At 72.2% G+C, this 56,154-nt stretch carries 50 protein-coding genes, 1 tRNA gene and 1 pseudogene (1 of these 52 only partly in view); 26 read left to right on the forward strand and 26 right to left on the reverse strand.

Annotated features, from left to right (window positions below):
* Window positions 1-42 precede the first annotated feature (42 nt).
* Window positions 43-828: a DeoR/GlpR family DNA-binding transcription regulator gene (locus ABZ452_RS11845; RefSeq protein WP_357941569.1), complete on the reverse strand. Its 786-nt coding sequence runs from the start codon at window positions 826-828 to the stop codon at window positions 43-45.
* A gap of 199 nt (window positions 829-1,027) precedes the next feature.
* Here ABZ452_RS11845 and ABZ452_RS11850 point away from each other — a divergent pair, with 199 nt between their 5' ends.
* The 3 genes from ABZ452_RS11850 to nagA are packed head-to-tail and all read left to right on the forward strand — an operon-like array spanning window position 1,028 to window position 3,992.
* Entirely contained in the window at window positions 1,028-1,957 is a 930-nt protein-coding gene (locus ABZ452_RS11850) for a sugar isomerase (protein WP_357941571.1), read from the forward strand.
* Window positions 1,954-2,886 carry an ROK family protein gene (locus ABZ452_RS11855; RefSeq protein WP_357941573.1) on the forward strand — a complete coding sequence of 311 codons (933 nt, stop codon included), beginning with the start codon at window positions 1,954-1,956 and terminating at the stop codon, window positions 2,884-2,886. Before ABZ452_RS11850 ends, ABZ452_RS11855 begins: the two co-directional genes overlap by 4 nt.
* The gene (gene nagA / locus ABZ452_RS11860; protein ID WP_357941575.1) at window positions 2,883-3,992 is read left to right on the forward strand and encodes an N-acetylglucosamine-6-phosphate deacetylase; all 1,110 of its coding nucleotides are present in this window, start codon (window positions 2,883-2,885) and stop codon (window positions 3,990-3,992) included. Before ABZ452_RS11855 ends, nagA begins: the two co-directional genes overlap by 4 nt.
* A 38-nt stretch (window positions 3,993-4,030) precedes the next feature.
* Here the strand turns inward: nagA and ABZ452_RS11865 are convergent, their stop codons facing one another.
* Window positions 4,031-5,017 (reverse strand): winged helix-turn-helix domain-containing protein, encoded by a 987-nt coding sequence (locus ABZ452_RS11865; protein WP_357941577.1) that lies wholly within the window; start codon window positions 5,015-5,017, stop codon window positions 4,031-4,033.
* A gap of 172 nt (window positions 5,018-5,189) precedes the next feature.
* Here ABZ452_RS11865 and ABZ452_RS11870 point away from each other — a divergent pair, with 172 nt between their 5' ends.
* Entirely contained in the window at window positions 5,190-5,705 is a 516-nt protein-coding gene (locus ABZ452_RS11870; protein WP_357941579.1) for a hypothetical protein, read from the forward strand.
* Window positions 5,706-5,830: 125 nt separating this feature from the next.
* Here ABZ452_RS11870 and ABZ452_RS11875 read toward each other — a convergent pair whose 3' ends face one another.
* Window positions 5,831-7,042: a DUF4032 domain-containing protein gene (locus tag ABZ452_RS11875; protein WP_254334193.1), complete on the reverse strand. Its 1,212-nt coding sequence runs from the start codon at window positions 7,040-7,042 to the stop codon at window positions 5,831-5,833.
* 109 nt (window positions 7,043-7,151) lie between these two features.
* On the opposite strand from ABZ452_RS11875, the gene ABZ452_RS11880 reads away from it, so the two are divergent.
* Both ABZ452_RS11880 and ABZ452_RS11885 read left to right on the forward strand, forming a co-directional pair.
* Window positions 7,152-7,919, forward strand: a complete 768-nt coding sequence (locus tag ABZ452_RS11880) for a phosphatase PAP2 family protein (RefSeq protein ID WP_357941581.1) — start codon at window positions 7,152-7,154, stop codon at window positions 7,917-7,919.
* Window positions 7,920-7,928: 9 nt separating this feature from the next.
* Window positions 7,929-9,170, forward strand: a complete 1,242-nt coding sequence (locus ABZ452_RS11885) for an APC family permease (protein ID WP_357941583.1) — start codon at window positions 7,929-7,931, stop codon at window positions 9,168-9,170.
* A 6-nt stretch (window positions 9,171-9,176) separates the two neighbouring features.
* On the opposite strand, the gene ABZ452_RS11890 is transcribed toward ABZ452_RS11885, so the two are convergent.
* A complete protein-coding gene (locus tag ABZ452_RS11890; RefSeq protein ID WP_357941991.1) occupies window positions 9,177-10,907 on the reverse strand; it encodes an NAD-binding protein in 1,731 nt (576 codons plus the stop codon).
* Window positions 10,908-11,048: 141 nt separating this feature from the next.
* Between ABZ452_RS11890 and ABZ452_RS11895 the strand changes: the two genes are divergently transcribed.
* The 3 genes from ABZ452_RS11895 (at window position 11,049) to ABZ452_RS11905 (ending at window position 13,859) form a co-directional block, all read left to right on the forward strand.
* Entirely contained in the window at window positions 11,049-11,540 is a 492-nt protein-coding gene (locus tag ABZ452_RS11895; protein WP_357941585.1) for an MSMEG_6728 family protein, read from the forward strand.
* Between the two features lie 39 nt (window positions 11,541-11,579).
* Window positions 11,580-13,106: an FAD-dependent oxidoreductase gene (locus ABZ452_RS11900; protein WP_357941587.1), complete on the forward strand. Its 1,527-nt coding sequence runs from the start codon at window positions 11,580-11,582 to the stop codon at window positions 13,104-13,106.
* Window positions 13,107-13,418: 312 nt separating this feature from the next.
* The gene (locus ABZ452_RS11905) at window positions 13,419-13,859 is read left to right on the forward strand and encodes an HNH endonuclease (RefSeq protein WP_357941589.1); all 441 of its coding nucleotides are present in this window, start codon (window positions 13,419-13,421) and stop codon (window positions 13,857-13,859) included.
* A 69-nt stretch (window positions 13,860-13,928) separates the two neighbouring features.
* On the opposite strand, the gene ABZ452_RS11910 is transcribed toward ABZ452_RS11905, so the two are convergent.
* Together ABZ452_RS11910 and ABZ452_RS11915 are read right to left on the reverse strand one after the other, a co-directional pair.
* The gene (locus ABZ452_RS11910; protein WP_357941591.1) at window positions 13,929-14,696 is read right to left on the reverse strand and encodes an enoyl-CoA hydratase/isomerase family protein; all 768 of its coding nucleotides are present in this window, start codon (window positions 14,694-14,696) and stop codon (window positions 13,929-13,931) included.
* A 101-nt stretch (window positions 14,697-14,797) separates the two neighbouring features.
* Window positions 14,798-17,200, reverse strand: a complete 2,403-nt coding sequence (locus tag ABZ452_RS11915; RefSeq protein WP_357941593.1) for a M4 family metallopeptidase — start codon at window positions 17,198-17,200, stop codon at window positions 14,798-14,800.
* Window positions 17,201-17,369: 169 nt separating this feature from the next.
* On the opposite strand from ABZ452_RS11915, the gene ABZ452_RS11920 reads away from it, so the two are divergent.
* Window positions 17,370-17,822 carry a protealysin inhibitor emfourin gene (locus tag ABZ452_RS11920; protein WP_357941595.1) on the forward strand — a complete coding sequence of 151 codons (453 nt, stop codon included), beginning with the start codon at window positions 17,370-17,372 and terminating at the stop codon, window positions 17,820-17,822.
* Window positions 17,823-17,909: 87 nt separating this feature from the next.
* Here ABZ452_RS11920 and ABZ452_RS11925 read toward each other — a convergent pair whose 3' ends face one another.
* The 4 genes from ABZ452_RS11925 to ABZ452_RS11940 form a co-directional block, all read right to left on the reverse strand.
* Window positions 17,910-18,521, reverse strand: coding sequence for a histidine phosphatase family protein (locus tag ABZ452_RS11925; RefSeq protein ID WP_357941597.1), 612 nt, complete (start codon window positions 18,519-18,521; stop codon window positions 17,910-17,912).
* A 71-nt stretch (window positions 18,522-18,592) separates the two neighbouring features.
* A complete protein-coding gene (locus ABZ452_RS11930) occupies window positions 18,593-19,012 on the reverse strand; it encodes a VOC family protein (protein WP_357941599.1) in 420 nt (139 codons plus the stop codon).
* 35 nt (window positions 19,013-19,047) lie between these two features.
* Window positions 19,048-19,470, reverse strand: coding sequence for an AraC family transcriptional regulator (locus ABZ452_RS11935; protein WP_357941601.1), 423 nt, complete (start codon window positions 19,468-19,470; stop codon window positions 19,048-19,050).
* On the reverse strand, window positions 19,467-20,318 hold the full coding sequence (locus tag ABZ452_RS11940; protein WP_357941603.1) for a sigma-70 family RNA polymerase sigma factor: 852 nt from the start codon (window positions 20,316-20,318) through the stop codon (window positions 19,467-19,469). The genes ABZ452_RS11935 and ABZ452_RS11940 overlap by 4 nt, the downstream gene beginning before the upstream one ends.
* Before the next feature lie 142 nt (window positions 20,319-20,460).
* Here ABZ452_RS11940 and ABZ452_RS11945 point away from each other — a divergent pair, with 142 nt between their 5' ends.
* On the forward strand, window positions 20,461-20,925 hold the full coding sequence (locus ABZ452_RS11945; RefSeq protein WP_357941605.1) for a carboxymuconolactone decarboxylase family protein: 465 nt from the start codon (window positions 20,461-20,463) through the stop codon (window positions 20,923-20,925).
* Between the two features lie 89 nt (window positions 20,926-21,014).
* On the opposite strand, the gene ABZ452_RS11950 is transcribed toward ABZ452_RS11945, so the two are convergent.
* Both ABZ452_RS11950 and ABZ452_RS11955 read right to left on the reverse strand, forming a co-directional pair.
* Window positions 21,015-21,701, reverse strand: a complete 687-nt coding sequence (locus tag ABZ452_RS11950; protein WP_357941607.1) for a TMEM175 family protein — start codon at window positions 21,699-21,701, stop codon at window positions 21,015-21,017.
* Window positions 21,702-21,770: 69 nt separating this feature from the next.
* Entirely contained in the window at window positions 21,771-22,508 is a 738-nt protein-coding gene (locus tag ABZ452_RS11955; RefSeq protein WP_357941609.1) for an SDR family NAD(P)-dependent oxidoreductase, read from the reverse strand.
* Window positions 22,509-22,649: 141 nt separating this feature from the next.
* Between ABZ452_RS11955 and ABZ452_RS11960 the strand changes: the two genes are divergently transcribed.
* The 5 genes and pseudogenes from ABZ452_RS11960 to ABZ452_RS11980 all read left to right on the forward strand — a co-directional run bounded on the left by ABZ452_RS11960 (window position 22,650) and on the right by ABZ452_RS11980 (window position 28,636).
* On the forward strand, window positions 22,650-23,288 hold the full coding sequence (locus tag ABZ452_RS11960; protein ID WP_357941611.1) for a helix-turn-helix domain-containing protein: 639 nt from the start codon (window positions 22,650-22,652) through the stop codon (window positions 23,286-23,288).
* A 9-nt stretch (window positions 23,289-23,297) separates the two neighbouring features.
* The gene (locus ABZ452_RS11965) at window positions 23,298-23,798 is read left to right on the forward strand and encodes an HIT family protein (RefSeq protein ID WP_357941613.1); all 501 of its coding nucleotides are present in this window, start codon (window positions 23,298-23,300) and stop codon (window positions 23,796-23,798) included.
* A gap of 2,231 nt (window positions 23,799-26,029) precedes the next feature.
* On the forward strand, window positions 26,030-26,605 hold the full coding sequence (locus ABZ452_RS11970; RefSeq protein ID WP_357941615.1) for a hypothetical protein: 576 nt from the start codon (window positions 26,030-26,032) through the stop codon (window positions 26,603-26,605).
* A gap of 620 nt (window positions 26,606-27,225) precedes the next feature.
* A pseudogene (locus ABZ452_RS11975) lies at window positions 27,226-28,298 on the forward strand (IS110 family transposase).
* Window positions 28,295-28,636: a hypothetical protein gene (locus ABZ452_RS11980; RefSeq protein ID WP_357941617.1), complete on the forward strand. Its 342-nt coding sequence runs from the start codon at window positions 28,295-28,297 to the stop codon at window positions 28,634-28,636. The pseudogene ABZ452_RS11975 and the gene ABZ452_RS11980 overlap by 4 nt, the downstream one beginning before the upstream one ends.
* A gap of 583 nt (window positions 28,637-29,219) precedes the next feature.
* On the opposite strand, the gene ABZ452_RS11985 is transcribed toward ABZ452_RS11980, so the two are convergent.
* Window positions 29,220-29,582: a hypothetical protein gene (locus tag ABZ452_RS11985; RefSeq protein ID WP_357941619.1), complete on the reverse strand. Its 363-nt coding sequence runs from the start codon at window positions 29,580-29,582 to the stop codon at window positions 29,220-29,222.
* A gap of 247 nt (window positions 29,583-29,829) precedes the next feature.
* Between ABZ452_RS11985 and ABZ452_RS11990 the strand changes: the two genes are divergently transcribed.
* Window positions 29,830-30,444, forward strand: a complete 615-nt coding sequence (locus tag ABZ452_RS11990; protein WP_357941622.1) for a site-specific integrase — start codon at window positions 29,830-29,832, stop codon at window positions 30,442-30,444.
* Window positions 30,445-30,641: 197 nt separating this feature from the next.
* Here the strand turns inward: ABZ452_RS11990 and ABZ452_RS11995 are convergent, their stop codons facing one another.
* Entirely contained in the window at window positions 30,642-31,052 is a 411-nt protein-coding gene (locus ABZ452_RS11995; protein WP_357941624.1) for a helix-turn-helix domain-containing protein, read from the reverse strand.
* Window positions 31,053-31,142: 90 nt separating this feature from the next.
* On the opposite strand from ABZ452_RS11995, the gene ABZ452_RS12000 reads away from it, so the two are divergent.
* Together ABZ452_RS12000 and ABZ452_RS12005 are read left to right on the forward strand one after the other, a co-directional pair.
* Window positions 31,143-31,850, forward strand: a complete 708-nt coding sequence (locus tag ABZ452_RS12000; RefSeq protein ID WP_357941626.1) for a DsbA family protein — start codon at window positions 31,143-31,145, stop codon at window positions 31,848-31,850.
* 40 nt (window positions 31,851-31,890) lie between these two features.
* Window positions 31,891-32,148: a tyrosine-type recombinase/integrase gene (locus tag ABZ452_RS12005; RefSeq protein ID WP_357941629.1), complete on the forward strand. Its 258-nt coding sequence runs from the start codon at window positions 31,891-31,893 to the stop codon at window positions 32,146-32,148.
* 85 nt (window positions 32,149-32,233) lie between these two features.
* Here the strand turns inward: ABZ452_RS12005 and ABZ452_RS12010 are convergent.
* A tRNA-Thr gene (locus tag ABZ452_RS12010) sits at window positions 32,234-32,310 on the reverse strand.
* Between the two features lie 365 nt (window positions 32,311-32,675).
* Between ABZ452_RS12010 and ugpC the strand changes: the two genes are divergently transcribed.
* The gene (gene ugpC / locus ABZ452_RS12015; protein ID WP_357941631.1) at window positions 32,676-33,767 is read left to right on the forward strand and encodes a sn-glycerol-3-phosphate ABC transporter ATP-binding protein UgpC; all 1,092 of its coding nucleotides are present in this window, start codon (window positions 32,676-32,678) and stop codon (window positions 33,765-33,767) included.
* A 58-nt stretch (window positions 33,768-33,825) separates the two neighbouring features.
* Here the strand turns inward: ugpC and rlmB are convergent, their stop codons facing one another.
* Both rlmB and cysS read right to left on the reverse strand, forming a co-directional pair.
* On the reverse strand, window positions 33,826-34,947 hold the full coding sequence (gene rlmB, locus ABZ452_RS12020; RefSeq protein ID WP_357941633.1) for a 23S rRNA (guanosine(2251)-2'-O)-methyltransferase RlmB: 1,122 nt from the start codon (window positions 34,945-34,947) through the stop codon (window positions 33,826-33,828).
* The gene (gene cysS, locus ABZ452_RS12025; protein ID WP_357941635.1) at window positions 34,947-36,362 is read right to left on the reverse strand and encodes a cysteine--tRNA ligase; all 1,416 of its coding nucleotides are present in this window, start codon (window positions 36,360-36,362) and stop codon (window positions 34,947-34,949) included. The genes rlmB and cysS overlap by 1 nt, the downstream gene beginning before the upstream one ends.
* A 62-nt stretch (window positions 36,363-36,424) precedes the next feature.
* Here cysS and ABZ452_RS12030 point away from each other — a divergent pair, with 62 nt between their 5' ends.
* A complete protein-coding gene (locus ABZ452_RS12030; protein WP_357941637.1) occupies window positions 36,425-37,072 on the forward strand; it encodes a helix-turn-helix domain-containing protein in 648 nt (215 codons plus the stop codon).
* A 337-nt stretch (window positions 37,073-37,409) separates the two neighbouring features.
* On the forward strand, window positions 37,410-38,609 hold the full coding sequence (locus tag ABZ452_RS12035; protein ID WP_357941639.1) for a hypothetical protein: 1,200 nt from the start codon (window positions 37,410-37,412) through the stop codon (window positions 38,607-38,609).
* A 119-nt stretch (window positions 38,610-38,728) separates the two neighbouring features.
* Here ABZ452_RS12035 and ABZ452_RS12040 read toward each other — a convergent pair whose 3' ends face one another.
* The 3 genes from ABZ452_RS12040 to ABZ452_RS12050 form a co-directional block, all read right to left on the reverse strand.
* Entirely contained in the window at window positions 38,729-40,408 is a 1,680-nt protein-coding gene (locus ABZ452_RS12040; protein ID WP_357941641.1) for a S8 family serine peptidase, read from the reverse strand.
* Window positions 40,409-40,497: 89 nt separating this feature from the next.
* Complete coding sequence (locus ABZ452_RS12045) at window positions 40,498-41,196, reverse strand: HAD family hydrolase (protein WP_357941643.1); 699 nt, start codon at window positions 41,194-41,196, stop codon at window positions 40,498-40,500.
* Window positions 41,193-42,155, reverse strand: coding sequence for an EamA family transporter (locus ABZ452_RS12050; protein WP_357941645.1), 963 nt, complete (start codon window positions 42,153-42,155; stop codon window positions 41,193-41,195). Before ABZ452_RS12050 ends, ABZ452_RS12045 begins: the two co-directional genes overlap by 4 nt.
* Window positions 42,156-42,237: 82 nt before the next feature.
* Between ABZ452_RS12050 and ABZ452_RS12055 the strand changes: the two genes are divergently transcribed.
* Window positions 42,238-42,783 (forward strand): CGNR zinc finger domain-containing protein, encoded by a 546-nt coding sequence (locus tag ABZ452_RS12055; RefSeq protein WP_357941647.1) that lies wholly within the window; start codon window positions 42,238-42,240, stop codon window positions 42,781-42,783.
* Here the strand turns inward: ABZ452_RS12055 and ABZ452_RS12060 are convergent.
* The 3 genes from ABZ452_RS12060 to ABZ452_RS12070 all read right to left on the reverse strand — a co-directional run bounded on the left by ABZ452_RS12060 (window position 42,750) and on the right by ABZ452_RS12070 (window position 47,845).
* Entirely contained in the window at window positions 42,750-43,346 is a 597-nt protein-coding gene (locus ABZ452_RS12060; protein ID WP_357941649.1) for a GNAT family N-acetyltransferase, read from the reverse strand. The genes ABZ452_RS12055 and ABZ452_RS12060 overlap by 34 nt on opposite strands.
* 61 nt (window positions 43,347-43,407) lie before the next feature.
* Window positions 43,408-44,817, reverse strand: a complete 1,410-nt coding sequence (locus ABZ452_RS12065; RefSeq protein ID WP_357941651.1) for a class II fumarate hydratase — start codon at window positions 44,815-44,817, stop codon at window positions 43,408-43,410.
* A gap of 52 nt (window positions 44,818-44,869) precedes the next feature.
* Window positions 44,870-47,845 carry a BTAD domain-containing putative transcriptional regulator gene (locus ABZ452_RS12070; protein WP_357941653.1) on the reverse strand — a complete coding sequence of 992 codons (2,976 nt, stop codon included), beginning with the start codon at window positions 47,843-47,845 and terminating at the stop codon, window positions 44,870-44,872.
* A 290-nt stretch (window positions 47,846-48,135) separates the two neighbouring features.
* On the opposite strand from ABZ452_RS12070, the gene ABZ452_RS12075 reads away from it, so the two are divergent.
* Entirely contained in the window at window positions 48,136-50,559 is a 2,424-nt protein-coding gene (locus ABZ452_RS12075) for a hypothetical protein (RefSeq protein WP_357941655.1), read from the forward strand.
* A gap of 66 nt (window positions 50,560-50,625) precedes the next feature.
* On the opposite strand, the gene ABZ452_RS12080 is transcribed toward ABZ452_RS12075, so the two are convergent.
* The 3 genes from ABZ452_RS12080 to ABZ452_RS12090 form a co-directional block, all read right to left on the reverse strand.
* On the reverse strand, window positions 50,626-52,293 hold the full coding sequence (locus ABZ452_RS12080; RefSeq protein ID WP_357941658.1) for a fumarate hydratase: 1,668 nt from the start codon (window positions 52,291-52,293) through the stop codon (window positions 50,626-50,628).
* A 77-nt stretch (window positions 52,294-52,370) separates the two neighbouring features.
* On the reverse strand, window positions 52,371-53,804 hold the full coding sequence (locus ABZ452_RS12085; RefSeq protein ID WP_357941660.1) for a PQQ-binding-like beta-propeller repeat protein: 1,434 nt from the start codon (window positions 53,802-53,804) through the stop codon (window positions 52,371-52,373).
* A gap of 72 nt (window positions 53,805-53,876) precedes the next feature.
* On the reverse strand, window positions 53,877-54,368 hold the full coding sequence (locus ABZ452_RS12090; protein WP_262282752.1) for an Lrp/AsnC family transcriptional regulator: 492 nt from the start codon (window positions 54,366-54,368) through the stop codon (window positions 53,877-53,879).
* Between the two features lie 140 nt (window positions 54,369-54,508).
* On the opposite strand from ABZ452_RS12090, the gene hppD reads away from it, so the two are divergent.
* Entirely contained in the window at window positions 54,509-55,714 is a 1,206-nt protein-coding gene (gene hppD, locus ABZ452_RS12095; protein WP_357941662.1) for a 4-hydroxyphenylpyruvate dioxygenase, read from the forward strand.
* Between the two features lie 10 nt (window positions 55,715-55,724).
* Window positions 55,725-56,154, forward strand: the 5' portion of a protein-coding gene (locus ABZ452_RS12100; protein WP_357941664.1) for an RDD family protein. Its footprint extends 284 nt past the window's final position; only the first 430 of its 714 coding nucleotides appear in the window; the start codon lies at window positions 55,725-55,727; the stop codon falls past the right edge of the window.

Below are 56,154 nucleotides of genomic sequence, written 5' to 3' on the forward strand. Positions count from 1 at the left end.
AGGCGCGCCGGCGAGCGGCGTCAGGCGCGCCGAGGAGGCCGGTCAGGCGCAGACGACGTGCACGCCCGCGTCCCGGAACGCCTGCACCACGGCGGGGGACGCGCCCGAGTCGGTCACCAGCGTCTCCACCCGGTCCACCGGGCAGATCCGGGCGAACGCGTGTCCGCCCAGCTTGGACGAGTCGGCGATGACCACGACCCGCTTGGCCCGGGCCACCATGAGGCTGTTCATGGCCGCCTCGCCCTCGTGGTGGGCGGCGGCGCCGAGCTGCGGGTCGATGGCGTCCACGCCGAGCAGCGCCACGTCCAGGGTGACCTCGCGCAGCAGCGCCCCGCCCAGCGGGCCGACCAGCTCGAACGACTTGGGCCGGACCACGCCGCCGGCCACCACCACCTTCATCCGCGAGCGCACCAGCAGCTCGTTGGCGATGTTCAGGGCGTTGGTGACCACGGTGAGCTGGGCGCCCTCGGCGCTGGTGTTCAGGTCGGGACGGACGGCCAGCGCCCGGGCCACCTCGGTGCTGGTCGTTCCGCCGTTCAGACCCACCACCGTGCCCGGGGAGACCAGCGCGGCGGCGGCCGCGCCGATCCGCTGCTTCTCCGCCGAGTGCTTGGCCGTCTTGTAGCGCAGCGGCAGGTCGTAGGAGACGCCGTTGGCGACCGCGCCGCCCCGGGTCCGCGTGATCATCTGCTGCTGGGCGAGCTGGTCGAAGTCACGCCGGATGGTGGCCTGGGAGACGTCCAGGCGCTCGGCCGCCTCCTCGACGCTGACCCGGCCGCTGTTGGTCAGCATCTCGAGCAGCGCGTTCCATCGGGCGTAGCGGTCCACCGCGGGGCCTCCACTGACTCTGCACGAACGGTGATTGATTGCGTGCACAGTAGTGCGCGAAACTGGCAAGGCGCAAAACCCTGTCCTGCGCGATCTGGGAGCCGGTTGCCACGGCCACCCCGAATCGCGCAGAATGACGCGCGAAAGGCGGCCGTATCGCGCCGTATTGCGCAAGGTCTCCCCCTGCCGAGGAGTTGTCATGGCGTACGTGCACGCGGAGATCGCGAGCCAGCCCGACTGCTGGCGGGAGGCGGCGCGGCTCGCCCCGGCCGTAGCCGACCGCCTGCCGCGCCCCGGCGAGCGGGTCGCCGTCGTCGGGTGCGGCACGTCCTGGTTCATGGCGGCCGCGTACGCCGGCCTGCGCGAGCGCGCCGGGCAGGGCGAGACCGACGCCTTCCAGGCCAGCGAGTTCCCCACCGGCCGCCGCTACGACCGGGTCATCGCCATCACCCGCTCCGGCACCACCACCGAGGTGCTCGACCTGCTCGCCGCGCTGCGCGGGCAGCTGCCCACGACGGTCCTCGTCGGCGACCCGGCCTCACCGGCCGTCGAGCTTGCCGACGCGGCGGTGCCGCTGCCCTTCGCCGACGAGCGCTCGGTGGTGCAGACCCGCTTCGCCACCACGGCGCTCGCGCTGCTCCGCGCCCACCTGGGCGAGGACCTGGGCCGGCTCGCCGCCGACGCGGAGGTGGCCGTCCGGGCCCCGCTGCCCATCGACCCGGCCACCATCGAGCAGGTCACGTTCCTCGGCCGCGGCTGGACGGTCGGGCTGGCCCAGGAGGCCGCGCTGAAGTGCCGGGAGGCGGCCACCTTCTGGGCCGAGGCGTACCCGGCCATGGACTACCGGCACGGCCCCATCTCGATCGCCGCCCCCGGGCGGCTGGTCTGGGCGTTCGGCGGCATCCCGGAGGGGCTGCCGGAGGACGTGGCCGCGACCGGCGCCGCCTTCGTGCACAGCCGCACGCACGGCTGCCACACCGTGCTGACGAGCTGGGCGGCCGGGCGCAACCCGGTCGACCCGATGGCCGACCTCATCCTCGCCCAGCGCTTCGCCGTCGCGCTGGCCACCAGCCGCGGCCTCGACCCCGACGCGCCCCGGCACCTGACCCGCTCCGTGGTGCTCGCATGACCCCAGGCGGCGAGGTCGTCGTCGCGCTGGACGTGGGCGGCACCGGGATGAAGTGCGCCCTGGTCCGCCCGGACGGCACGACCGTGCACGCCGAGCGGCACGCCACCGACGCGGCGCGCGGCCCGGAGGCGGTGGTCGGCACGATCCTCGACGTGGCCGAGGGGCTCGCCGGCAAGGCCCGCGCCGACGGCCTCACCCCGGTGGCGTGCGGCATCGCCGTGCCCGGGGTGGTCGACGAGGCCCGCGGGGTCGCGGTCTGGTCGGCGAACGTGGGCTTCCGGGACGTACCCCTGCGGGAGCTGGCGCGGACGCGGCTCGGCCTGCCCACGGCGCTCGGCCACGACGTGCGGGTGGGTGGCCTGGCCGAGGCGCGGCTCGGTGCCGGGCGGGACGCCGGCCACGTGCTCTTCGTGGCGATCGGCACCGGCATCGCCGCCGCCCACGTGGTCGACGGGTCGGCCGCCGTCGGCGCGCACGGCGCCGCCGGGGAGATCGGCCACATCCTGGTACGCCCCGACGGCCCGCGCTGCGGCTGCGGCCGCCCCGGCTGCCTGGAGGCGGTGGCGTCGGCCTCGGCGGTCGGCCGCCGGTACGCCGAGCTGTCCGGTGCCCCGGCCACCGCCGCCCAGGTGGCCGACCGGGCGGCGGCCGGTGAGCCGCTGGCCGGCCAGGTCTGGCGGGAGGCGGTCGAGGCGCTCGCCGACGGCCTGGCCACCGGTCAGGCGTTGTTCGACGTGGCGACCATCGTGATCGGCGGCGGGCTGGCCCAGGCCGGCCCCCGGCTGTTCGACCCGCTGCGCGTGGCGCTGCGCGAGCGCCTGACGTTCCACCGGGAGCCGCGCCTGGTCGCGGCGGCCCTCGGCGACGAGGCCGGCTGCCTCGGCGCCGCCCTGCTGGCCCTGGACACTTTGGCGAAGGAGAGCCGATGACCCTGCGCGTGACCGGCAAGGTGGTGACCCCGGCCGGCGTGATCCGGCAGGGTTGCGTGGAGATCGCCGGCGACCGGATCCGGGCGGTCGCCGAGTACCCGACGGTGCGCGACGGGCACTGGATCGTGCCGGGCTTCGTGGACATGCACACCCACGGCGGGGGCGGGCACACGTTCACCACCGGCGACGCGGAGTCGGCGCGGCAGGCCGCCGACTTCCACCTCGGGCACGGCACCACCACGTTGCTGGCCAGCCTGGTCAGCTCCCCGTTCCCGCTGATGCGCGAGGCCACCGCCGCCTACCGGCCGCTCGTCGAGTCCGGGGTGCTGGCCGGCGTCCACTTCGAGGGGCCCTACCTGTCCGCGGCGCGGTGCGGCGCGCAGAACCCGGAGTTCCTCCGCGACCCGTCCACCGAGGAGCTGGCCGAGCTGATCGAGCTGGGCGGCGGCGCGGTCCGGATGGTCACCCTGGCCCCGGAGCGCGACGGCGCGCTGGAGGCGATCAAGCTGCTGGTCGGCCAGGGCGTGGTGGCGGCCGTCGGGCACACCGATGCCACCTGGGAGCAGACCCGGGCGGCCGTGGCGGCCGGCGCGAGCGTCGGCACCCACCTGTTCAACGGGATGCGCCCGGTGCACCACCGCGAGCCGGGGCCGGTGGTGGCCCTGCTGGACGCCCCGAACGTGGTCTGCGAGCTGGTCGCCGACGGCGTGCACCTGCACGACGGCATGCTCGGCTTCGCCACCTCGGTGGCCGGCCCGGAACGGGCCGCCCTGATCACCGACGCGATGGCCGCCGCCGGCATGCCCGACGGCGAGTACGAGCTGGGCGGCCAGGCCGTCACGGTGGCCGACGGGGTGGCCCGGCTCAGCCGGGACGGCGCGATCGCCGGCAGCACGCTGACCATGGACGCCGCGCTGCGGCACGCCGTCGCCGCGGGGATCGCCCTGCCGGACGCCTGCCGGATGGTCGCCACCACCCCGGCCCGGGCCATCGGGCTGGGCGACCGGGTGGGCGCGCTCCAGACCGGCCTCCGGGCCGACCTGGTCGTCCTCGACGACGACCTCAACGTGCTCCGGGTGATGCGCGCCGGCGCCTGGGTGGAGTGACGCCGCCCCGGGCTTAGCTGGCCCGGTAGGGGCCCGGGTCAACCGCGGTTGAGCAGCGCCAGGCCCAGCGGGGTGAGCGTGTGGTGCACCGCGTTGCGGTCGCGGGCACTCGTGACCAGTCCCGAGGAGCGCAGCACGGCCAGGTGCCTGCTCGCCGACGGGACGCTGATGTCGAGCCGGTGGGCGACCTCGGAGGTCGTCCCACCTTCGGCGGCCAGCACGAGGATGGCGGCCCGGGTGCCGCCCAGCAGGGCCGACAGGGATCCCGCCGCGGCCGCCGTGGACACCACGCGGGCGTGCGGGTGGATGGGGTAGACCAGCACCGGCGGCAGCAGCGGATCGGCGAGCACCATCGGCTTCGCGTGCTGTTTGAAATAGCACGGCACGAGCAGCAGCCCCCGCCCGTCCAGGTGGAGGTCACGCTCGGCGATGTAGCCGGTGATCGTCAGGACGCCGCCGTCGAACCTGGCACTCGGGTGCAGATCGTTCAGCAGCACCGACAGGCCCTGGTTCAGCAGCCGCCGGGACCGCAACGCGCGATCGGCGTCGAACGCGGAGCGGATAGCGTGCCACAGGGGCCGGATCGCGAGCCGGTGGTAGAGCTGGAGGCCCGCCCCGAGCTGGCGCAGGGCGGTCACGTCACCGGCCGCCAGGTCGGCGACGGCCGACGGTGGGCGGATCCCCGTCGAGCGGAGCGTCGCCAGGTCGGCCGCGAGTCTGGCCCTGGGCGTGCGCAGCAGGGCGTCCAGCCCGGGCTCGAACCCGCCGCCGGCCTCGATGGGGGTCAGGAAGTCCGGAAAGTAGCCCAGCGGCGGGTTGATCGACAGCGGCAACCCCAACTCGGCCCGGTGGCCGTGGCGCGCGTGCAGCAACCCCACCATCCGTCGCCGCCACCCGGCCAGCAGCGGATCCGGGCACCGGCCCCGCAGCCAGTGCATGCTGAGCATGCTCTCCCACAGCGGATCAGGTGCCGGCGCGATCCGGGTGCGGGCGAGGTCGGCAGCGGTGAAGTGGATCCGAAGCATGACGGTCCCCGGGTCGGCTGGACGTGCGTCCAGTCTGGCGATCGTCCAACCGTCCCGGTTCCGCCGACCGGATCATGACGGCTGGCTCCGGGGCCACCATCGGACCAGGGTGTTTTCTGCAGAGGGCAAAGACGTTGCCGCCCGTGATCGACCGCCGTCAACATCGACGGCTATGAAGACCCTGCTGCGCACCACAGTGGCCGGAGGCGTGTTCCTCGCCGTCCTGGCCCTGCTGGCGCCGACCGCCTACGCCGCGCTGCCCACCCTGAAGTCGGGCGACTATCTCCAGCGCCGATATCTGGAGAACCAACCGCCGGGAACCGGCAACCGCTCGGTGAAGAACTCCAGCGGCCAGGTCATCGGCTCGTACGAGCTGTGGGCCGAGGTTTCCACCCCGCGCATCATGCACGTGACCAACCTCTGCGTCCACGACGAACTCGCCAACGGCCGGGGCGTCGTCCTCCGGCTGATGGTCAAGTACGGCAGCAACTCCAGCAAGGATCTCGGCTACTTCAAGGACCGCGCCGACTGCTATTACGGCGTCCAGGTCAGCGCGCCCTCCGACATCTGGGCCCTGGACGTCGACCAGGGCGAGGCCTGGTCCGGCACCCCCTACCAGTACACGGGGTACTACCACCGTTACGGGCTCTGGACGCCCGACACCGATCTCTGGCCATCGTTCGACTGAGCTGGACCGGAACGGGGGGGGTGCAACACGGCTCGGCCCTGTGGAAGCAGCGGTCGACCACGTTGCGCCTGCGGTAGGTCACCTCGCCGAACGGCGGGTGACCTACCGCCGGTCGCTCGGGCGGCCTAGCCGGCGGCCGGCACCTCGACGCCGAGCACCGCCTGCTCGTCGGGGCGGTGCACCAGCACGTCGGCCAGGTAGGACTGCACCGCCTGGCGCATCCCGACGTCCCGGCCGGCCCGCTCGGAGAGCAGCCACTTGTGCTCGATGATCTGGGCGAACAGCTCCTGCGGCTCCAACTTGCGGCGCAGGTGCGCCGGCACCGCCCGGACCACCGGCTCGAACACCTCGGTCAGCCAGCGGTGCGCGGCCTGCTGCTCGTCGGTCAGGTCGCTCTCCACCCGGTACGCGTCCAGGTCGTTGAGGAGCTTGCGGGCCTGGTTCTCCTCGGCGTCCAGGCCGGTGAGCCGGAGCAGCCGCCGCGTGTGGTAGCCGGCGTCGACCACCTTGGGCCGGACCAGGTAGCGCCCGTTGTCGACGGTCGACATGGCCACCTCGGCGACGTCGAAGCCCAGCTCGTTGAGGCGGCGGATGCGGCCCTCGATGTCGTGCCGGGCCTCCCGCTCGATCTGCTGCTCGTAGGTGATCTCGTGCCAGAGCCGCTCGTAGCGCCGCACGACCTCCTCGCACACCACCTCGGGGTCGATCGACTCGTGCAGCAGGCCGGCGGCCTGGAGGTCCAGCGCCTCGCCGAAGATGTTGACCCGGGCGATCTCCAGGTCCTCGCCGCGCTGCCCGTTGGAGAGCGACGGGTGCAGCGCCCCGGTCTCCGCGTCGACCAGGTAGGCGGCGAAGGCGCCCGCGTCCCGCCGGAACAGCGTGTTCGACAACGAGCAGTCGCCCCAGAAGAAACCGGTCAGGTGCATCCGCACGATCAACGCGGCCAGCGCGTCCAGCAGCCGGTTCATCGTCTCCGGGCGCAACGTGTTGGAGAACAGCGCCCGGTAGGGCAGCGAGAACTGCAGGTGCCGGGTGATCAGCACCGGGTCGAGGGGCTCGCCGTCGTCGGTCTGCCGGTCGGCCACGATCGCGATCGCCTCCACCGAGGGGAAGTCGATCCGCTCCAACGCCCGGAGCAGGTCGTACTCCCGTTCGGCGACCCGCTCGCCGGTCTCCTTGACCGCGTAGACGTAGCCACCGAGCCGGACGAAACGCACGATGTGCCGCGAAATGCCCTGGGGCAGCGCCACCAGGTGCTCGGCAGGCCACTCCTCCAGCGGGGTCGACCAGGGAAGGTCGAGCAGCGCCGGGTCGACGAGGGCCGAGGTGATCCGCACGGCCACAAGTGTGACCGCTCACCCGGCGGAGCGCTTCCCTTCGTGGGCCGGCACACAGCCGCCGACGCCCGCACCGGCCGGCGCCGCGGGCGGCCGGTAGCGTGGTCGCGTGCGGGAGACCACGGGGGTACGCCGGAAGCCGCGGCTCCGGCCCGTCCGGCCGGCCGGCTGGTGGTGGGACGGGCTGCTGCTCGCCGCCCTGGTGGCGCTCACCGTGGCGCTGGCCGAGGGACACCTCTTCGGGCTCGACCGGGCCGTCGCCGACTGGTCCGCCGCGCACCGGCCGACCGCCGCCCGGTGGGCTGCCATGGGGCTCAACCTGCTCGGCCAGGGCACCCCGCTGACCCTGCTCGCGGCCGGGCTCGGCGTGCTGCTGGCGGTCCGGCTCCGCTCGGTCCGCCCGGTGCTGCCGCCGGTGACCGCGTTCGTGCTCACCTACCTGACCATCGGGCCGTTGAAGGTGTGGACCGCGCGGCCGGCGCCGAGCGCCAGCGTGAAGGAGCCGTTCCTGACGCCCGACCAGACCCTGCCGCTGTTCCAGCAGGACCTGCCGGTGCGCTTCGCCCAGTCCTACCCGTCGGGGCACGTGGCCAACGCGATCGTCTGGTACGGCGTGCTCGCCCTGCTGCTGGCCCCGCTGCTGCGCACCTTCGGCCGGACCATGCCGCCCCGGCTGGTCACCGTGGTCCGGGTGGTGCCGCCGCTCGTGGTCTTCTGCACCACCATCTACCTGGGCTGGCACTGGCTGACCGACTCGGTCGCCGGGCTGATGCTCGGCCTGCTGCTGGACCGGCTGCTGCGCCGGGTGCCCTGGGACGATCTGCCGTTGCCCGGCCCGCTGCGCCATCGGGACCGCCCGTTCACCTCCATCCCCTAACCTGCGCTGGTGGCTGAACTGGCGCGCCGGCTGGGCGTACGCGACGCGGTCGTCATCGGGCTGGGGTCGATGCTCGGCGCGGGCGTCTTCGTGGTCTTCGCCCCCGCCGCGGCGGCGGCCGGGGGCGCCGGCCTGCTGGCCGCGCTGGCCGTCGCCGGCTTCATCGCCTTCTGCAACGCGACCAGCTCGGCCCGCCTCGCCGCCCGCTACCCGGAGTCCGGCGGCACCTACGTCTACGGCCGGGAGCGGCTGCACCCGTTCGCCGGGTTCCTCGCCGGCTGGGGCTTCGTGATCGGCAAGACCGCGAGCTGCGCGGCCATGGCGCTGACCATCGGGGCGTACCTCTGGCCGGGGCGGGCGCGGCTCGTCGCCGTCCTCGCGGTGGTGGCGGTGACCGCCGTGAACCTGCGCGGGGTGGGCAAGACCGCGACGGCCACGCGGGTGCTGGTCGGCGTGGTGCTCACCGTGCTGGCCGTGGTGGCGGTGACCGGCACGCCGCACGTGGAGGCGGCCCGGCTGGCGGGCTTCGCCGACACCGGCGTCCGGGGCGTGCTCACGGCCGCCGGCCTGCTCTTCTTCGCCTTCGCCGGTTACGCCCGGATCGCCACCCTCGGCGAGGAGGTCCGCGACCCGGAACGCACCGTCCCGCGAGCGGTGCCGCTGGCGCTCGGCGTGGTGCTGGCGATCTACCTGGTGCTGGCCGTGGTGGCCCTCGGGGTGCTGGGCCAGCAGCGGCTGGCCACCTCCACCGCGCCGCTGGCCGAGGTGGTGACCGCCGCCGGGCTGCCCGGCCTGGCCTGGCTGGTCCGGGCCGGGGCGACCGTGGCGGTGACCGGGGTGCTGCTCTCCCTGCTCGCCGGGATCGGCCGGACCACGCTGGCGATGGCCCGCCGCCGGGACCTGCCGGGCGCCCTGGCCGCGGTGCACCCGCGCCACCGCGTGCCACACCGGGCCGAGCTGGCCGTGGCCGCCGTGGTGATCGTCGTGGTGGCCCTGGCCGACGTACGGGGCGCCATCGGCTTCTCCAGCTGCACGGTGCTGGTCTACTACGCGATCGCCAACGCCTCGGCGCTCACCCTGGGCCGGGATCCGGCCCGGAAGCTGCCGGTGCAGCTCCTGGCCGTGCTGGGGCTGGTCGGCTGCCTGCTGCTCGCGGTCAACCTGCCGGTCGCCAGCGTGCTCAGCGGCTTCGGCGTGCTCGCCCTCGGCGCGCTCTGGTACGCCCTCCGCCACGCCACCCGCACGACCTGAATCCGGTCACTCGTCCGGTTGGCGGGGGGCGGGCGCGCCGGCCGGGGCGGGCGGTGGCACCGGCGTGGTCTCCCGGAGCAGGGCGGTCAGCCCGGCCCGCCGGGCCACCACGGTCAGCCGGTCCCCCGCGTGGATCACCATGCGCGGATCGGTCGACCACTCCGTCTTCTGCCCGGCCCGGGTGTGGGCCAGCAGGCGGACCTCGCCGGGGCGTGCCACCGCGGCGAGCGGCCGGCCGTCGAGCGGGGAGCCGGCCACCACCGGCACCTCGGTGACCAGCAGCGCGTGCCGGTCGACCGGGATGGTGGCGATCACCGCGCGGTCCAGCATGGCCGCCGCGAACGCCGGCGCGGCCAGGTACGACACGCTGCGCGAGATGCCGATGCCGAACGCCTGCTGGATGCGCTCGGCGAAGTCGCCGTCGAAGAGGCGCAGCACCACCCGCAGGTCGGGGTCGAGGGAGCGGGCGTTGAGCGCGGCGCGGAGGTTGATCCCGTCGTCGGTGGAGACGACCACGAGCGCCTGGCTGGTGTCGACGGAGGCGGCCCGCAGGGTCTCCTCCTGACCGGCGTCCCCGACGATCAGCGGCACGCCGAGCCGGTGCGCCAGCGGCGCGCCGCGCGCGTCCGGGTTCTTGTCGATGGCCACCACCTCGACCCCGAAGTCGTGCAGCTGGGCCATCACCCGGGTGCCGATGTTGCCCAGCCCCACCACCACCACGTGCCCGGACCGGTCGGGCTGGATCCGGCCGGCGTGCAGGGCGAGCCGGGCGTTGACGATGCCGTCGACCACGGCGGCCGTGATCAGCGGGATCAGCGCCAGCCCGGCCAGGTTGAGCACCACCTGCATGATCTGGGCGGCGAGCGGCTTGTTGACGTCCGGGTCCTGCCCGCTGAGGGTGGTGACGAGCGTCAGGTACAGCGCCTCGGACCAGGTCACGTCGGCCGCCCGGGCGTTGAGCCAGCCGAGCACGGCGATCACCGCCAGCAGTACGAGGACGGCCACGCCGATCTTGCGGGTGGCGAAGCTGCGGAGCGCCCGGAGCAGCACCGCGACCGGCTGCCGGCGACGGCGGGCCCGGACCAGCCGGCGGGCGGCCAGCTCGGTGCCGGGCGGCCGGCCGGTCGCCTCGGCCAGCACCACGTCGGCGGAGGCCTCGTCGGCGGGCAGCACCCGGACGAGGTCCGGGTCGCCTGTGACGGCCAGCCCGCTGACCACGTCCTGCGGGCGTACGTCGGTTCGGCGGGCCACGTAGAGGGTGCGGCCGGCGTGCCGGAAGTGCGTCGGGGCCAGCTCACCCAGGGCGGCGGCCACGAAGGCCGGGGCGGAGATCGAGGCGTCGGACAGCACCGCCGAGTCGGGGAAGAGCTGCCGCACGCCGTTGGCCAGGCTGGTGTTGAACATCCGGACCACCAGGCGCAGCCGGGGCTCGACCTCCTGGGCGCAGAGCGCGGCGTGCATGTTGCCCACGTCGTCCTGGTGCAGCAGGGCCAGCCCGTCCGCCCCGGCCAGCCCGGCCCGGCGGAAGGTGGCCTCGTCGAGCCGGTCGGCCCGGACGACCTGGACGCCCGGGAGGTCCCGCCCGTCGGGCCCCTCGGAGCGGCGGCGCTCGGGCACGACCAGGGTCACCCGGACCCGGCCCGCCGGAGGGTCGGTGGCGAGCAGGGAACGGACCACCCAGTAGGCCAACGGGTCCGAACCGCAGACCACGTAGTGCGGACGGACGTCACCGTTCATCTTGAGCCGCCATCCGGTCGCCCGGCGCGCGCGGTCGCGGAGGGGCTCGGCCATGCCCGGATCGTAGTCAGTCGCTCGCAGCGCGCGCAGCCCCCTCGATCATGAACGCATGGCGCCCGCCAGTACGGGTAGAGCACCGGCATGCAGACGTTCCTGCCGTATCCGGACTTCATGGCCAGCGCCCGGACGCTGGACCAGAAGCGGCTGGGCAAGCAGCGGGTGGAGACCATCCAGGTGCTGCGCGGGCTGACCCGGCCGGACTACGGCTGGCGCAACCACCCGGCGGTGAAGATGTGGGCCGGGTACGAGGAGGCGCTAACCCGGTACGGCCTGGACATGTGCGCCGTGTGGTGCGAGCCGGGACGGGCGGACACCTGCGCGGCCACCATGGCCACCGACCTGGCCTCCGCCTGCGGCATCACCCTCATCCGCACCCAGGCGGAGCTGGCGGAGGCCGGCGAGCTGCCGCCCTGGCTGGGCCGGGACGACCTGCACCTCAGCCACCGGTCGTCGCTGCTGCGCAAGGACCCGGCGCACTACGGCCCCCAGTTCGGCGACGTCCCGCCCGACCTGGAGTACGTCTGGCCGGCGTCGGACCGGCCGCGCCGCTGTCTGCTGCCGCCCGCCGGGTGACCGGGCAGACTGGAGGCTCCCGTCGGGTCGGAGGTGCGCGTGGCACTGTCGCGAGTGGTCGGCCGGCTCATCGGCGTACGCCGGCACCTGGTGGACCCGGGCGGCGGTGGCGCCCCGCGCGTGCCGCGGCCGGTGCGGGCGGTGGTGGTCGGCGGCGGCATCGCCGGCATGTCCGCGGCCGTGGTGCTGGCCGAACGCGGCGTCGGGGTGACCGTGCTGGAGGCCGCGCCGCACCTGGGCGGCCGGCTCGGCGCCTGGCCGGAGGAGCTGCCGGACGGCGCCCAGCGCAACGAGCACGGCTTCCACGCCTTCTTCCGCCAGTACTGGAACTGGCGGAACATCCTGCGCCGGGCCGACCCCACCCTGGGCTTCCTCAAGCCGGTGCCCGGCTACCCGATCCTCTCCGCGCAGTGGCCGGCCGAGGAGTTCGGGCGGCTGCCGCCCGCGCCGCCGGCCAACCTGCTCGCCCTGCTGCTGCGCAGCCCGAGCGTGCGCCTGACCGACCTGCGGGCGATGGACCGGGACGCGGCGCTGCCGCTGCTGGCCTACGACCCGGTGCGCACCTACGCCGAGTTCGACACCCGGACCGCCGACGAGCTGCTCACCTCGCTGCGGCTGCCGGACCGGGCCCGGGCCATGCTCTTCGAGGTCTTCTCGCACTCGTTCTTCAACCACGAGGCGGAGATGTCGGCCGCCGAGATGATCGCCCAGTTCCACTTCTACCTGCTCGGCAACCCGGAGGGGCTGGCCTTCGACTGCCCGGACCGGGACTACGCGACCGCGATCTGGGAGCCGCTCACCCGGCACGTCGAGCGGCACGGCGCCCGCGTCCGCACCGGCACGGCCGCCGCCCGGCTGGACCGGACGCCGGACGGCTGGCGGGTGACCACCGCCGGCGGTGACGCCCACGAGGCCGGTCACGTGGTGCTGGCCGTCGACCCGCCCGCGCTCGCCGCGCTGGTCGCCGCCTCTCCCAGCCTGCTCGCGGCGGCGCCCGGGCTGGTGGCGCGGATGCCCGCGTTCGGCCGGCCCGGCCCCCCGTACGCCGTGGCGCGCTACTGGATGGACGGCGACGTGCGGCCGGACCGGGCCGTGTTCAGCGGGGTGTCCCGGCAGCCCACCCTGGACTCGGTGACCCTCTACCACCGGCTGGAGGACGAGCCGCGACGCTGGGCGCGGCGGATTGGCGGCTCGGTGGTCGAGCTGCACGCGTACGCCTGCGAGCCGGACGTGCCGGCCGGCGAGCTGGCCGAGCGGATGCGGACCGAGTTGATCGGGCTCTGGCCGGAAGCGGCCGGCCTGCGGGTACGCGACCTGCGTGCCCGGGTGGAGGCGCAGGCCCCCGCGTTCACCCCGGGCAGCCACGCGGACCGGCCGGGGGTGCGCACCGACGCGGACGGCCTCTACCTGGCCGGCGACGGGATCCGCACGGCGTTCCCGAGCGCGCTCATGGAACGGTCGGCGGCCACCGGGATCGTGGCGGCCAACCACATCCTGCGGGCGGAGGGGGCGGCGGCCGAGCCGGTCCACTCGGTCCGCCCACGGGGCCTGCTGGCCGGGCGGTAAGGAAGGGCACTCTCGCAGTTTGGGGCAGCGCCGGAGGGATCGAAATGCGTTGCCCGACTTTCCGGCGTGGATCTACCGTGAGCGCGCAAGGTCAACCACCGCTCCGGGAGCCGTCGATGTCGCTGCGACACGCCACCACGATGCCGTCGTGGCTGCTCAGCGACGGTTGCCGAGCCGAAGGTCCCCGTGCCGGGTGGCCCGACTGAACGCGCCTGCGCGTCCGCGTCGCCGCCGCCCGTCCACACCGGACCGGGCGGCTTTTTGCTGCCGTACCACCGATGCCGTAACCACCGATCGGGAAGGGAGAGCCCGGTGGACGCCGTCCTCGTCATCAACGCCGACCTCGGCCCGCTGCACCGGGTCACCGTCCAGCACGCGATCCGGATGCTCTGCCGGCGGGTCGCCGAGATCCACGAGGCCGAGCCGGACCAGGTCATCGGGGTCTTCCCGATGCCGCGGGTGGTCCGCCTCGTCAGGTACGTGGTGACCCGCTGGCGGTTCAACGCCGGCCCGGCCTGGTCCCGCGGCGGGGTGCTGCGCCGCGACGGCCGGCGGTGCGCCTACTGCGACGGCCCGGCCAGCACGATCGACCACATCCTGCCCCGCTCGCGCGGTGGCCGGAACACCTGGGGGAACACCACCGCCGCCTGCTACGGGTGCAACCAGCGCAAGGGCGACCGGACCCCGGCCGAGGCGGGCATGCCGCTGCGGCGGGAGCCGGTGACGCCGAGCTGGGCCTCGCTGGCGCGGTGACGGACGACCGGCGGGCACAGGGGGTCGCGTCGGAGGTACGCCTCCGGCGCGGCGCCCGCCGGTCCCCCGTCAGCCAACCCCCGGTGGGGTCCAGTCGAAGCGCGGCGGCCGGCGTTCGGTGACCGCCGCGATCCCCTCGCGGGCCTCGCCGCTCTCCCGGACCTGCCCGTGCCACCAGGCGATGCGATCGTCGTCGGCGCGCCCGTCGACGATCTCCTTGGCCGCCGCCACGGTGAGCCGGGAACGCTCGGCGATGGTGGCGGTCAGCGCCGCCACCCGCGCCGGGAGCCCGTCGGCCGGCAGCACCTCGTCGACGAGCCCGATCCGCAGCGCCCGCTCGGCGTCGACCAGCTCGCCGGTGAACAGCAGATGCTTGGCCGCGGACGGCCCGACCAGCCGGGCCAGCCGCCGGGTGGTCGGCGCCGGATAGACCAGACCCAACCGCGCCGGGGGTACGCCGAACCGGGCGTCCGCCGCGGCGAGGCGCAGGTCGCAGGCGACGGCGAGCTGGCAGCCACCGCCCACGCAGGCGCCCTCGATCGCGGCCACGGTGGGCCGGCCGAACGCGGCCAGCCGCTCCTCGGCGGCCACCGCGATGCTGCCGTCACCGGCCTCCAACAGCTCGTCCAGGTCACCCAGGTCGGCCCCGGCGCAGAAGGTGCCGCCCGCGCCGGTGAGCACCAGCACGCGCACCGCCGGGTCCGCCTCCAGGCCGTCGAGCAGCACCGGAAGCTGCCGCCACATCGCCGGCGTCATGGCGTTGCGGCGCGCCGGGTTCCGGATCACCACGGTCGCCACCGGTCCGCTCACCGTCACGGTCAGCTCCGCGTCCGACATGTCTCCCCCTCGCGCCGCCGGTCCTGTCGCGACCGTAACGGGCGGGGCCCGGCGACCACCCGCGTGGGGTGGCCGCCGGGCCCCGGGGTCGGGCGGTCAGGTCAGGAGACGTTGACCGCGGTGTCGTCGACCACGAAGGAGGTCTGCAGTGAGGCGTCCTCGGTGCCGGTGAACTTCAGGGTGACGGTCTGGCCGGCGTACGAGGCCAGCGAGAAGGACTTCTGGCTGTACCCGGTGGCCTTGTTCAGGTTCGAGTAGGTCGCCAGGGTCGCCAGCACGCTGCCGGACGAGTTGAGCACCTGCACGGTCAGCTTGTCGTACTGCACGCTGGTGGTGGTCTCGGCCGAGTCGATGTGCAGCCAGAAGGTGAAGTTGTAGGAGGTGCAGCCGCTCGGCAGGCTCACCGACTGGGAGAGCGTGTCGGTGTGGGTGCTGCCGTAGCCGTCCAGCCAGGCGTTCCAGGTGCCGGTACGCGGCGGCTGGCCGCTGGAGCCGTACTGGCCGATGACGCCCGAGCTGGACGTCCAGACCGTCCGGCCCGACTCGAAGCCCGGGTTGCCGAGCTTCTGGCCGGCCCCGGTGCAGCCACCGCCGGTGCCGTTCACGGTCAGCGTGTACGTCGCGGTCTTCGTGCCCGACGTCGCGCTGCCGCTCACCGACACCGAGTAGGTGCCGGCCGGGGTGCTCGCCGAGGTGGCGATGGTGAGCGTGGACGAGCCGCCCGAGGTCACCGAGGACGGGCTGAACGACGCGGTCGCGCCGCTCGGCAGGCCCGAGGCGGAGAACGTCACGGTCTGCGCGGTCCCGCTGGTGGTGGCGGTGGCGACGGTGGTGGAGGTGGAACCGCCCGCGGTCACCGAGCCGGAGGTCGGGGAGAGCGAGACGGAGAAGTCGTTGCCGGTGGAGCTGCAGGGGGCGTCGTTGCCGGCCACGTTCACCGCGGTCCACGCCGCCTGGACGGTCTTGTACTCGGTGGAGCAGTTGCCGTACAGGTCGGTCGCCGCCCGGAGGGTGTAGGCGCGGGCGGTGTTCGACGGGGTGGTGGTGTTGACGTACGAGGTGTTCGAGGTGAAGTACACGTCGAGCGCCCGGTACCAGATCTTCTCCGCCTTGGCGCGACCGATGCCGGTCACCGCCGGCGCCGAGCCGCAGACCGGCGACGTGCCGTAGGCGGTGGAGCCGGTGCCCTCGGCGAGGTTGAAGTAGAAGTGGTTGGCCACGCCGGAGGAGTAGTGCACGTCCTTGTTCTTCGTGCTGGTGCTCCAGCAGGAGTCGGACGAGCCGTCCAGCGACGGGTTGTACATGTAGCGCAGCGGCGTACCGTTGCCGTTGATGTTGATCTTCTCGCCGACCTGGTAGTCACCCGGGTCGCTCGGCGCGGCGGCGTAGAACTCCACCATGTTGCCGAAGATGTCGCTGGTGGCCTCGTTGAGACCACCGGGCTCACCGGAGTAGACGAGGCCGGAGAGGGCCTCCGTGACACCGTGGCTCATCTCGTGCCCGGCGACGTCGAGCGAGACCAGCGGGCGGGAGTTGCCCGAGCCGTCGCCGTAGGTCATCTGGGCGCCGTCCCAGAAGGCGTTGACGTAGTTGCTGCCGTAGTGCACCCGGCTCGGCACGCCCGCGCCGTTGCCGAAGATGCCGTTGCGGCCGTGGATGTTCTTGAAGTAGTCGAAGGTCTTCGCGGCGCCGAAGTGGGCGTCGACCCCGGCGGACTGCCGGTTCGAGTTGGTGCCGTTGCCCCAGTTGTTGTCGGGGTCGGTGAAGGTGGTGCAGGTGCCGCCCGTGCTGTTGTTCATGTCGCAGGTGCGGCCGTTGCCGTGCGACGGGTCCACCATCTGGTAGGTGCTGCCGGAGAGCGTCGTGTCGATGCTGACCGTGCCGGTGTAGATGCCCTGGCCGCTGCCGACCACCGTCACGATCTCGTCGTAGGAGCCGATCACCTTGCCGGTGGTCGCGTCCGTGACGACGTGCAGCTTGGACGGCGTCTGCTTGTCCGCCTGCCAGCCGGTGGCGACGGTCTCCCAGGCCAGCCGGCCCTTGCCGGAGCTGGCGTCGACGAAGAGCTCCGGGGCGCCCACCGAGGTGAGCGTGCCGGCGAACGCCTTGCGCGCGCTGGCCTTGGCCGCGGCCGCGCCCACCTTGGCGGTGGTGCCCAGCGTGAGCGGCGCGGCCAGGCCGACCGACGTCCCGGCCATCGTCCCGTTCGGGGCGGTGTGGATGACGAAGTCCCCGCCGTAGACGCGCAGGCCGTGGTAGGTCCGGGCGTAGCGGGTGTGGGTGGCCCCGGAGGCGTCGACCTTCGTGCGGACGACCTGGTACGCCTCACCGGCGGCACCCTGGACGGCACCGGGGTTGGCGCGGAGCAGGCTCTCCGCCCGGGCTGCGGCGGCGGACTCGGGGGACGGGGCGCTCGGGGTTGCCGCGTGCGCCGTGGTGGTGACGCAGGCCAGCACGCCGCTGGTGAGCAGCGCTGCGCTGACGGCGGCGAGAGATCTTTTCACGGGCCCTCCTGAAGGGGGGAGTTGTGACGGGGGTAGTCACTGATGTAGATATAGCGATACATCGAAGAACGTGAAAGAGGGCGGCGCTTTCCTGCCGGAGACACTGACCGTTCGGATGAGGCGGCGCAGCGTGTCGGAACCGGGTGGCCCCGCCGTGCGTCCGATCCCCATGAGAGCCACCCCCGTCGCGGCGACCCTCCTCGCCGCGCTTCTCACCCCACTGGCCGGCTGCGCCCAGGCCGGCGACGCGCCCGCGTCCGACAGCCCGGCACCGGCCATCGACGTGCCGGTGGTGCTCACGAAGTCCGGCGGCTTCGTCGGGCTCGAGGACACCGTCACGGTGCAGCCCGACGGCCGGTGGACCCGTGTCGACCGGGCCGGAGCCTCCCGCACCGGCCGGCTCAGCGACGCCGACCTCGACCGCCTGCGGCAGCTCGCCACCGACTCGCGGCTGACCGCGGAGGCCACCGCCACCGTGCCGGCGACCATGTGCGCGGACGCGTTCAGCTACCGGCTGACCGTCGGCGCCACCACCACCGGCTACGTGGACTGCCCGCCCGAGGCGACCCCGCCGCCCGCCACCGCGGCCGTGGTCGACCTGCTCACCCGCGTCACCGGCTGACGCACGCCTCCTCGGCGATCATGAGGCTGGCGGCGCCAAAAGTCCGCTTCCGCGCCGCCAACCTCACGATCGACCGCACGGTGCGGGTCAGAGGCGGTAGTGCTCCGGGAGGCCGGTGGCGCGCAGGTCCGGGGTCAGGTGGGCGACGTCGTTGAGGGCGACCAGGGCCGGCGGCACAGCGGGGGCGTAGCGGATGACGGTCAGGCCGGCGTTCTGGTGGTTCAGGCCGATCCAGCGGCGTTCCGGGGCCTCCAGCGCGTGCCGCACCAGCCAGGCGACCAGGAAGTTGTGGGTGATGACCAGCTCGCGTACGTCGCCCTCGGCGGGCGCGGTCGCGAAGCGGGCCACGGCCTCCGCCGTCACGCGCGGCCCGTCGAGTCGGTCCCGCTCGGTGAACCCGGTGAGGAAGGCCGCGTACCGCTCGGGCAGGCCGGCCGGGTCGGTGTCGTGCGGCATGTGGTCCCCGGCCCGGTCGTCCTCGTACACCGGGACACCCGGCAGTGCGGCGGCGACCAGCGCGGCGGTCTCCGCGGCGCGGCGGGCCGGCCCGTGGTGGACGGCGGCGAAATCGGTGCCGCGCAGACGCTCGCCCAGCAGCGTCGCCTGCCGGCGGCCACGCGCCGACAGGCCGGTGTCCGCCTCCTCCTCCGGCCGGTCCTGTTCGCCGTGGCGGACCAGATAGAGCAGGCGGCTGGGCATCCGGGGCACCTCCGGGGTCGGAACGAAAGGCGAGACTAGCCCTCCGCTCCCGACCCCGGGGGCCCCGCCGGTCAGGCGCGGGGGTTCATCTGGCCGATGCGGATGCGGTTGCCGAACGGGTCGCGGATCCCGAAGTCGATCCCGTACGGCCGCTCGGTCGGCTCGTCGGTGACGTCCACACCCTTCGCCACCAGGTCCTCGTACGTCTTGCGCGCGTCGTCGGTGGTCAGGCAGAGCCAGCCGCTCATCGCGCCCTTGGTCAGCAGCTCCCGGACCCGCTCGGCGGTGGCCGGGTCGAGGGCCGGCGGACCGGGCTTCTCCAGCAGGATCTCGTGCTCCGGGTCGCCCGGCACGTTGACCGTGAGCCACCGCATGAAGCCGAGGTCCTGGTCGGTGTTCACCTCGAGGCCGAGCTTGCCGACGTAGAAGTCGAGCGCCTCGTCCTGGTCGAGGACGTAGATCTGAGAGCGGGAAATCGAGGTCATCGTCATGCCTGGAACGTTAGGGCAGCCCGTTGACCTGCTGCTTATCCAAAACTGACGGGTTCTCCGGCGGCCGCGCTCGGCCGCATCCACGCCTTGGTGAAACAACTCGGCACGTTCCCCGCCGCCGCCTTGCGTCGCCGGTAGGCCGACGGCGGCTCGCCGACGATGTCGCGGAACGTCCGGCTGAACGTGCCGAGGCTGCCGAAGCCGACCAGATGGCAGATCTCGGTGACCGGCTCCTCGGTCTGCACGAGCAGGTACATGGCCCGCTCGACGCGCCGCCGTTGCAGGTAGCGGTGCGGTGTCTCGCCGAAGGTGGCCCGGAACGTGCGGATGAAGTGCGCCGGCGAGACGTGTGCGATCCGGGCCAGCGCCGGCACGTCGAGCGGCTCCGCGTACGCCCGGTCCATGGCGTCCCGGGCGCGCAGCATCGCCCGGTTCGACTCCTCGACGGCCCGGCTCACCCAACCACCAGATCCAGCTCGCGGAGCTGCTCGGGGTCGGCCACCACCTCGATGCCGATGATCCGGTCGGTGATCGTGAAGCTGAGCACGAGCCGGGTCCGGCCGTCGACGACGACCAGCGCGCCCGGCAGCCCGTCGACGAAGGCGGGGACCGCGCCCCGGGCGCGGCCGTTGAAGAAGTCCGCCACCACCGAGGAGCCCCGCGACTCGGCGGTCCCGCCCAACCGCACGGCGGCGGCGTCGGCGCGCATCACCACGTACGGATCGAGGAGGCTGACCAGGTCGTCGAAGCGACCCTCCCGGGACGCGGCGAGGAACGCCTCGACCACCCGGCGCTGGCGGGCGGGATCGGTGACCGGGTCGGCCGAGCGGGCCTGCACCCGGCGGCGGGCACGGCTGGCGATCTGCCGCACCGCGGGAGCGGTGCGGTCCACCACCGGCGCGATCTCCTCGAAGGAGACGGCGAACATGTCGTGCAGCACGAACACCAGCCGCTCGGTGGGGCCGAGGGTGGTCAGCACCACCTCCAGCGCCCGACCGACCGACTCGGCGAGCAGCGCCTCCTGCTCCGGGTCGCGCCCGCCGGCCGGCTCCCCCGCCTCGTCGGTGGCCTCCTCGTGCCGGGCGCTGGCCGAACGCAGCCGGTCCAGGCAGACCCGGCCGACCGTGGTCGTCAGCCACCCGGGCAGGTTGTCGATGGCGTCGACGTCGGCGCGGCTCAGCCGGAGCCAGGTGTCCTGCACGGCATCGTCGGCCTCGGCGGCCGAACCGAGCATCCGGTGGGCCACCGCGCGCAGCCGTGGGCGCTGCTCCTCGAAGCTGCGGACCAACAGGTCGGTGTCGCTCACGGCCTCGCCATTCCCCACGGCCTCTGGTGACCGCGGTCACATCTGTCACGCCGCCGGTCCGCGCGCCGACAACCGGATGACGGACGACGACAGCGGCCGCGCGGCGAACGCCGGCCAGCGTAACAGGACAGGACGGACGGACATGTCTCTCGAGGCTCGCATCCAGAACCCGGCGGCTCTCCTCCCCGACGCCGTGAAGGCGGTCAATTTCCTCTACAAGGCGGCGCACTCGGCCGGCGTGCCGGCAACCACCCTGGAGCTGGTCCACCTGCGGGCCAGCCAGATCAACGGGTGCAGCGCCTGCGTCGACTCCGGGGCGCGTAACGCCCGGAAGAACGGCGAGACGGAGGAGCGGCTCTTCGCGGTGGCCGTGTGGCGGGAGACGCCGTACTTCACCGACGCCGAGCGGGCCGCGCTCGCCCTGGCCGAGCACGCGACCCGGCTCGCCGACCGGCCCGACGCGGTGCCGGACGCCGTGTGGGACGAGGCGGCCCGGCACTTCGGGGAGAAGGAACTGGCGGCGCTGGTGCTCTGGATCGCCACCACCAACTTCTTCAACCGGATCAACGCCGCCACCCGGCAGCCCGCCCCGCAGAACTGGGGCTGACCGAGGACCTGCGCGGGGCGGAGGTGTGCGCACCTCCGCCCCGCACCGGGTTCAGCACGCGGCCGAACCCATGGTGGGCCGGCGGCGCCTCAGCCTCGGCGGCCGATCCGAGCCCATCGCAGCGGTCCGGTGCGGAGACCTTCGCTGGTGAGACCGTGATAGATGATCATGACAATGATGCCGAGCAGTCCGAGTAGCGGGTTCACGATCCAGCCGAGCAGCCCGGCCAGTCCGTAGAGCAGGAGGCCGGTGATCGGGCGAGCCTCCTGCGCGTGCACGTGGTCCTGGTCGACGTGGCCGGCGCGCAGCGTCGGGTGGCGGCGCAGGTAGGCGAAGAACACCAACCAGGGCGCCGACATCAGCGCCGCCGCGAGCGCGTACATGACGACAGCCACCCGCAGGTCGTCGGTGTCGCCGTCGACGAGCGCCGACGCCAGAACCGCGGTCGGAAACGGGATGATCACCACGCCGAAGAGGATGGCGATATTGATCCAGCTGAGCGCGAGGGTGGTGCCGCGGACCAGCCGCAGCAGTGCGTGGTGGTTGAGCCAGAGGACGCCGATGTAGACGAACGACACCACGAACGCCAGGTAGGACGGGCCCTCCCTGAGGAGTGACGCGAGCAGCTCGCCCTGGTGGTATTCCGGCACCCGCAGGTCCAACACGAGCAGGGTGATGACGATGGCGAAGACACCGTCGCTGAACGCCGCCAGCCGGTTGATGTCGGCCAGGCGAGCGGGGCCTCTCGGCTGAGCCTGCTCGGGACCTGCGGACACTGCCGCACGCTAACAGCGAGGGGACCGTGGGCGGGATCGATCACCGAAACGTCCCCGTCCCGGGCTCGCTCAGCGGGTCTGGTCCGTCGGCCGGATCAGGATCTCGTTGACGGCGACGTGCTCGGGCTGGGTGACCGCGTACCGGACCGCGGCGGCGACGTCCTCGGCCCGCAGGGTCCGCATGGAGTCCGCCATGCCCTGCGCCGCGGCCCGCATCGCCGGGTCGGTGAGGTGGCTGGTCAGCTCGGTCGCGACGAATCCGGGCTCGATGACGACGACCCGCACCCCCTGCGCGGTGACCTCCTGCCGCAGCGCCTCCGCGAAGGCGTTGACGCCGAACTTGGTGGCCGCGTAGACACCGCTCGCCGCCGATGCCGTACGGCCCGAGGTGGAGGAGATCTGCACCACCGCGCCCCTGGACGCGAGCAGGTGCGGCAGGGCGGCGTGGACCGCGTACATCGATCCGAGCAGGTTGGTCTCGACCATGCACGTCCACTCCGCGGTGTCCGCCCCGAGGATCGGGCCGCTGAGCATGACGCCCGCGTTGTTCACGAGCACGTCGAGGGCGCCGAAGCGCGCCACGGTCGCCGCGACCGCGTCGCCCACCGACCGGCGGTCGGTGACGTCCAGCTCAAGGGCCAGCATCTCGCCCGGGGCGTCCTGCGTGAGGGACCGCAGCCGGTCGACCCGCCGGGCGCCGACGGCAACCCGGGCGCCCGCCTCGGACAGGGCGAGCGCGGTGGCCCGGCCGATGCCCGAGGACGCGCCCGTGACCAGGACGACCTTTCCTTCCAGAGTGGTGCCCACGTGTTCCTCCCAGGATTCGTTGCGCGACCCGCTTCGACGGCGCGGGTGGAGCCGAAGGTGACCGGCCGGTCAGGTTGACCGTAGCAGCTAACCTGACCAGCCGGTCATGTTGTGCTAGGGTCCACAGGAAGGGAGGGGTGGATGACCGGGACAGCAGCCGGCGCGGGCCAGCGGGCGGACATGGTGCGCAACCGGCGCCTCCTGCTCGGAGCCGCGACCGCGGCCTTCGCCGAGCGCGGGGTGGAGGTGTCGATGGGCGAGATCGCCCAACGCGCCGGCCTCGCCAAGGGGACGGTGTTCCGGCACTTCGCCTCCAAGGAGGACCTGCTCGCGGCGATCATGCTCCAACTGCTCGACCGGCTCACCAGCACGGCCGACCGGCTCCTCCACGCCGACGACGCGGCGGCGGCGCTTCGCGAGTTCATGACCACCGGCGTCGAGGCACTCGCCGCCGACCGCGCGTTCTGCGAGGTGGTCGGGCGCCCGTCACTGCAACACCCCGAGGTACGGGCCGCGATCAACCACCTCTGCGACGTCGCCGAGGCCCTCACGGCTCGGGCACGGGAGCGGGGCGCCGTCCGCGACGACGTCACGGGGACGGACGTCGTGCTGCTCCTCGGCGGGATCCACCAGACGGCGGCGCCCCTGCTGGCCGCGCAGCCGCAGGCCTGGCGCCGCTACCTCGAACTGGCCCTCGACGGGCTGCACGTGCCGAACGCCGGCGCACTTCCGGAGCAGCCACCCTGCCGCCTGCCACGTCATGTTCCCGAGTCGACCTAGCCGTCCCGCATGACGAACCAGCCCCGGAAGGCCCCGTTCGACGTCGAGCAGTACGCCCGCCGGGTGAGCGGAGGGCCCTGCTTCGTCTGCGCCTTCGTGGCCGGCGAGCCTGACTACCACCACCACGTGGTCTACGAGAACGACGACACCGTCGCCTTCCTCGCCCGCTACCCGACGCTGCTGGGTTACTGCCTCGTTGCGCCGAAGCGCCACCTGGAGAGCTGGGTGCACGACATGGAGCCGCCCGAGTTCCTCCGCTTCCAGGGCGTCGTGCACCGGGTCGCGCGGGCCATCGCGGCGACACTGCCGACCGAGCGGATGTACTCGATGAGCCTCGGCAGCCAGCAGGGCAACGCCCACCTGCACTGGCACCTCGCACCGCTGCCCCCGGGGATTCCCTACGACCGGCAGCAGTTCCACGCGGTGATGGCGGAGAACGGCGTCCTGGAGGTCGACGACGACAGCCAGGAAGCCGTCGCCCGGGACATCCGCAGTCGCCTCCACGGCTGAACGCCGCCGCGAAACGCTGGTGGAAATGGAGCCCCCGACCGGGATCGAACCGGCGACATCTCGCTTACAAGCTATGTGCGTCGCGTCCGCACGCGTCTGGCAACGGCTGCACGCTCGAATCGTCGTCCATGCCAATGCTCGTCAGCATGCCGCTGTCCGGCGGCGTTGCTGTCAGCGTTGCTGTCGACAGCCGTTCTGCCGGCGCCCCAGGGTCGGCCCCGCTGGGGGCTGCGGACCCTACCTGTCGGATGCTGCCGACCGGCGGCTGTCCTCGTCGAAGAGCAGGTGCCGGCCGTCATCGCTTAACGTTCGGAACCGGCCCGCGTCGGGGCTCGCGCTGCCATGTGCTGCCGCGCTGCTGCCCGGCGCCTCTGTTGCAAGTTGTTAGCCTTCCGCCCGTTGCAGATCCGCATCCGCGACCTCGGACGGCTGCACACGCTACGTAGGCGGCGATTGCCCCCGATGTACCGCTTGCTAACGACCGTTGCTGTCGGCCCGTGGCGCGGCGCCCACAACGGGCGGCAATGGAGCCTGCGTGCGGTGCGGTGCCAGCCAACGGCTTCCGGGTCGATGTTGACACGCGCAGAGAGACTGACGACGTGGATGGGTGGATGACTCTAATCGCGGCCGTTGCAGGTGCTGGGGTTGCGATCTTTGGGCAATACATAACTAGGCGAGGTGAGAGCAATGCCCGACTGGCTGAGCTCCTCCTCGAGCAGTGCTCTCAGGTCCTGGCGCTGTCCGAGGACTTTGGAAACCGGTTATGGGAGGAACGGAATTTAGGACTTCGGGGCCGCGTGGATGGTTGGGACCTCGGCCGGTTTCGGCTCGCCGAAGCACGGATGCGCATCCTGTGCAGGGACCACCATGTACTTGCGGCTCTAGACGAGCTGAACTCGTCCGGCAGGGCTCTTGGCGGATATTGGAGGAGAGGAGATATCGATGCAGGCGAGCTTGAGGCCCGCTACGAACGAGCGAAGCTCTCCGCCGAGGCCTTCGCTACCGCCAGCGCAAGACTCTTCCGTCCGGACTTCGGCAGAGGATTAGGCTAAGCATGAACAGCCTGTGCCCGCCGCTGCCGACCTGCGGTCGTAACCGGAGGCAGTGGTGACGGGTTACCGACAGCTTCGGGCATAGGCGACATGCCAAGCTCTCGTGATGGCGGTTTACCAATATGCAGTGCTGGTTTCAACGTATGAGACGAATTGGGCCAAGATCAAAGATCAACCTACCTCCAGTCGCCCAGACCAGACATGGACGACCAAGTGGTATCTATGGTGGCCTGACGCCGCGGAGCCGGAGGTAAGGACTGGAGATGGCCACTTACTCACGCTGCTTAACGAGCTTGGGCGGGATGGCTGGAAGTTGGTGGAGTCCAACATCCCAGACTCCGTGGTGGTGTCGGGCGATCATTATGGCTGGACTGAAGCCGGCGTTCCAGTGCGTCAACGGTGGACCTTCCTGAAAGAGGTATCCACATGACCTTTCCTTATGGCCATATACCGGGCGTGCACATACCTGGCACTCGCGTCCCAATTGGCGCAGTAGTTGCCCAACAGGAGGCGGCTCTGGCCCAAACCCAGGCTCAGGCCGACTTCGCAGCAAGCGAGTCTCGAAGACGTAAAAACCACTTACTGCTACTGCGCCAGCGATAGGTCCAACACCTTGCAGACCAGCCGCGACGGTGGTTGTAAACGATCGCGGCCCGGGCCTGTCGGGCCAAACCGATGGGTAAGCCGTCTACGGCTGTCCTCGGTGGGCCGCGGCCCTAACGCCTTGTCACCGCCCTGAGGCTAGGAGTTCCGGCGAGGTGGTTGCTGACAGTCCCGCAAGCAGCTCGCAGGCATCGGCCGGCCCCTCGAGGGCTGTGACGGTGTCGTAGGTTGCTGAACTTGCGTGCTGTACGGCAACAAGGCGGAGGGCGGAGCTTCGACCCCCGCCGGGGGATGCGGTCTCAAGCGGTCACCCGCTGCCCAACTGGTGGCGCCCCGGGTCAACGAGCAGGTACCGAGCGTCCTCGGTTCATGTTCGGAGTCACCCTGCACCGACGCTCGCGCTGCTTTCTTGCTGCCTCGCCGCCTGACGCCTCGGCTACCGGGTGCGGCAAAGGTCAAGCGTCCCCACCGCGTCTGGCCATCGCCGTCGTGACCGTCTCTGGCGGCAGCCGGCTAGCATTCGTCGATGTCGGAACTACTCGGGCTCATAGGCATGACGGCAGGGAGACAGGCGAGGTGGCGACGTGGTGGGAGCTAGCAATCCCTGCCGTGGCAGGCCTGGCGGCTGGCCTGGGCGGCGCAGCAATCGCTGGCCGCTCTAGCTACCGGACAGCTACTGAGGTCTCGCGCCAGGAAGCCGACGAGCGCCGTCAACGCCAGTTCATCGAGCAGCGCCGGGCGGCCTACGTAGGATTCCTTGCCGCTCTCAAGGAGTGGCAGCCGCTCCGGGACCGGGACTGGTCACTCAGGGCGGCCGCAGACGAACCGACGCTTACGGCGGAACAACGTAAGACTGCAATGAGCCGCTGGGAGCGGAGCCGGGAGCTCACGGAGCCCTACTTCCGAAGACTTGTTGAAGCAGAACAAGAGATTCAACTGCTCGCACCGCGGCCGATACGCGACGTCACAACTGCGCTCTTCGTTGAATCGGGCCGACGAGGCGCCACGGGCAGGTTGATGGAGGAGTTCATGCAGGCTGCTCGCCTCGACCTCGGAACGGATCCAGATCCCGTGGCGGCGGGATCGCCACTGCTTGAGAACCCCGACGTCTGGCGGCCGGGCGTTCCGAGCGTTGCACAACGAGAGGCGTGATCTACCGTCATCCCGCCGTCGACCATCCTCGGGCCGGAGCCGGCTAGGGCAGGCCGGCAACGGGTCTAGCGCGAGACGTCTCGATTACAAGAGCTCAGTGCATCACGTCCGCACACGTCCAGGAACGGCTGGCCCCTCGGAGCTTCGTCCATCCCATGGCCCAGCGGCTTGCTGCCGTGTGGCGCGGTCGCTGTCAGCGTTGCTGTCGCCAGCCGCGCCGTCGGCGACCCGGACGGACCCCGCTGGGGCTGCGGACACAGGCTGCCGTTGGGCGCCTGGCGGTACCGGCCACGCCCGGCATGCAGGTGTCAGTTCGCGTGGGTTGACCGAAGGAAGGGACCCAGACCGGTCCTCGCGGTGTGTCCTTGCTGCGTGACGCCTTGAAGACGTAGAGAAACTTTGAACGGGGATTCTGGTGAGGTGTTCCCCGCCGGCCGGGCCTGACCCGACTTTGAACTGGCTTCGTGCCCTCGAGTGGACCCGTCGACCCGGTTGGCGGGGGCACCTCTCTCGGCATCTGCACGGGCCGGCGTGGTGACCTGATTAGGAGCTCGGGTTCGTCCCTCATCCCCGTTCTGTCCAGCGTTCTCCTCGTGCTCGGTGGTCGAGCCTTGCCGTCAATGCAGCAGGTAGGAGGCAGCGTGAGTGAGGACCAGGACGTGACCGTCGGGGTCGACACGCACAAGGACGTGCACGTCGCGGCGGTGTTGGACCAGACCGGTCGGGTGTTGGGCACCAGAAGCTTTCCGACGACGATGCGCGGCTACGCCCAGCTCGCCACCTGGGCTGAGTCCTTCGGCACGGTAGTCAAGGTCGGCCTGGAAGGCACTGGCAGCTATGGCGCCGGGTTGCTGCGGTTCCTGTCCGACTACGGGCTGGCCGTGGTCGAGGTCGACCGCCCGGACCGCTCCACCCGCCGCCGGATCGGCAAGACCGACTCCATCGACGCCGAGTCCGCCGCCCGAGCGGTCCTGTCCGGCCGAGCCAGCGGCACTCCGAAGACCCGTCACGCCCAAGTCGAGATGGTCCGGGCTCTGCGCGTCGCCCGCCGCGGCGCGATGAAGGCCCGGATTCAAGCCGGAGGTCAGGTCGAAGCGCTCATCGTGTCTGCCCCCGAGCCCGTCAGACAACTGGTGCGCGGGCTGGCTGGCAAGAAACTCGTCAACGTCTGCGCCGCGCTGAGGCCTGGCACGGTGTCTGATCCGGCGACCGCCACCAAGCTCGCGCTGCGCAGCCTCGCCCGGCGCTGGCTCTCTCTTCAGGCCGAGATCGATGACCTCGACAGCCACCTGGCCGCCCTAGTCACCGCCGCCGCTCCGGATCTGGTCGCGCTGCCTGGCGTCGCGTCGATACCGCTGGGCAACTCCTCGTCACCGCCGGCGACAACCCTCACCGCCTGCGCTCCGAAGCGGCTTTCGCCCGGCTCTGCGGCGTCGCCCCCATCCCGGCCAGCTCCGGGCGGACCGACCGCCACCGCCTGCACCGTGGCGGCGACCGCGAAGCCAACCGCGCCCTCTGGCGCATCACCCTCGTCCGCATGCGCTGCCACCAGCCCACCAAGGACTATGTCACCCGACGGACGGCAGAGGGCAAGACCAAAGCCGAGATCATGCGATGCCTCAAGCGCTACATCGCGCGCGAAGCCTTCACCCACCTCGTCAGCGAGCCAGCGATGCTTCAATCATCGCCGTGACCGACAGCTGGCCCATCGCACTGCGCACCGCTCTCCGACGCGGGCAACTACTCGTCGCGGAGGTTCCCGCCTCCCGGCCCGACCAGCGCGCCTGGATCGCGATTTACCCCCTACAGACCCCTGCCGCTGCCACCACCGGCCAGGGGTTCAACCTCTTCCACCGCGAGTTCGAAGCCAGCTACATCGACAACGACTGGTGCGTAGGGCCAGATGACGGCATGACCGACGTGCGCACCGCGCACGCTCAAGACGAGATGAAGCTCAACCAGGTGCTCACAGCGTGGGGCATCGATCCGAGCCAGCTCACCTACGCTCATCAGACCGACTACCCCGTCTGACACCGGCCCAGGACTTGCGGAAAATAGGAGCGTCAACCTCGCCGGCAGCCGGCCGTCCGTCGACTGATGCGCGACAGCCTTCCGTCAACTGACCTGCGACATCCGAAGCACGGATCGCGGCAGTGAGCGGTCGTCTGGCAGCGTCCGCGCTGCGGGACCGCGAGGTTGCGGCGGCGAGTCACCTCGATCACGTGATGTAGTCGAGTTCAGGCGCACACGGTCTGCCTGGGCGATGTGGGCACGTGGGTAGCAGCGGCCGGGTCGATGATTGGTCAGGCGGTCACTGGTATGCCTCGCGCCAGACACGGAACTCCTCGCGCCAGACGTTGAGCCGGGCCTCGTGGGTCCGGGAGGCCGGGACGCGGCTGTTGGCGAGAGTGCAGTATTCGCCGGGCTGAGCGCCACAGAACGGGCAGACGACGAACGTGGGCGACGGCCTGCCGTCTGCGGGTGGTAGGACGATCGGCATGGGGTCTCAATTCACTTCGGGTCGATGATCGGCCAGGGTACCTAGCGGGATCTCACGGAGGCGGTCCGCCAGGAGTCCTACCGCCGGCGGACTCACTAACCACTCCGGGAGCGGTCAGCGGCAGATGTCCACCCGGACGTGCACACCGCACCACGGCGGCAGCTCGGCTGCCCATACCCGCCAGCCGCCGGCGTCTCGCCGAGTCTCGAACCGCCACGGGTGAGCTGTGCCGCTGAGGTTGACCTGCTCGTTCCACCAGACCGCGTGGACCTGGGCGGTCACCGTCGCACGGTCGTCGGCCTGGTCCTCGACGTCGATCGGTCCGACAACTTCAAGCTTCGACGGAACATTGCCGCGTTCCATCTCGCCGCGGTACTCACGCCACTGACGCAGCAGCTCGTCATGACGCCTGCCGGCCAGCACCCGCGACAAGCCGATCCGCTCCCCGCTGCTCATCTGGAGCACGTACACGTTCACAGCCGCTTCCGGCGTTGCCTCACCTCGCTCTGCCTCTGCCTGCCGCAGCACGGCCCACGACACGGGCACTGCCACAACCCCGGTACACAGCATCGCTACAAGGGAAAGCACCACCCACGGCCAGTGACGAGGAGAGCTAACCGCTGCGAGCTTTCTGGCAGCTCGGCGACCCAGCAGAGGTGGTCCGCCCGGAGGGTACGGGGAGGCCGAAGGCACACCAGGATTCAGAGCGAACCGTCCCTCACGGGTGGGTAAGGGTCTGTCCGTCGACCAGGTGCGCAAGATCCTCGCCGCCTCTGCCGGTCACCGGCTCCACGCGCTCTACGTCGTGGCCGCCACGATGGGCCTCCGGCGCGGTGAACTGGTCGGGCTCCGCTGGTCGGACGTGGACCTGGACGAAGGCACCCTGCGGGTTCAGCAGACCGTCCAGCGGGTGGCCGGGCAGCTCCATGTCCTGGACGCCAAGACCGAGGACTCGGAGGCGGTGTTGCCGCTGCCCGAGGTCACCTGGCTCGCTCTGCTTGAGCACCAGGAGCGCCAGCAGGGCGAACGGGCTGCGCTCGCCGAGGTCTGGCAAGACCACGGCCTGGTCTTCCCCTCCGAGCGGGGCACCCCGATGGAGCCGACCAACCTCAGCCGCTCGTTCGCTCGGCTTCGGGAGACCGCCGGTCTGCCCGGTGTCCGCCTGCACGACCTGCGACACACGGTCGTGTCGCTGCTGATGGAGCTGGGCGTCCCGCCGCATGTCGTCCAGGCCATCGCCCGGCACGCGGACGTGAAGATCACCCTCAAGGTCTACGCTCACGCCAACCTTGATGCGATGCGCCAGGCGCTCGGCAAGCTCGACGGACGGCTGTCATGAACCGCACTGAGAACTATGACGGCCGGGTCTCGGACTGGGACTCGGCCATCAGCTACGGCTAGCTCGCGAGTGCTAGCGCTCCGATCAGCTTGCGCGAACGCACGATATATCCCAAGCCGGGCATCCTTGTCGGCTTCAGCCTCTGCGCTCTTGGCCACCCTCCGTGATCGGCACCTCTCGACTGAGCTTGCCGTGGGTCAGACACCCTCAAGAGCGGCCTGACGATTGCGGGCGATTTCCTTGTGGTTGTCGACTGCCCAGGCGGCCAGGTCAAGCACGGTGCTCAGGAGGCTGCGTCCGAGGGTGGTCAGCTCGTACTCGACTCGTGGGGGGACCTCAGGGTATGCGGTGCGAGAGACGAGTCCGTCCTGCGTGAGCTGCTGCAGGGTGAGCGTGAGCATCCGCTGCGAGATTCCTGGGATGCCGTGGAGGAGTTCGGTGTAGCGGAGCGGGCCACCCTCCAAGGTGCCGACGATGAGGACGCTCCACTTGTCGCCCACGCGGTTGAGAACGTGACGGATGAAGTCCGCGTCATCGTCGTTCCAGTGCGCGCAGGGGCCGGGCACCTGCCTGACGGCTGCGCGTACACCGGTGTGAGCGCCTGTCATGAGACCTCCTCGCACACATGGATGTGCCTTTTGTAAGTGTTTCGATTCTGACTCATCATGGGGTTACACACAAATCGTGAGGAAGGAAGCATGATGCAGATCGAGATGTGGTCGGACATCATCTGCCCCATCTGCGGCATGACCCAGCAGCGCCTGCGCAACGCCGTGGCCGACTTCGAGCACGGCGACGAGGTAGAGATCATCCACCGTTCGTTCCAGGTGCACCCCGGCATCCCGCCTGAGGGCATCACCCAGACGCAGCTGAGCCTGAACGCGGGGATGACCATCGCGCAGATGAACAACGTGCTGCGACCGGTGGAGATCGCCGCCGACGAGGAGGGCTTCGGCGGGTACCACGCCATCGACCGCACCCTCGGCCCGACGGACCTCACCCACGAGCTTCTCGCGTACGCCACCGATCAGGGCAAGCACCACGAGGCGTGGACTGGGATGTTCAACGCACACTTCGGATACAACCGACAGCTGTGGACGATGGAGCAGCTGATCGAGTTCGCCGGTGAGATCGGCCTCGATCAGGACGAGACTCGCGAGGTGCTCATCTCCCGCACGTACAAGACGCAGGTCGAGGAGGAGCAGTACCGTGCCCAGCGGATGGGCGCGCACGGCACCCCTTTCATCGTGATCGATCAGAAGTACGGCATCGGAGGCGGCGTGGACCGGGCCACCCTCACCCGCGCCCTGCGTCAGGCCTGGAACGAGAGCCACCCCACTCCCGCATTGATCATGCCCTTTGGAGAAGGAGATCGGTGCGGACCGGGCGGAGCCTGCGCCGCCTGAGTGACAGACGCACCAAGAGAGATCGTCTTGCTCCGAGCCTGTGGTAGCTCGGAGCAAGACGACCAACCTCAGCCGCTCGTTTGCTCGGCTTCGGGAGACCGCCGGTCTGCCCGGTGTCCGCCTGCACGACCTGCGACACACGGTCGTGTCGCTGCTGATGGAGCTGGGCGTCCCGCCGCATGTCGTCCAGGCCATCGCCCGGCACGCGGACGTGAAGATCACCCTCAAGGTCTACGCTCACGCCAACCTTGATGCGATGCGCCAGGCGCTCGGCAAGCTCGACGGACGGCTGTCATGAACCGCGTTGCTGTCAGCGTTGCTGTCAGCGTTGCTGTCATCGGGCCGTCTCGCGGCGGCCACCGCCGCGAAATGCCTGATGGTGTTGGAGCCCCCGGCCGGGATCGAACCGGCGACATCTCGCTTACAAGGCGAGTGCTCTGGCCAGCTGAGCTACAGGGGCGTGTGGTTCGGGGTCAGCATAGCGACTGAGGGGCGGAAATCCCGTTCAGCAGGCCTCCCGAGCACGGAAAACGTCAATTTCCCGACCTCGACACCACCGGATCGACACCGATGCCGGCCGGGGACCGCGGAGATTGATGCCTCCCCGTGCCCGCCTGACCGTTATGCGTTATGCCCTCGGTCCCACCGGCCGCCTCCCGTCTTGGCAGGCTCGCGAAACCCGTTTACGGTGCAGTGACACGGACGACACTCCGGTTGGCCTCGGCTGCCCGGTCGACCGCCCGTTGGCCGGCACCTCGGGTGCCGGTCGCTCCTTCCACTCGGATCGTCCGGCACGTTCCTGCCGGTGAAAGGAAGCGCTTCACCATGGCTACGGTCACCTACGCGAAGGCGTCCCGGATCTACCCGGGCACCGAACGCCCCGCGGTCAACCAGCTCGACCTCCAGATCGGCGACGGGGAGTTCCTCGTCCTGGTCGGCCCGTCGGGCTGCGGCAAGTCCACCAGCCTCCGGATGCTCGCCGGCCTGGAGGACGTCGACGACGGCGCGATCTACATCGACGACCGGGACGTCACCCACCTCCCGCCGAAGGCCCGCGACATCGCGATGGTCTTCCAGAACTACGCCCTCTACCCGCACATGACGGTGTACGAGAACATGGCGTTCGCCCTCAAGCTGCGCAAGACCTCGAAGTCGGAGATCGACCGGCGGGTCAAGGAGGCGGCCGGGCTGCTCCAGCTGGAGGAGTTCCTCAGCCGCAAGCCGAAGGCGCTCTCCGGTGGTCAGCGCCAGCGTGTCGCCATGGGTCGCGCGATCGTCCGCGAGCCGCAGGTCTTCCTCATGGACGAGCCGCTGTCGAACCTCGACGCCAAGCTCCGCGTGCAGACCCGCACGCAGATCGCGTCGCTCCAGGCCAAGCTGGGCGTCACCACGGTCTACGTCACCCACGACCAGGTCGAGGCCATGACCATGGGTCACCGGGTCGCGGTCATGCTCGACGGCGTCCTGCAGCAGGTGGACACCCCGCGGGCGCTCTACGACACCCCGGCCAACGTCTTCGTCGCGGGCTTCATGGGCTCCCCGGCCATGAACATCAAGACCGTGCCGCTGACCGACAGCGGCGCCGCGTTCGCCGAGCTGAACGTGCCGCTGACCCGCGAGCAGGTCGAGGCGGCCCGGGGCGAGGGCGGCGACGGCAAGGTGACCGTCGGCTTCCGTCCGGAGGACTGCGACCTGGTCAGCCCGACCGAGGGCGGCATGCCGGTCGTGGTCGAGCTGGTCGAGGACCTCGGCTCCGACGCCAACGTCTACGGCCACGCCGCGCTGGAGGGCCACAACGAGCGGTTCGTGGTCCGCACCGACCGGCGCTCGATGCCGAACATGGGCGACACCGTGTTCGTCAAGCCGCGCACCGGCCGCAGCCACGTCTTCCACGCCGCCACCGGCAACCGGATCTGACGTACGCGAAAGAAAGGGGCGGCCCGCCACGGCGGACCGCCCCTTTCTCGTGCCGTCGTTATGCCTCAACAGAGCGGCGGCGGGCGACCTCGGCGAGGGTGACCGCCGCGGCGACGCTGGCGTTGAGCGACTCGACGTCGGAGACCATCGGGATGCTCACGGTCAGGTCGCAGGTCTCCCCGACCAGGCGGGACAGCCCGCGCCCCTCCGAGCCGACCACCACGACCAGCGGGCCGACCGCGGCCTCCAGGTCGTAGAGGTCGGTCTGGCCGTCGGCGTCCAGGCCGACCACGATGAAGCCGGCGTCCTTGCACGCCTTCAGCGAGCGGGTCAGGTTGGTGACCTGGGCCACCGGCACCCGCGCGGCCGCGCCGGCGCTGGTCCGCCAGGCGGTCGCCGTGATCCCGGCGGCCCGCCGCTCGGGTACGAAGACGCCCTGCGCGCCGAACGCGGCGGCCGACCGGATGACCGCGCCGAGGTTACGGGGGTCGGTGACCCCGTCGAGCGCGACCAGCAGCGGGGCGGCCTGCTCCAGCGACGCCGCCATGAGGTCCTCGAACGGCTCGTAGGCGAACGGCGGCACCTGGAGGCCGACGCCCTGGTGCAGCACGCCGCCGGTCATCCGGTCCAGCTCGGCCCGGCTGATTTCGAGGATCGCGATGCCCCGGTCGGCGGCGGTGCGGATGATCTCGTTGACCCGGTCGTCGATGTCGATGCCCTGGGCCGTGTAGAGGGCGGTCGCCGGCACCTGGGCGCGCAGCGACTCCAGCACCGGGTTCCGCCCGACCAGCAGCTCCGGGCTGTCCTTGACCGGGTTCGACTTGCGGCCGGGTGCGACCCGCGGCCCGGACCGGCCGGCGGGCTTGCCGCCACGGCCCTTCGCGGCGGCGGGGACGCCCCGGCCGCCACCCTTGCCCCAGGTGGTGTCCTTGGTGCCCGGCTGACCGATCTTGGGGGCGCGCCCCTCCTCGGCCGCCGCGCGGCGCTCCTTGTCCTGCTTCCAGGCGGTGCGCTGGGGCAGCTTCTCGGTGCCCGAGTAGGCCTTGTGCCAGGGCCGCTCGTCGGCGGGGAGGGTGCGGCCCCGACCCGCGAGGGAGTCCTTGTTCTTGCCGCCGGAGCCCTTCTGGGCACCCGCCTTCGGCGTCAGTCGCCGGCCACGGCGCTGCGAGTTGCCGGCCATCAGTCCTGCTCTCCAATAGTCCAACGCGGGCCCTGGGCGGTGTCCTCGACGACCACGCCGGCCTGCTTGAGCTGGTCGCGTACGGCGTCGGCGGCGGCCCAGTCCTTGCGGCTGCGGGCCTGGGCACGCTGCTCCAGAGCGAGCGCGACCAGGGAGTCCACCACGCCGCGCAGGTCGTCCGCGCGGCCGCCGCCGGTCCAGGCCGGGTCCAGGGGGTCGACGCCGAGGATATCCAGCATCGCCCGGGTGGCGGCCAGCGTGGTGCGAACCGTCACATCGTCGCCGCCGGTCAGGGCGGTGTTGCCGTCCCGGACCACCTCGTGCAGCACGGCCAGGGCGGCCGACGTGTTGAGGTCGTCGTCCATCGCCGCCACGAAGCCGGCGGGCAGCTCGCCGAGCTGGCCCGCGCCGACCCGCTCGGTGGCCCGCTGCACGAAGCCCTCGATCCGCCGGTAGGCGACCGCGGCCTCGCGCAGCGCGTCCTCCGAGTAGTCGATGCGGGACCGGTAGTGGGCGGCGGCGTAGTAGTAGCGCAGCTCCACCGGGCGCACCCCGAGGGACGCCACGTAGTCGAGGTCGAGGGTGTTCCCCAGCGACTTGCCCATCTTGGTGCCGCCGATGCCGAGCAGGCCGTGGTGGACCCAGTAGCGGGCGAACGGCAGGTCGGCGGCCTGCGACTGGGCGATCTCGTTCTCGTGGTGCGGGAACGTCAGGTCGAGGCCGCCGCCGTGGATGTCGAACTCGGGCCCCAGGTAGCGCCAGCACATCGCCGAGCACTCGATGTGCCACCCGGGCCGCCCCCGGCCCCACGGCGAGGGCCAGTAGGCGTCGGCCGGCTCGTCCGGCTTGGCGCCCTTCCAGAGCGCGAAGTCACGCGGGTCGCGCTTGCCCCGCTCCGGGGCGTCCCCGGCGGACTGCATGTCCTCCGGCGACTGGCCCGACAGCGACCCGTAGGCCGGCCAGGAGGCCACGTCGAAGTAGACGTCGCCGGAGCCGTCGGTGGCCGGGTAGGCGTGCCCGGTCTCGATGAGCCGGGCGATCAGCTCGTGCATCTCCGGGATGTGACCGGTGGCCCGCGGCTCGTAGGTCGGGGGCAGCACGTTCAGCGCCCGGTAGGAGTTGGTGAGGATCTGCTCGTTGGCGTAGGCGATCGACCAGAACGACCGCCCCTGCTCCATCGCCTTGACCAGGATCTTGTCGTCGATGTCGGTCAGGTTGCGGATGAAGGTGACCTCGAAACCGGAGGCGGTGAGCCAGCGGCGCAGCACGTCGTAGTTGACACCGGAACGAAGGTGGCCGATGTGCGGCGGCGCCTGGAGGGTGAGACCACACAGGTAGACCCCCACCTTGCCGGCTTCCCGCGGGACGAAGTCCCGCACCGAACGGGTGGCGGTGTCATACAGGCGTAGCGTCACCGTACAAGGGTAGCCGTCCGCGCATTTCGAGGTATCCCGGAGCCGGTCGTACGCTGCGTGCTGTGGACACGGCGGCACGTGCGGGAGAGACGGCGCAGACCCTGGACCGGGGGCTGCGCCTGCTGCACCTGGTCGCCGACGCGCCGGGCGGGCTGACCGTCACCGAGGCGGCGAACCGGCTGGGCATCGGCCGGGCGGCCGTCTACCGGCTGGTCGGCGCGCTGACCGACCACGGCATGCTGCGCCGCGACGGCGAGGGCCGGCTCCGGCTCGGCGCCGGCGTGCTGCACCTGGCCCGGCGGGCCCAGCCGCTGCTCGCCGAGGGGGCGCTGCCCGCGCTGCGCCGGCTCGCCGAGCAGGCCGGGGCGACCGCCCACCTGACCGTGGTCGAGGGCGGCGAGGGGGTGGCACTCGCGGTGGTCGAGCCGAGCTGGACGTCGTTCCACGTGGCGTACCGGACCGGATCGCGGCACCCGCTGGAGCGGGGCGCGGCCGGACGGGCCATCCTGGCTGGCCGCGCGGGCGCCACCGCCCCGGTGAGCACCAGCGGCGAGCTGCAGTCCGGGGCGTACGGGGTGGCCGCGCCGGTGCTCGGTGTGCCGGGCCTGGAGGCGAGCGTCGGGGTGGTCTCGCTGACCCCGCTCGACGTCACCGAGGTCGGCACCCAGGTTGCCGCCGCCGCCGAGTCGATCACCGCGGCGCTGTCCTGAGGCGGCCGCCGGCGGTCGGCGGGTCACCTCGCCAGCACGGCGAGGTGGCGGTGTCGGCGGGCAGCGGATACCGCCAGATCGGCGAGCTGGAGACGATGCCGAGCAAGGGCGCTCGTCGTTGTGACGGTGGTTGGGGTCTCCGCCCCTCTGGCCCGACAACTGGCTAGGTGCACGGTGGCGATGCCCTGGGGTGGCGGCAGCGCTCGTTCGTCAGCCGCCTACCGCTAGCACAGCGGTCGAGGGCGGTGGTGGTTGTCCACAGGCCATCGGTCGTGGGCGCCCGTGGGTTGTCCACAGGGGTGCCGGGCGCCAGTCCGTCGCCGCCAGGCTGGTCGGCATGCCACCTCATCCTCATCGACCGCCCGAACTGGCCTGGCAGGTCTTCCGCGGCTCGGATGTGATCCGGCGCGGCCTGCTGACCCGCCACCAACTCCGGGGCGCCTCTTGGATCCGGCTCCGGCAGGACGTCTACGCCGACGCCCGCCTCGATCGCGACCACGCGCTGGCCTGTCGCGGGGCGCTGCTCCGTCTGCCGCCAGGCGCGCTGCTCGCCGGGCCGTCGGCGGCGTATCTGCTCGGGGTCGAGCACGCCGCCGGCTTCCGGGACGAGGTGCACGTCCTGCTGCCGGCGACGGTCCGGGCCGATGCCCAGCCCGGCGTCCGGGTGCACCAGGCCCCGTCGTCGCCCCAGCGACTCGGTCTCCTCGTCCCGGCCGCCGTCGCAGCATGCTCGGCCAGCGCCGGCCTCGGCCCGAGCGGCCCGGCCGGCGCGGTCGGCACCATCCCCGGCCCGGACCGCCCCGCCACCGGCCCGGCGAGCACGGCCAGCTCGCTACGGGTGTCCTCGGCAAACACCACGCCGGGTCGAGACGGCCACGAAATCGGCCTGTGGAGCACCACGCCCGGCCGGGACGGCAGGGCCGCCGGGCTGAGTAAGGCGGTTGCCGGATCGGCGGCCCGTGGTCCCGTGGGGGTGGGCGGTGGGTCCGGCCTACCGAGCGGGGCAGGCAGGTTGCTCCGTAGCGCGCCGGCTGCCTGCGCCTGGGAGACGGCGGTCTGGTCCGACCCGGTGCAGGCCGTGGGGATCATCGACGCCCTGCTTCGGATGGGCTTGGTCAGCCGGACGGATCTCGCCGAGGTGGCCGACCGGAGCGCCGGACGACCGGGGGGCCGGCGGGCACGGTGGGTGTTCGGCCTGGCCGACCCGGGGGCGCAGTCGCCGCCCGAGTCGCACCTTCGGGTCCGGCTCGTGCTGGCCGGCCTGCCCCGCCCGGTCGCGCAGCACCCGGTACGCGGCCCCTCGGGTCTTGTCCTGCACCCCGACCTGGCCTGGCCGCAGTTCCGTGTCGCCGTCGAGTACGACGGCCAGTGGCACGCCGACTCGGATCAGCTGACTCGGGACCGCTACCGGCTCAACCAGCTCGTCGCGGCGGGCTGGCTGGTGCTGCACGTGACCGGTCGCCGTCTGCACCGGGAGTTCCCGGCCCTGGTCCGCGAGATCCGCGCAGCACTGGTGGCCCGGGGCTGGCGGCCGTGAGGCCCGGCCCGACGCCGACATGGCGGCTCCGGGAACTCCAGACGCCGCCACGCCGCGCCGGAACGCCGACGTGGCGGCATCCGGATGTTCCGGACACCGCCACGTCGGGGATCTGGGTGTTACGGCCGGACGTTCGGCTTCAGCGGGGACTTCACGGCGGCGTACGCGTCGATGACCCCGTAGCCGTAGAAGCCGTTGAAGTTCAGCGAGCCGGCGCAGTAGGCGTCGAACTCGGCGTCCCGGCCCTCGTTGGTGTAGGTCTGCAGCCGCGGCTCCGGGCAGGCGTGCTCCGCCGCCGTCCGGTAGAGATGCTGCTCGACCAGGTCCGGCGACAGGCCGAAGCCGTCCCGGCCCTGCTTCTTGCCGTAGCGGCTGACGATCAGGGCCGCTACCCCGGTGGTGTGCGGGGAGGCCATCGAGGTGCCCTGAAGGTAGGTGTAGTAGCCGCACTCACCCTTGGCGGTGCACTGCTTGAACACCGAGTTCTCGAAGCCGGCGACGATGTTCCCGTTCTCGTCGACCGAGCCCTCCTCCTGCAGCACCTTCTTCGGGTACGTCGAGAGGATCATGTTGGCGTCGGTGCGGTACGAGTCGGTGCCGAAGCCGTCGCGGAACCAGCCACCCGGCGCCGCGACCGAGATCTGCTCGGTGCCGTAGTTCGAGTAGTCGGCCTTCTTGCCGGACGGGCCGAGCGCCGACACGCCGATCACGTGCGGGCCCTCGGTCGGCAGGTCCCAGCAGCTGGCGTTGTCGATCGGCCGCGGGTACGGGTCGGCGCCGTAGTCCGGGCTGCTCACGTCGGTGCGGGGGTCGCCCAGGTCCTCGTGGTTGTTGCCCAGCGCGCCGACCAGGGTGACGCCCTTGCGGTGGGCGAAGTTGAGCGCCCGCTTCATGGCCTCGATGACGGTCCGCTGCTCCGCCTGCGCCTCCGGAGAGTCGGCCGGGTTGGCGGTGCAGTTGTAGAGCCACGGGTCGACGTAGAAGGACATGTTGACCACGTCGAGGCCGGACCGGCCCGCGTGCACGAGCGCGTTGACCACCGGGTTCAGGAAGAAGTAGCCGCTGTCCTGGCCACCCTTCAGCTCGACCAGGGAGATCTTCGGCGCCACGCCGGAGAGGCCGAAGCCGTTGGCGGCGGCGCCGATGGTCCCGGCGACGTGCGTGCCGTGGCCGCCGTCGTCGGTGCCGACCGGGTCGAGGCAGCTCGCCACCTCGCAGGGGCCGTCGACGTCCGGCAGGTCGGGCGCGAAGTTGCGCGACAGCGCCCAGTTGAAGTTCGGCGCCAGGTCGGGGTTGCTGGCGTCGACGCCGGTGTCCAGGACGCCGACGGTCACCCGGCGGTCGCCCGGCTCGATCTTCCGGGCCTGGTCGGCCCGGATCATCTCCAGGCCCCAGAGCTTGTCGTCCAGCGGGTCCAGCTTCTTGCCGTGCCCCTTGGCCACGCCCTTGGTGGCGGCCGCGGCCAGCAGGTGCTCCTGCTCGACCCGGTCCAGCTTGGGCTTGCGACCGATGGCCTTCTGCTCGGCGGCCCCGACCAGGGCACCGGCGGCGGTGGCCCGGCTGGCGAAGTCGGCCCGGGCGCTGGTGACCTGGAAGAGACCGACGTCGTCGGTGCGGGAGACGACCGTGCCACCCGCCGCGGTGATGGCGGCGATCGCGGTGTCGGTGGAGACTCCGTCCTCCGCCAGCACGGTGAAGGTCCGGGTGCTGGTCGGCGCGGCGGTCGCCGGCACGGCCAGTCCGGTCACCGTGAGTGCCAGCGCGGCTGCGGTCGCGCTGGCGGTGAAGCGCTTGCTCACCACATCAGATCCTCTCGTTGAGGGACGTGGCAGTCATCCCACAGCACGGGAGGAGGTTTCGCCAGACGGCCGTCCGGTATAGACCGCAATCAGGCTTTCGCCGTTCGGAGACGGGCGAGCGCGTCGGGCAGGTCGGCCAGGGTGGACACTTCGGCGTCGGGAGTGAGCCCCCGCGGGCGGGGCAGGCGGCCCCGGTTCAGCCAGATCGCCGGCAGCCCGGCGCGCTGGGCCGCGAGCACGTCGTGCTCCGGCGAGTCCCCCACGTACACGACGTGCTCGGCGGGGAGCCCGGCGGCCGCCACCACGGCGGCGTAGAAGTCCGGCGCCGGCTTCTTGGGCAGGCCGTTCTCGTGCGCGTACAGCTCGAAGGCGAACTCGCCGGCGAGTCCGCAGCGCTCGGCCCGGCTGTTGCCGTTGGTGGCGAGGCCCAGAAGGTGGTGGGGGCGCAGCGCGGCCAGCGCGGGCAGCGCGTCCGGGAACGGCCGGGTCAGCGCGAACCGGCGGGCGAAGAAGAGCGCGGCGAACTCGTCCAGGTGGGCGTCCAGCCCGGCGCGGGCCAGCGACCGGGCCAGCGCCGCCCGCCGGATCTCCTGCACGGGCGCCGCGCTCAGCGCCCCGAAGACCGCGCCCCAGTCGGCCTCCAGGTCCGCGAGCGACACCCCGGCGGCCGTCGGGGTCCGCCGCCGCATCTCGTCGAGCACGGCCGCCAGCGCACCGGTGACCGCCGGACGCAGGTCGACCAGGGTCTCGTCGGCGTCGAAGACGACGGCGCGGGGCGGTCCGCTCATCGCTCGGCGGTCAGGGCCGGCTCGGCCGGGGCCGGCGGGGCGGCTTCCGACGCGGAGCGCAGCTCGTCCACCCGGACCAGGGCCACACCGGCCACGATGAGCGCCCCGCCGAGCAGTTGCACGGTGCTCGGCAGCTCGTCCAGCACCAGCCAGGCGATCAGCACGGCGAACATCACCTCGGTCAGCCCGACGAAGGAGGAGAGCCGCGCGCCGAGCAGCCGGGCCCCGGCGACGCCGGTGAGGTAGGCGACCACCGCGGCGATCAGCGACAGGCCGGCGATCGGCACCAGCCAGCTCATCTCGTGCCCGGCGAAGCTCACGTCGGCCGTGCCGGCGTGCAGCGGGAGCGCCCCGACCAGCCCGAGCAGGAGCAGCACCACGGCGCCGACGGCCATGCCACCGCTGGCCATCACCACCGACGGCAGCGCGGGATCGACCCGTCCGGCGATGACGAAGTAGCCGGCCAGCCCCACCCCGGCGCCGAGCCCCCAGAGGACGCCGACCGGGTCGAGGCTGCCGGCGCCGGTCAGGTCCAGCACGAACACCAGGCCGCACAGGGCGGCCAGAGAACCGGCCACGGTGAGCAGCCGGGGCCGCTGGCCGTGGACCAGCCACATCCAGCCGACCACCAGCACGATGCCCAGGTATTCGAGCAGGAGCGCGACGCCGACCGGCAGGTAGCGGACCGCGTTGAAGAAGCACGCCTGGGCCAGGGCCACCCCGAGCAGCCCGAACACCACGAGCGTGCCGGCGTTGCGGCGCAGCACCGGCCACCGGCCGCGCAGTGCCAGCAGGGCGGGCACGGCGAGCACCAGCGCGGCGATGCCGACCCGGGCGAGCACCACCGCCTCGGCGGACCACTCGCCGGTGATCAGCGGTCGGGCGAAGGTGCCCGAGGTGGCGAAGGTGAGCGCGGAGAGCAGCGCCAGGCCGAGGCCGACGCCGGGCCGTTCACGCATCGACAGCTCCTTGGGTCGACCGGACATGAGTCAAACGGGGTTATGCTGATGACGTTAGGCCGGCACCCCGACAGGAGTCAAGTTGCTGTTTGCTCATGACACCGAATGCGGCCTGATCGCGTCCGCGGCACTGGTCAACACGGCCGGCCCGGACCGGGAGGGGCTGCCCGACGTGGCCGCCCTCGACGAGTTCTTCACCGCGTACGGGTGGACCGGCCGGCACGAGCACACCGAGGCGGAGCTGCGCGAGGTCCGCGCGCTCCGGCCCCGGCTCCGCCGGATCTGGTACGCCGACATCGACGAGGTGGTGGCCGTGGTCAACGGGCTGCTCCGGGAGTCGCACGCGCTGCCGCAGCTCGTCCGGCACGACGACGAGCCGTACCACCTGCACGCCGTGCCCCGGGACGCGCCGCTGGCCACCCGGATGGCGGTCGAGGCCGCCATGGCGCTGGCCGACCTGGTCCGCACGGACGAGCTGAGCCGGCTGCGTCTCTGCGACCACCCCGACTGCGAGAACGTGCTGGTCGACCTGTCCAAGAACCGGTCCCGCCGGTTCTGCGACGCCGGCTGCGGCAACCGGGCGGCGGTCAGCGCCTACCGGGCCCGCAAGGCCGCGTCCCACTCCTGACGCACCCCGGGCCAGTCCTCGCGGCGCAGCTCGTACTCCACCTCGCCGTGCTCGGTGCCCGGAATCGGGTCGTCGAAGGTCAGGTGGAAGGTGCGGACGTAGCGCAGCCCCGCCCGGGCCATGACCGCGCGCGAGCGGTCGTTGACCGCCATCGTCTGGGCCCACACCCGCCGGACGCCGACCGTGTCGAAGGCGTGCCGCACCAGCGCCCGCGCGCCCTCGGTGGCCAGCCCGTGCCCCCACGCGGCGCGGCGCAGCCGGTAGCCCAGCTCCGCCTCGGTGCCGTCCGCCGAGGGATCGAGCGCGAGCCAGCCGAGGAACTCGTCGGTCATCCGGTCGAGCGCCGCCCACCGGCCGAGGCCCGGATGCCGGGTGTACTGGCTCAGCAGCAGGGGCAGGTGCTCGCCGCGGACCACCTCGGCCGGGGTCGGGCGGCCGTTGGTCAGGAACCGCATGACCTCCGGGTCGCCGTCCAGGTCGACCAGGTGGTCGACATCGTCCATGGTGACCCGGCGCAGCCGCAGCCGCGCGGTCCGCAGGAACACCTCGTCATCTCCGGCCATGGGCGGATGATGCCGGCCGACCCGCGCCCGGGTCGAGCGGATATCCGCGCGGCGGGGCCGCTCAGGGGTGGGTCATCCGGAGCAGGTCCAGGGCCTCGTCGAGCTGGGTCTCGCTGAGCTTGCCCGAGTCGACGTGCCCGCGGGAGATCACCACCTCACGGATGGAGACCTGCCTGGCCAGCGCCTCCTTGGCGATCGAGGCGGCCTCGTCGTACCCGAGGTGGCGGTTGAGCGGGGTGACGATCGACGGCGAGCCCTCGGCGTACGCGAGACAGACCTCGGCGTCCGCGACCAGGCCGACCACGAGGCGGTCGGCGAAGAGCCGGCTCGCCGCGGAGATCAGCCGGATGGACTCCAGCAGGTTGCGGCCCATCACCGGAAGCATCACGTTCAGCTCGAAGTCGCCCTGGGAGCCGGCGAACGCCACCGCGGCGTCGTTGCCGATCACCTGCGCGCACACCTGCCGCATCGCCTCGGCGACCACCGGGTTCACCTTGCCGGGCATGATCGACGAGCCGGGCTGGAGGTCGGGGATACGCAGCTCGCGCAGGCCGGCGCGGGGGCCGGACCCCATCCAGCGGATGTCGTTGGCCATCTTGTAGAGCCCGACGGCGACGGTACGGAGCTGGCCGGAGGTCTCCACCAGCGCGTCCCGGGCACCCTGCGCCTCGAAGTGGTTGCGGGCCTCGGTCAACGGCAGCCCGGTCGAGGCGCGCAGCTTCTCGATCACCCTCGCGGCGAAGCCGAGCGGGGTGTTGATGCCGGTGCCCACGGCGGTGCCGCCGAGGGGCAGCTCGGCCAGCCGGGGCAGCGCCCCCTCCAGTCGCTCGACGCCGTAGCGGACCTGGGCGGCGTAGCCGCCGAACTCCTGCCCGAGGGTGACCGGGGTGGCGTCCATGAGGTGCGTACGCCCGGCCTTCACCACGGTCTCGAACTCGGCGGCCTTCTCCTCCAGCGCGCCGGCCAGGTGCTTCAGCGCGGGCAGCAGGTCCTCCACGACCGCCTGGGTGGCGGCCAGGTGGATCGAGGACGGGAAGACGTCGTTGCTGGACTGGGAGGCGTTGACGTCGTCGTTCGGGTGCACGTTGCGGCCCAGCTCCCGGCCGGCCAGGGTGGCGATCACCTCGTTGGTGTTCATGTTGGACGAGGTGCCGGAGCCGGTCTGGAAGACGTCGACCGGGAACTGGTCGTCGTATCCGCCGTCGGCGACGTGCGCGGCGGCCGTGGCAATCGCCTCACCCACGTCCGCGCCGATCACACCCAGCTCGGCGTTGACCTGGGCCGCCGCCCCCTTGATCTGCGCCAGGGCCTTGATCTGGGCCGGTTCGAGGCCCCGCCCGGAGATCGGGAAGTTCTGCACCGCGCGCTGGGTCTGCGCCCGCCACAGCGCCTCGGTGGGCACCTCCACCTCACCCATCGAGTCGCGTTCGATCCGGTAACCGGTCGCCTCTGGAGTCGTCACGCGTACCATCCTGCCGCGCTGGTCGCCGGCACGCAGCGGAAAGCGCTGCCGGCCGCCCCGCTCAGCCCAGCTCGGCGAGCAGCGCCGCGGTCGGGTGCTGATCGGGTGACTCGATCTGCCGGAAGAGCGCCAGAGCCCGGCTGGCGTACGTCCGCGCCCTGCCCGGATCGCTGCCGCGCACGCAGCGGGCCATCCCGTCCAGTGCGCGGGCCTGCTCGTGGCGGGAACCCAGGCGGGTGGCGTCCTCGAGCACCCGGCGGTGCAGATCGAGCGCGCTCGCGACATCGCCCTGCTGGAGGATCGCCCGGGCCAGCAGGTTCCGGGACGAACACTGCCCGATCCGATCCGCCGCCTCGATCATGATCAGCAGCGCCTCGCGGTGCATCTCCGCGGCTCGCTCAGGACGGCCGGTCTCCTGCTCGATCATCCCCAGCTCGTTGAGCAGTTCGGCCTCACCGAAGCGGTTGGCGGCCTGGCGCTTGAAGCGCAGGGCGACCCGCAACAGCCGGCGGGCCGGCTCGGTGTGCCCCAGCCGGTGCCGGATCATCCCGATGTGGCCCATCGCCAGGGCCACGTGGCGGGTGTCCCGATGCTGCTGCGCCAGGAACAGGTGGTGCCGCGCCACCCGCAGACCCTCCGGATAGCGGCCCCAGCAGAGCAGGCCGTAGGCAAGGTTGTTCAGGAAGCTCGCGTGCGCGCCGTTCGAGTGCTGCTTGAGGGCGAGGGCCTCGTCGAGATACTCCTTGCCGCGCCGGTAGTCGCCGTTGGTCAGGGCTGCCACGCCGAGGTTGCCCAGGGTCGAGCCGATCTCGGCCGCGCGCCCGAGCCGGCGCCGGTGGACGAGCGCGACCTCCATGAGTCGGATCGCCTCGGTGAACCGGGCCAACCGGTAGTGCGCGGAGGCCAGGTAGTTCAGGGTCGTGGCGATCGCCTCGTCGTCGCCGAGCGCCTCGGCGGCGCGCAGGGCGATGGTGTGGGTCTCCAGCAGTTCGTCGAGGTGCCCGCCGTCGAAGTTGGCCCGCCAGGTGGCCCGGGCCAACTGCCAGCAGTGCCGGAGAAGACCCTCCGCCTCGGCCAGCCGGACCAGGGCGGTGAGCGCGGCGCGGTTCTCGTCGAACCACGAGCGGCCCTGGGCGGCGGTCGCGGTCACCAGGTCGAGGCGGGTCGGCTCGGGCAGCCGGGAGAGTGACGGGCTCCCCACGAGCTCGATCGTGCGGGCGATGGCGGCGGCCACGTGCATGTGGTGATCCAGCAGTCGCTCGAGTGCCAGCCGGCGCTCCGTCGCGTGCTCCGGCTGGCCCGAGATGGTGCGGGAGTACTCCCGGATCAGGTCGTGCAGCCGGTACCGCCCCGGCTGCACCTCCTCCGCCAGGTGTGCGTCGACAAGCTCGTCGAGCAGGTGCTGGCTCGCGGGCATCGGCACGCCGAGGAGGGCGGCCGCCACCCCGTTGTCGAACCGGGCGCCGGGGTGGAGGCCGAGGAGCCGGAACAGTCGCTGGGCGGGCGGCGGAAGCTGCGCGTACGACAGGGCGAACGCCTGCCCCACCGACCGCTGCCCCGCCGCCAGCTCGGCGAGCGGGTCGCTGCCGGTCGCCAGCCGCTCGGCCAGGTCGGAGACGCGCCAGCCGGGGCGGTGCGCCAGCCGGGCGCCCGCCAGGCGCAGGGCCAGGGGCAGGTAGCCGCAGCGGCGTGCCACCTCGGCGGCCGCCACGGGCTCCGCCTCGATCCGGCCCGCGCCCGCGACCCGCCCCAGGAGTTCGACCGCCTCGTCCCGCTCCAACACGGTCAGTGAGGAGGGCCGGCCGTCGTCGAGCCCCACCAGCCGACGCCGGCTCGTGATGAGGACGACGTTGTCCGGCCCGTTGGGCAGCAGCGGCGCCACCTGCGCGGTGCTCGCCGCGTTGTCGAACACCACCACCGCCCTCCGGCCGGCCAGTTCCGTGCGCCACAGGGCCAACCGGTCGTCGACGTCCAGCGGCACCCGCTTCGCCGGCACCCCGAGCTGGCGCAGCAGGGTGGCCATCGCCGCCGCCGGCGTGAGCGGCGTGCGCTCGCTGTGGCCGTGCAGGTCGACGAACAGGTGCGCGTCCGGAAAGCGCTCGCCGAGGGCGGTCGCCACATGCACGGCGAGGGTCGTCTTGCCGCTTCCCGGCATCCCGTCGACGAGCTGGATCCGGACTCCGTCCCCCTCGATCTCCTTGACGAGGCGGGCCACCGTCTCCTGGCGGCCGGTGAAGTCGCTGATCGCCCGGGGCAGCGAGCGGACCGGCACGATCGTCCGGTTGTCCGCACCGGCGAGCGCCAGGTCGCCGGCCAGGACCCGTTGGTGCAGCTCCTGCAACGCCGCACCGGGCTCGATGCCCAGCTCCTGGGCGTAGATGCGGCGGCCCTCCCGGTAGACGGCGAGCGCGTCCGCCTGCCGGCCCACCGCGGACAGGGCGAGCATGAGCTGGCCGCGCAGCCGCTCGCGGAGCGGATGCCGTTCGACGCTCTCGGTCAGCTCGTCGATGACGTCGGCCGCCCGGCGCAGGCGCAGCTCGACGTCGACGCACTCCTCCAGCGCGGCGAGCCGCTGCTCGTCGAGGGTCTGCGCCCGCCGCCGTACGCTCCGGCTGGCGATGCCGCCCAGTGCCGGGCCGCGCCACAGCGCCAGCGCGGCGCGGTAGTGCTGGCGCGCCTCGGTGTGCCGGCCGGCGGCGGCCGCCACCCGGCCCGCCTCCACGCCGCGGGCGAAGACCTCGGCGTCGAGGTCGTCCGGCTCGATCCGGACGCCGTAGCCGACCGGGTCGGTGATGATGATCTCCACCGGTGGCCCGAGCGTCGCCAGCCGGTGTCGCAGGCGGGACACGCAGATCTGGAGCTGGGTGCGCGCGGTGGCCGGCGGGCGGTCCTCCCAGACCGCGTCGATCAGCTCCTCGACGGGCACCACCCGGCCCGCGCGCAGCAGCAGCACGGCGAGGATCGTCCGATCCCGACCGGCGGTGATGGTTGCCTCGCCACCGCCGACCCGCAGCGGCCCCAGAATCGCGAACCGCATCTACGCCCCCGCACGCCTTCCTGTGCAACTTCCAGCAGCGTAACCCGACGGTCACGGATCGCCTCGGGCAGACGATAGCGATCTGATAGCGGATCGACAGCACCGGCCCGGAGACTGACCGTGGTTGTCGATGACGACATCCGACGGGGGCGGTGCGCCCGCCCGGGCCCCGCGCCCGGGCGGGCGCACCGATGTCGATCGAGCCGCCGAGCGCGGAAACGGCGTAACGTCCGCGGGCCGGCCTTCGCTGAGCTGCATGAGTCCGACCACATTCATCGGAGGCAGCCACCTTGCATCTCAACGGGGGTACCACCGGCGCGTCCACGGCACGCCGGAGGCGCGTACCGCGCCGTCTTCTCGGCACGGGCCTGGCGGCCCTGCTCACCACCACCGGCGCCCTGACGGTCGCCGCCCAGCCGGCGTCAGCCGTGCAGGACTTCGTCCAGCCCGTCCAGGCTGCCTGGACCGACAACGCCGAGCCGACCCGCTCCTTCCCGCCCGAGGACGGCACCCTGCCGGTCGGCACGTGGCAGGGCGCCTCGGGCGACAAGCACACCTCGCGGGCGTACTTCACCTTCGACCTCACGCCCTATCACGGGCAGCGGATCATCAGCGCCCGCACGGTGACCGGCGAGCGGTCGGTCGCCGACTGCGACAAGCCGCGCGAGCTCCAGCTCTGGCGGACCGACAACCCGACCGCCGCGCCCACCTGGAAGACCGCGCCCAGGGCCGTCGAGAAGCTCGCCGACCTCACCGTGTCCGGCCCGGCCTGCCCCGCCAGCTACCTGAGCACGGCGATCACCGACGCGGTGAGCGAGGCGGTCGCGGCCAAGCAGGACAGGCTCACGCTCATGCTCCGCATCGGCGAGCACGAGAACGGCCTCCACTGGAGCCGGCGGGTGACGACCCTCGGCGTCTCGCTGGAGCACAACCGGGCGCCGGACGTCCCCACCCGGCTCGCGGCCGGTGGCGTCGCCTGCCGGGACGACCTCTTCATCGGCACCACCCGGCCGGAGCTCCAGGCCGTCGTGACCGACCCGGACGTCAACGACACCGGCAGCGGCGACAGGCTGAAGGCGGCCTTCGCCTGGTGGCCGGCCGACCGGCCCGGCGAGCGGACCGAGTTCGAGTTCTCCTACACGCTGCCCTCCGGGTCCCGGTTCCAGTACACCGTCCCGGACGGCGTGATGACGGACGGCGGCACGTACGCGTTCAGCGTCCGCGCCACCGACCAGGACGGCGACAGCTCGGCCTGGTCGCCGGAGTGCCGGTTCACCGTGGACACGAAGGTGCCGCCCGCGCCCACGGTGACCTCCACCGACTACCCGTCCGAAGGGGGCTGGCCGGGTCACGGCGGGCCGGGCGTCCCCGGCCGGTTCACCTTGAGCGCACCGGGCGCCGATGACGTCGTCGGTTTCCGGTACGGCCTTTTCGGCGCGCTCACCTACGTGAGCGCCGACGCCGCCGGCACGGCGACCATCTCGGCCACGCCGACCAGCTACGGCACCAACCAGCTGTACGTCCAGGCGGTGGACCGGACCGGCAACCGCTCCCCGCAGACCAGCTACGAGTTCCGGGTGCGCAACACCGCGCCGACGGTGACCGACGGGAACCCGACCGGCGGCCTCGGTGAGCCGCGTGAGCTGACCTTCGCGCCCGGCATGGAGAACGTGGTCGAGTACACCTGGCGCCTCAACGACGGGGAGCCGGCGACCGTGCGGGCCGGCGCGGACGGCACCGCGACGGTGACGATCACCCCGCGCAAGGGTGGCTCCAACAAGGTCACCGTCACCAGCCGCACCTCGGACGACCTGCCCAGCGGCACCGGCGAGTACCACTTCTACCTGGCCAGCGCACCGGCCATCTCCTCGACGGACTTCCCGCTCGACGGCGGGGACGGCCCGCTCGCCGGCACGTCCGGCACCTTCACCTTCAGCCCCGGCATGCCGGGCGTGACCGGGTACGTCTGGTCGGTCAACGGCGGCGAGCAGCACACCGCGGCCGCGAGGGAGGACGGGACGGCCACGGTCACGTACACCCCGAGCGAGGCCGGGTTCCAGTGGATCGAGGTGTTCAGCCGGACCGCCGACGGCATCGAGTCGGAGACCGCCTCCGCGTACTTCGTCGTCTTCTCGCACGCGCCGGAGGTCAGCTCCACCGACTACCCCATGTACCAGGAGGCCGGCGGTCCGGGCGTGACCGGCCAGTTCAGCTTCCACCCCGCCCGCGACGGCGTCACCGGTTACGTCTACGACTTCGGGGACGGCCCGCAGACGGTGGCGGCGGCGGCCGACGGCACCGCCACCGTCAGCTGGACGCCGCGGTCGTACCCGGTCGACACCAGCGGCTGGGTGCGGCTCAAGGTGCGCGAGAAGATCGGTGACGTCGTCTCCGACGAAACGGAGTACGCCCTGGTCATCGGCCGGCTCGCCCCCACGGTGACCAGCGACGACTACCCGTCGGGCGGCGGTGCGGGCGGCCCGGGGATCGCCGGCGCCTTCACGCTGACCGCCCACGTGCCCGGCAGCACCGAGTTCGTCTACCGCTTCGGCGCCGAGGAGAAGACGGTCCCGGCAGGCCCGGACGGCACCGCCACGATCACCCTCACCCCGACCGAGGCGGGCGACAACTACCTGTACCTCTTCAGCCGGACGGAGTCCGGCATCACCTCCGGAGAGGGCGTGTACTGGTTCCCGGTGGCCGACCCGACCTGACCGAGGACACCGACAAGGGCGCCGGGTGCGATCCCACCCGGCGCCCTTTTTCGCGTACGTCGAGGGTCAGCGCCGCCCGACGGTGAGCACCGGCTTGGTGACCTCGGCGAAGAAGTCCTCGCCCTTGTCGTCGACCACGATGAAGGCGGGGAAGTCCTCCACCTGGATCTTCCAGACCGCCTCCATGCCCAGCTCGGGGTATTCGAGCACCTCGACGTGCTTGATGCAGTCCTGGGCGAGGCGGGCGGCCGGCCCGCCGATCGAGCCGAGGTAGAAGCCGCCGTGGGTCTGGCAGGAGCGGGTGACCTGGGCGGAGCGGTTGCCCTTGGCCAGCATCACCATCGAGCCGCCGGCCGCCTGGAACTTCTCCACGTAGGCGTCCATCCGGCCGGCCGTGGTCGGGCCGAACGAGCCCGAGGCGTAGCCCTCGGGGGTCTTGGCCGGGCCGGCGTAGTAGACGGCGTGGTCGCGCAGGTACTGCGGCATCGGCTCGCCGGCGTCCAGCCGCTCGGCGATCTTGGCGTGCGCGATGTCCCGGGCCACCACCAGCGGGCCGGTCAGCGACAGCCGGGTCTTCACCGGGTATTTCGACAGCTCGGCGCGGATCTCGTCCATCGGCCGGTTGAGGTCGACCCGGACCACCTCGGAGCTGTCGAGCTGGGCGTCGGTGACGTCGGGCAGGTAGCGCGCCGGGTCGGTCTCCAGGCGCTCCAGCCAGACACCCGACGGGGTGATCTTGGCGACCGCCTGGCGGTCGGCCGAGCAGGAGACCGCGATGGCCACCGGGCAGGATGCGCCGTGCCGGGGCAGCCGGACCACCCGCACGTCGTGGCAGAAGTAGCGCCCGCCGAACTGCGCGCCGATGCCGAAGTTGCGGGTCAGCTCCAGCACCTCGGCCTCCAGCTCGAGGTCGCGGAAGCCGTGCGCGCTCATCGAGCCCTGCGTGGGGAGGGCGTCCAGGTACTTCGCGGAGGCGTACTTGGCGGTCTTGAGCGCGTACTCGGCGGAGGTGCCGCCGATGACGATGGCCAGGTGGTAGGGCGGGCAGGCCGCGGTGCCGATGAGGCGCAGCTTCTCCTCCAGGAACTGCATCATCCGCGTGGGATTCAGCAGCGCCTTGGTCTCCTGGTAGAGGTAGGACTTGTTGGCCGAGCCACCGCCCTTTGCCATGAAGAGGAACTTGTACGCGTCGGGGTGCCCGTCCGGGTCCTCGGCGTAGAGCTCGACCTGGGCGGGCAGGTTGCTGCCGGTGTTCCGCTCGTCCCACATGGTCAGCGGGGCGAGCTGCGAGTAGCGCAGGTTGAGCCGGGTGTAGGCCTGGTAGACGCCGCGCGAGATCGCCTCGGCGTCGGTGCCGTCGGTGAGCACGTGCCGGCCGCGCTTGCCCATGACGATCGCGGTGCCGGTGTCCTGGCACATCGGCAGCACGCCACCGGCGGCGATGTTGGCGTTCCGCAGCAGGTCCAGCGCGACGAACCGGTCGTTCGGCGAGGCCGCCGGGTCGTCGATGATCGACCGGAGCTGGGCCAGGTGGGCCGGGCGCAGGAAGTGGGCGATGTCGTGCATCGCCTCGGCGGTCAGCGCGGTCAGCGCGGCCGGCTCCACGGTGAGGAACCGACGGCCACCGGGGCCGTCGACGACGTCGACGCCCTCATCGGTGACCAGGCGGTATTCCGTCTGGTCGGGTCCGGTCGGCAGCAGGGGGGCGTACGAGAAGGCGGCGGCACTGCTCATGACCGAAAAGCCTAGGGCAGAGCCTTCGATCGGTGGCACCCGCCGGGTGCGTCCTGGGACGCCGCTCTCACCCGGCGTCACTTGCCGCCGGCACAGAGTTCGTTCTTCGGACCGCAACTACCCTGGTCGTTCGGGGGTCGCCAGGTGTCGCCCGGGTCCGGCGCGGGCACCGCGCCCTCGTCCGGCGGGGGCACCCCGGCGGCGCCGGCGCCCCAGCGGACGTACCCGATCTCCCGGCCCTCTCCGATGATCATGCCGTTCGGACCGACCGCCAGGGCGTTCGCGGAGGTCCGCAACAGCACCAGCTCCCGACCGCTCCGCGGCTCGACCGCGATGAGCCGGGACGGCTTCTCCTCGGCGATCAGCGCGGCGTACGGGGTGAGCGCCGCGCCGGTCTTCCCGCCGGCCGGGCGGGTCCAGCGGGTGCGGTCGACCGACAGCTCCCGGCCGAGGAGCGAGCCCTTGTCGGCGCTGCGCACCAGCGCGTAGCGGTCGTCGACGGCGAGCAGCTTCTCGCCCTCGGCGCCGACCTGGAGCAGCCGGCCGTCGTACCCGTCGAGCACCGCCTCGCGCCCGTCCGGCGCGACCCCGATCAGCACGTTCCGGGCGCCCTGCGGGTCCTCCCGTTGCACGCAGCCGGCGTAGTCGGCGGTCCGCAGGTTCACCCCGTTGCGCCGCCACACCTGCTGCCCGGTGGCCGGGTCGACGGCGGTGAGGGCGAAGTAGCAGGTCCCGTCGCGGGAGGTGGCGGCGATCCGGAGCAGCCGCCCGCCGACGACGGCGAGCCGCTCCTCGCGGCCGGGCTCGACGTTCTGGAGCACCCGGCCGATGGCGGTGTCCACCACGTGCACCCGGCCGTCGACCGGGAAGCCGAGCAGCGGCGGGACCGACTCCGGCCCGGCCACCCCGCCGTCGATCCGCGGCGCGCCGAGCCGCCGGGTGCCCAGCAGCTCGGGGTTGTCGGCGAGCACCCCGCTGTTCACCCCGGGCAGGAAGGCGCTCCAGCGCGGCGCGGTGCCGCGCGGCTCCCAGGCGCGCAGGGTGCAGTCGGTGGACTGCACGCAGTAGGCGTCGAGCAGCAGGTTGCGGTAGGTCCAGACGGCCACCGCCCGCTCGTCGCGGCGGCGCACCACACCGGTGGTGGGGTCGAGCACCTCGTAGCCCTTGTGCAGGAGCTTGCCCACGGCGACGATCGGGTCGCGGTCGCCGCCGGCCACCGCCGCCCAGTCGGCCTTGCGCTCCCAGAGCTGCGCGCCGTTGGCCAGACTGCGGGCCTCGACCCGGGTGCGCTGCTCGACGATCACGGTGTCGCCGGCGATGGTGACGCTCTTCGGGGTGCCGCCGACCCGCTGCTGCCAGACCACGTCCGGCTCGGAGATCGGTTTGCTCCGGTCGACCCAGTCCCACACGGCGGGGAACGGGTTCCACACGCCGGTGGCGGCGAGCACGACCACGGTGATGAGCCCCAGCAGCAACCAGCCGCGTACGCCAAGGCCCTTCACACCGCACACGGTAGCGACGATCACCGGTGCGCCGGCCCCCCGAACGGCCGTGTCGCGCCGCTTTCTCGGCTGGCCGCCGTGTTATGCGCCGCGGGCGGCGGAGCGGACCAGGGGCAGGGTGCGGTAGGGGATCTGCTCGGCGAGGGCGATGATCGTGGAGGCGCGGCGGATGCCCTCCGAGGCGACGATCTGGTCGATGACCCGCTGGAGGTCGGTGTTCGACCGGGCCACGATGCGGCAGAGCAGGTCGCTGGAGCCGGTGATCGTGTGCGCCTCCAGCACCTCCGGGATGGCGGCCAGGTGCGCGGTCACCGGGTCGTGGCCGTGCCGCTGGCTGATCTCCAGGGTCACGAAGCTGGTGACCCCGAAGCCGATGGCGGCCGGCGAGATGTCCGGCCCGAACCCGGCGACCACGCCCCGCTCGACCAGCTTGTCGAGCCGGGCCTGGACGGTGCCCCGGGCCACGCCGAGCCGCCGCGAGCACTCCAGCACCCCGATCCGGGGTTCCTCGGCGAGCAGATCAATCAAGCGAGCGTCCAGCGCGTCGAGCTGTACATCCTGACCAGTGTTCATGGGGTTTCATATTACCGAATGCACAACCTGACCAGAGTTTCCGCCGACTATTGCCCAACCGGCGGCGGCGCAGCGATCCTCGCCACAACAGCAGAGCAACGGCGGCCCACGAGGCCGGCCGGTACGCAAGGGAGGCCCTCATGACCCAGGCGATCGACCGACCCCAGTCGACCGAGGAGGTCGACGTCGACGCGCTCGTCGGCGCCGTCGACCACGACATCACCCGCGACCCGTTCCCGGTCAAGGGCCTCGACCACGTGCACTTCCTGGTGGGCAACGCCAAGCAGGCCGCCCACTACTACTCCACCGCCTTCGGCATGACCTGCGTGGCGTACCGGGGGCCGGAGCAGGGCTACCGGGACCACGCCCAGTACGTGCTGACCAGCGGCTCCGCCCGGTTCGTGCTGACCGGCGCGGTCCGCCCGGACGCCGACGGCGCCGAGCACGTCGCGAAGCACAGCGACGGCGTCTCCGACATCGCGCTGGAGGTGCCGGACGTGGACGCCGCGTACGCCCACGCCACCGCCCAGGGCGCGACCGGCCTGGTCGAGCCGCACGACGTGAGCGACGAGCACGGCATCGTCCGGATGGCGGCCATCGCCGCGTACGGCGACACCCGGCACACGCTGGTCGACCGCTCCCGCTACACCGGCCCGTTCCTGCCCGGCTTCGTGGCCCGCGGCCCGATCGTGGACCGGCAGCCGATGATCGACGCCGGCATCCAGCCGAAGCGCTTCTTCCAGGCCGTCGACCACGTGGTCGGCAACGTGGAGCTGGGCCGGATGGACGAGTGGGTCGAGTTCTACAAGCGGGTCATGGGCTTCAGCAACATGGCCGAGTTCATCGGCGACGACATCGCCACCGACTACTCCGCGCTGATGAGCAAGGTGGTCGCGAACGGCACCCGCAAGGTGAAGTTCCCGCTCAACGAGCCGGCCGTCGCCCGCAAGAAGTCGCAGATCGACGAGTACCTGGAGTTCTACCAGGGCCCGGGTGCCCAGCACATCGCCGTGGCCACCAACGACATCCTGGCCAGCGTCGACGCCATGCGGGCCGCCGGAGTCGAGTTCCTCGACACCCCGGACTCCTACTACGAGGACCCGGAGCTGCGCGCCCGGATCGGCCAGGTGCGGGTGCCCATCGAGGAGCTGAAGTCCCGCAAGATCCTTGTCGACCGGGACGAGGACGGCTACCTGCTCCAGATCTTCACGAAGCCGGTGCAGGACCGCCCGACCGTCTTCTTCGAGCTGATCGAGCGGCACGGCTCGCTGGGCTTCGGCAAGGGCAACTTCAAGGCCCTGTTCGAGGCCATCGAGCGGGAGCAGGAGAAGCGCGGGAACCTGTAACACTGTCCGCGTGACCGAGCCTCAACCAGCGTCTCCGCCGCCCGCCGGGCCCCCGCCCGCGGGCGGCGGCTTCGCGCCGCCGTCCGGGCCGTACCTGCCGCCGCCGCAGCGCACCCCGCCCGCGTACGCCGGGCCGCCGAGCTATCCGCCGCCACCCCCGGGGCACGCCCCGCACGCGGCCTTCGCGCCGCCCACCCTGGCCCCCAACGGCCAGCCCCTGGCCGGTTTCGGCGAGCGGCTGGTGGCCTGGCTGATCGACACCGCGGTGGCGAGCGCGGTCGCCATGGTGCTGTTCCTGCCGGTCTTCCTCTGGCTCTGGTTCCGGATGTTCAGCGACCTGATGGCGGTCGCCCCGGACGGGACGGTGCCCGAGCCCGACCCGGCCACCGTGCTGACCGACTTCTTCCTGCCGCTGCTGCTGGCCGAGGCCGGGCTGTTGC

The organism is Micromonospora sp. NPDC005707, from assembly GCF_040631005.1.
Lineage (GTDB): Bacteria > Actinomycetota > Actinomycetes > Mycobacteriales > Micromonosporaceae > Micromonospora.

What these genes read in the sequence shown, in the direction of transcription:
- ABZ452_RS11850 (WP_357941571.1), top strand. Translation starts at nt 1,028, where the DNA reads ATGGCGTACGTGCACGCGGAGATCGCGAGCCAGCCCGACTGCTGGCGG.
- ABZ452_RS11855 (WP_357941573.1), top strand. Translation starts at nt 1,954, where the DNA reads ATGACCCCAGGCGGCGAGGTCGTCGTCGCGCTGGACGTGGGCGGCACC.
- nagA (WP_357941575.1), top strand. Translation starts at nt 2,883, where the DNA reads ATGACCCTGCGCGTGACCGGCAAGGTGGTGACCCCGGCCGGCGTGATC.
- ABZ452_RS11865 (WP_357941577.1), bottom strand. Translation starts at nt 5,017, where the DNA reads ATGCTTCGGATCCACTTCACCGCTGCCGACCTCGCCCGCACCCGGATC.
- ABZ452_RS11870 (WP_357941579.1), top strand. Translation starts at nt 5,190, where the DNA reads ATGAAGACCCTGCTGCGCACCACAGTGGCCGGAGGCGTGTTCCTCGCC.
- ABZ452_RS11890 (WP_357941991.1), bottom strand. Translation starts at nt 10,907, where the DNA reads ATGAACGGTGACGTCCGTCCGCACTACGTGGTCTGCGGTTCGGACCCG.
- ABZ452_RS11895 (WP_357941585.1), top strand. Translation starts at nt 11,049, where the DNA reads ATGCAGACGTTCCTGCCGTATCCGGACTTCATGGCCAGCGCCCGGACG.
- ABZ452_RS11910 (WP_357941591.1), bottom strand. Translation starts at nt 14,696, where the DNA reads ATGTCGGACGCGGAGCTGACCGTGACGGTGAGCGGACCGGTGGCGACC.
- ABZ452_RS11920 (WP_357941595.1), top strand. Translation starts at nt 17,370, where the DNA reads ATGAGAGCCACCCCCGTCGCGGCGACCCTCCTCGCCGCGCTTCTCACC.
- ABZ452_RS11925 (WP_357941597.1), bottom strand. Translation starts at nt 18,521, where the DNA reads ATGCCCAGCCGCCTGCTCTATCTGGTCCGCCACGGCGAACAGGACCGG.
- ABZ452_RS11930 (WP_357941599.1), bottom strand. Translation starts at nt 19,012, where the DNA reads ATGACGATGACCTCGATTTCCCGCTCTCAGATCTACGTCCTCGACCAG.
- ABZ452_RS11945 (WP_357941605.1), top strand. Translation starts at nt 20,461, where the DNA reads ATGTCTCTCGAGGCTCGCATCCAGAACCCGGCGGCTCTCCTCCCCGAC.
- ABZ452_RS11960 (WP_357941611.1), top strand. Translation starts at nt 22,650, where the DNA reads ATGACCGGGACAGCAGCCGGCGCGGGCCAGCGGGCGGACATGGTGCGC.
- ABZ452_RS11965 (WP_357941613.1), top strand. Translation starts at nt 23,298, where the DNA reads ATGACGAACCAGCCCCGGAAGGCCCCGTTCGACGTCGAGCAGTACGCC.
- ABZ452_RS11995 (WP_357941624.1), bottom strand. Translation starts at nt 31,052, where the DNA reads ATGACAGGCGCTCACACCGGTGTACGCGCAGCCGTCAGGCAGGTGCCC.
- ABZ452_RS12000 (WP_357941626.1), top strand. Translation starts at nt 31,143, where the DNA reads ATGATGCAGATCGAGATGTGGTCGGACATCATCTGCCCCATCTGCGGC.
- ugpC (WP_357941631.1), top strand. Translation starts at nt 32,676, where the DNA reads ATGGCTACGGTCACCTACGCGAAGGCGTCCCGGATCTACCCGGGCACC.
- rlmB (WP_357941633.1), bottom strand. Translation starts at nt 34,947, where the DNA reads ATGGCCGGCAACTCGCAGCGCCGTGGCCGGCGACTGACGCCGAAGGCG.
- ABZ452_RS12035 (WP_357941639.1), top strand. Translation starts at nt 37,410, where the DNA reads ATGCCACCTCATCCTCATCGACCGCCCGAACTGGCCTGGCAGGTCTTC.
- ABZ452_RS12045 (WP_357941643.1), bottom strand. Translation starts at nt 41,196, where the DNA reads ATGAGCGGACCGCCCCGCGCCGTCGTCTTCGACGCCGACGAGACCCTG.
- ABZ452_RS12050 (WP_357941645.1), bottom strand. Translation starts at nt 42,155, where the DNA reads ATGCGTGAACGGCCCGGCGTCGGCCTCGGCCTGGCGCTGCTCTCCGCG.
- ABZ452_RS12060 (WP_357941649.1), bottom strand. Translation starts at nt 43,346, where the DNA reads ATGGCCGGAGATGACGAGGTGTTCCTGCGGACCGCGCGGCTGCGGCTG.
- ABZ452_RS12065 (WP_357941651.1), bottom strand. Translation starts at nt 44,817, where the DNA reads ATGGTACGCGTGACGACTCCAGAGGCGACCGGTTACCGGATCGAACGC.
- ABZ452_RS12070 (WP_357941653.1), bottom strand. Translation starts at nt 47,845, where the DNA reads ATGCGGTTCGCGATTCTGGGGCCGCTGCGGGTCGGCGGTGGCGAGGCA.
- ABZ452_RS12080 (WP_357941658.1), bottom strand. Translation starts at nt 52,293, where the DNA reads ATGAGCAGTGCCGCCGCCTTCTCGTACGCCCCCCTGCTGCCGACCGGA.
- ABZ452_RS12090 (WP_262282752.1), bottom strand. Translation starts at nt 54,368, where the DNA reads ATGAACACTGGTCAGGATGTACAGCTCGACGCGCTGGACGCTCGCTTG.
- hppD (WP_357941662.1), top strand. Translation starts at nt 54,509, where the DNA reads ATGACCCAGGCGATCGACCGACCCCAGTCGACCGAGGAGGTCGACGTC.